Origin of the sequence: Adlercreutzia mucosicola DSM 19490 (assembly GCF_000422625.1) — a bacterium.
GTDB classification, from domain to species: Bacteria; Actinomycetota; Coriobacteriia; order Coriobacteriales; family Eggerthellaceae; genus Adlercreutzia; species Adlercreutzia mucosicola.
This window is the reverse complement of record NZ_AUGK01000005.1, coordinates 173,015-230,685: the sequence shown is the minus strand read 5'-3', so window position 1 is coordinate 230,685 and position 57,671 is coordinate 173,015. Positions and strand designations below refer to the sequence as shown.

45 protein-coding genes (2 of these 45 running past the window's edge) are annotated in these 57,671 nt (G+C 63.9%); 31 read left to right on the top strand and 14 right to left on the bottom strand.

Annotated features, from left to right (window positions below):
- Nucleotides 1–323: the 3' portion of an elongation factor P gene (efp, locus tag G503_RS0103655; RefSeq protein ID WP_016308328.1), read on the top strand. Its footprint begins 241 nt before the window's first position; only the last 323 of its 564 coding nucleotides appear in the window; its start codon lies off the left edge, out of view; it ends in the stop codon at nucleotides 321–323.
- A gap of 173 nt (nucleotides 324–496) precedes the next feature.
- On the opposite strand, the gene G503_RS0103650 is transcribed toward efp, so the two are convergent.
- Nucleotides 497–1,369: a DegV family protein gene (locus G503_RS0103650; RefSeq protein WP_028026511.1), complete on the bottom strand. Its 873-nt coding sequence runs from the start codon at nucleotides 1,367–1,369 to the stop codon at nucleotides 497–499.
- A gap of 434 nt (nucleotides 1,370–1,803) precedes the next feature.
- Here G503_RS0103650 and accB point away from each other — a divergent pair, with 434 nt between their 5' ends.
- The 6 genes from accB to dxs are packed head-to-tail and all read left to right on the top strand — an operon-like array spanning nucleotide 1,804 to nucleotide 8,317.
- Nucleotides 1,804–3,690: an acetyl-CoA carboxylase biotin carboxyl carrier protein gene (accB, locus tag G503_RS0103645; protein ID WP_028026510.1), complete on the top strand. Its 1,887-nt coding sequence runs from the start codon at nucleotides 1,804–1,806 to the stop codon at nucleotides 3,688–3,690.
- Between the two features lie 2 nt (nucleotides 3,691–3,692).
- Nucleotides 3,693–5,045 carry an acetyl-CoA carboxylase biotin carboxylase subunit gene (gene accC, locus G503_RS0103640; protein ID WP_028026509.1) on the top strand — a complete coding sequence of 451 codons (1,353 nt, stop codon included), beginning with the start codon at nucleotides 3,693–3,695 and terminating at the stop codon, nucleotides 5,043–5,045.
- Nucleotides 5,042–5,392 (top strand): Asp23/Gls24 family envelope stress response protein, encoded by a 351-nt coding sequence (locus G503_RS0103635; RefSeq protein ID WP_028026508.1) that lies wholly within the window; start codon nucleotides 5,042–5,044, stop codon nucleotides 5,390–5,392. The genes accC and G503_RS0103635 overlap by 4 nt, the downstream gene beginning before the upstream one ends.
- A gap of 13 nt (nucleotides 5,393–5,405) precedes the next feature.
- The gene (gene nusB / locus G503_RS13525; protein ID WP_084636251.1) at nucleotides 5,406–6,020 is read left to right on the top strand and encodes a transcription antitermination factor NusB; all 615 of its coding nucleotides are present in this window, start codon (nucleotides 5,406–5,408) and stop codon (nucleotides 6,018–6,020) included.
- A 4-nt stretch (nucleotides 6,021–6,024) separates the two neighbouring features.
- Nucleotides 6,025–6,429: an exodeoxyribonuclease VII small subunit gene (gene xseB / locus G503_RS16555; protein ID WP_084636250.1), complete on the top strand. Its 405-nt coding sequence runs from the start codon at nucleotides 6,025–6,027 to the stop codon at nucleotides 6,427–6,429.
- 10 nt (nucleotides 6,430–6,439) lie between these two features.
- On the top strand, nucleotides 6,440–8,317 hold the full coding sequence (gene dxs / locus G503_RS0103620) for a 1-deoxy-D-xylulose-5-phosphate synthase (protein WP_028026507.1): 1,878 nt from the start codon (nucleotides 6,440–6,442) through the stop codon (nucleotides 8,315–8,317).
- A 159-nt stretch (nucleotides 8,318–8,476) separates the two neighbouring features.
- On the opposite strand, the gene G503_RS0103615 is transcribed toward dxs, so the two are convergent.
- A complete protein-coding gene (locus G503_RS0103615; RefSeq protein ID WP_028026506.1) occupies nucleotides 8,477–8,995 on the bottom strand; it encodes a GNAT family N-acetyltransferase in 519 nt (172 codons plus the stop codon).
- A 441-nt stretch (nucleotides 8,996–9,436) separates the two neighbouring features.
- Here G503_RS0103615 and G503_RS0103610 point away from each other — a divergent pair, with 441 nt between their 5' ends.
- From G503_RS0103610 to G503_RS0103600, 3 genes are read left to right on the top strand one after another with little or no spacing between them, the layout of a single operon-like run.
- Complete coding sequence (locus G503_RS0103610; protein ID WP_028026505.1) at nucleotides 9,437–10,762, top strand: ammonium transporter; 1,326 nt, start codon at nucleotides 9,437–9,439, stop codon at nucleotides 10,760–10,762.
- Nucleotides 10,763–10,804: 42 nt separating this feature from the next.
- Nucleotides 10,805–11,143, top strand: a complete 339-nt coding sequence (locus G503_RS0103605; protein ID WP_028026504.1) for a P-II family nitrogen regulator — start codon at nucleotides 10,805–10,807, stop codon at nucleotides 11,141–11,143.
- 50 nt (nucleotides 11,144–11,193) lie between these two features.
- Nucleotides 11,194–11,442, top strand: a complete 249-nt coding sequence (locus G503_RS0103600; RefSeq protein WP_028026503.1) for a TIGR03905 family TSCPD domain-containing protein — start codon at nucleotides 11,194–11,196, stop codon at nucleotides 11,440–11,442.
- A gap of 149 nt (nucleotides 11,443–11,591) precedes the next feature.
- On the opposite strand, the gene G503_RS0103595 is transcribed toward G503_RS0103600, so the two are convergent.
- Nucleotides 11,592–12,638: an inorganic phosphate transporter gene (locus tag G503_RS0103595; protein ID WP_028026502.1), complete on the bottom strand. Its 1,047-nt coding sequence runs from the start codon at nucleotides 12,636–12,638 to the stop codon at nucleotides 11,592–11,594.
- A gap of 399 nt (nucleotides 12,639–13,037) precedes the next feature.
- A complete protein-coding gene (locus G503_RS0103590) occupies nucleotides 13,038–14,291 on the bottom strand; it encodes an IS30 family transposase (RefSeq protein ID WP_051190878.1) in 1,254 nt (417 codons plus the stop codon).
- A gap of 394 nt (nucleotides 14,292–14,685) precedes the next feature.
- On the opposite strand from G503_RS0103590, the gene rpsA reads away from it, so the two are divergent.
- The 3 genes from rpsA (at nucleotide 14,686) to G503_RS0103575 (ending at nucleotide 17,250) form a co-directional block, all read left to right on the top strand.
- Nucleotides 14,686–15,909, top strand: coding sequence for a 30S ribosomal protein S1 (gene rpsA / locus G503_RS0103585; RefSeq protein WP_028026500.1), 1,224 nt, complete (start codon nucleotides 14,686–14,688; stop codon nucleotides 15,907–15,909).
- A gap of 108 nt (nucleotides 15,910–16,017) precedes the next feature.
- Entirely contained in the window at nucleotides 16,018–16,617 is a 600-nt protein-coding gene (gene coaE / locus G503_RS0103580; protein WP_028026499.1) for a dephospho-CoA kinase, read from the top strand.
- Between the two features lie 108 nt (nucleotides 16,618–16,725).
- Complete coding sequence (locus G503_RS0103575) at nucleotides 16,726–17,250, top strand: helix-turn-helix domain-containing protein (RefSeq protein WP_028026498.1); 525 nt, start codon at nucleotides 16,726–16,728, stop codon at nucleotides 17,248–17,250.
- A gap of 7 nt (nucleotides 17,251–17,257) precedes the next feature.
- Here the strand turns inward: G503_RS0103575 and G503_RS0103570 are convergent, their stop codons facing one another.
- Complete coding sequence (locus G503_RS0103570) at nucleotides 17,258–18,394, bottom strand: YeiH family protein (RefSeq protein ID WP_028026497.1); 1,137 nt, start codon at nucleotides 18,392–18,394, stop codon at nucleotides 17,258–17,260.
- 330 nt (nucleotides 18,395–18,724) lie between these two features.
- Here G503_RS0103570 and uvrB point away from each other — a divergent pair, with 330 nt between their 5' ends.
- Both uvrB and G503_RS13515 read left to right on the top strand, forming a co-directional pair.
- A complete protein-coding gene (gene uvrB / locus G503_RS0103565) occupies nucleotides 18,725–20,842 on the top strand; it encodes an excinuclease ABC subunit UvrB (protein ID WP_051190898.1) in 2,118 nt (705 codons plus the stop codon).
- A 374-nt stretch (nucleotides 20,843–21,216) separates the two neighbouring features.
- Nucleotides 21,217–22,716 carry a polysaccharide deacetylase family protein gene (locus tag G503_RS13515; protein WP_051190877.1) on the top strand — a complete coding sequence of 500 codons (1,500 nt, stop codon included), beginning with the start codon at nucleotides 21,217–21,219 and terminating at the stop codon, nucleotides 22,714–22,716.
- A 208-nt stretch (nucleotides 22,717–22,924) separates the two neighbouring features.
- On the opposite strand, the gene recN is transcribed toward G503_RS13515, so the two are convergent.
- Genes recN through G503_RS13510 form a run of 3 tightly spaced genes read right to left on the bottom strand, consistent with a single transcriptional unit; the run spans nucleotide 22,925 to nucleotide 25,301 of the window.
- Nucleotides 22,925–24,547: a DNA repair protein RecN gene (recN, locus tag G503_RS0103555; protein ID WP_028026495.1), complete on the bottom strand. Its 1,623-nt coding sequence runs from the start codon at nucleotides 24,545–24,547 to the stop codon at nucleotides 22,925–22,927.
- 11 nt (nucleotides 24,548–24,558) lie between these two features.
- Nucleotides 24,559–25,005 carry a hypothetical protein gene (locus tag G503_RS0103550; protein WP_028026494.1) on the bottom strand — a complete coding sequence of 149 codons (447 nt, stop codon included), beginning with the start codon at nucleotides 25,003–25,005 and terminating at the stop codon, nucleotides 24,559–24,561.
- A 2-nt stretch (nucleotides 25,006–25,007) separates the two neighbouring features.
- Nucleotides 25,008–25,301 carry a hypothetical protein gene (locus G503_RS13510; protein ID WP_035021618.1) on the bottom strand — a complete coding sequence of 98 codons (294 nt, stop codon included), beginning with the start codon at nucleotides 25,299–25,301 and terminating at the stop codon, nucleotides 25,008–25,010.
- Nucleotides 25,302–25,589: 288 nt separating this feature from the next.
- Between G503_RS13510 and G503_RS0103540 the strand changes: the two genes are divergently transcribed.
- The 3 genes from G503_RS0103540 (at nucleotide 25,590) to pheT (ending at nucleotide 30,693) form a co-directional block, all read left to right on the top strand.
- Nucleotides 25,590–26,762, top strand: coding sequence for a coiled-coil domain-containing protein (locus G503_RS0103540; protein ID WP_028026493.1), 1,173 nt, complete (start codon nucleotides 25,590–25,592; stop codon nucleotides 26,760–26,762).
- A gap of 403 nt (nucleotides 26,763–27,165) precedes the next feature.
- Nucleotides 27,166–28,227 carry a phenylalanine--tRNA ligase subunit alpha gene (gene pheS / locus G503_RS0103535; RefSeq protein ID WP_028026492.1) on the top strand — a complete coding sequence of 354 codons (1,062 nt, stop codon included), beginning with the start codon at nucleotides 27,166–27,168 and terminating at the stop codon, nucleotides 28,225–28,227.
- Between the two features lie 15 nt (nucleotides 28,228–28,242).
- A complete protein-coding gene (gene pheT, locus G503_RS0103530; RefSeq protein WP_028026491.1) occupies nucleotides 28,243–30,693 on the top strand; it encodes a phenylalanine--tRNA ligase subunit beta in 2,451 nt (816 codons plus the stop codon).
- 74 nt (nucleotides 30,694–30,767) lie between these two features.
- Here the strand turns inward: pheT and acpS are convergent, their stop codons facing one another.
- Nucleotides 30,768–31,322, bottom strand: a complete 555-nt coding sequence (gene acpS / locus G503_RS0103525) for a holo-ACP synthase (RefSeq protein ID WP_235715481.1) — start codon at nucleotides 31,320–31,322, stop codon at nucleotides 30,768–30,770.
- A gap of 150 nt (nucleotides 31,323–31,472) precedes the next feature.
- Here acpS and glmS point away from each other — a divergent pair, with 150 nt between their 5' ends.
- Entirely contained in the window at nucleotides 31,473–33,320 is a 1,848-nt protein-coding gene (gene glmS, locus G503_RS0103520) for a glutamine--fructose-6-phosphate transaminase (isomerizing) (protein ID WP_028026489.1), read from the top strand.
- A gap of 24 nt (nucleotides 33,321–33,344) precedes the next feature.
- Nucleotides 33,345–35,186, top strand: coding sequence for an ATP-binding protein (locus G503_RS13505; protein ID WP_051190875.1), 1,842 nt, complete (start codon nucleotides 33,345–33,347; stop codon nucleotides 35,184–35,186).
- Here G503_RS13505 and G503_RS13500 read toward each other — a convergent pair.
- Nucleotides 35,174–36,094: an NAD(P)H-hydrate dehydratase gene (locus tag G503_RS13500; protein WP_051190874.1), complete on the bottom strand. Its 921-nt coding sequence runs from the start codon at nucleotides 36,092–36,094 to the stop codon at nucleotides 35,174–35,176. The genes G503_RS13505 and G503_RS13500 overlap by 13 nt on opposite strands.
- 237 nt (nucleotides 36,095–36,331) lie before the next feature.
- Between G503_RS13500 and G503_RS13495 the strand changes: the two genes are divergently transcribed.
- The 8 genes from G503_RS13495 to G503_RS0103465 all read left to right on the top strand — a co-directional run bounded on the left by G503_RS13495 (nucleotide 36,332) and on the right by G503_RS0103465 (nucleotide 47,212).
- Nucleotides 36,332–36,871, top strand: coding sequence for an HdeD family acid-resistance protein (locus G503_RS13495; RefSeq protein ID WP_051190873.1), 540 nt, complete (start codon nucleotides 36,332–36,334; stop codon nucleotides 36,869–36,871).
- 105 nt (nucleotides 36,872–36,976) lie between these two features.
- On the top strand, nucleotides 36,977–39,091 hold the full coding sequence (ligA, locus tag G503_RS13490; protein WP_035021617.1) for an NAD-dependent DNA ligase LigA: 2,115 nt from the start codon (nucleotides 36,977–36,979) through the stop codon (nucleotides 39,089–39,091).
- A 272-nt stretch (nucleotides 39,092–39,363) separates the two neighbouring features.
- Complete coding sequence (locus tag G503_RS13485) at nucleotides 39,364–39,906, top strand: C40 family peptidase (RefSeq protein WP_051190872.1); 543 nt, start codon at nucleotides 39,364–39,366, stop codon at nucleotides 39,904–39,906.
- Between the two features lie 402 nt (nucleotides 39,907–40,308).
- Nucleotides 40,309–42,783, top strand: coding sequence for a glucosaminidase domain-containing protein (locus tag G503_RS15485; RefSeq protein WP_051190871.1), 2,475 nt, complete (start codon nucleotides 40,309–40,311; stop codon nucleotides 42,781–42,783).
- A 132-nt stretch (nucleotides 42,784–42,915) separates the two neighbouring features.
- Nucleotides 42,916–43,965, top strand: coding sequence for an MraY family glycosyltransferase (locus G503_RS13475; RefSeq protein WP_051190870.1), 1,050 nt, complete (start codon nucleotides 42,916–42,918; stop codon nucleotides 43,963–43,965).
- A gap of 96 nt (nucleotides 43,966–44,061) precedes the next feature.
- Nucleotides 44,062–45,123, top strand: a complete 1,062-nt coding sequence (locus G503_RS0103475; RefSeq protein ID WP_028026488.1) for a glycosyltransferase family 2 protein — start codon at nucleotides 44,062–44,064, stop codon at nucleotides 45,121–45,123.
- Between the two features lie 115 nt (nucleotides 45,124–45,238).
- Nucleotides 45,239–46,552 (top strand): AAA family ATPase, encoded by a 1,314-nt coding sequence (locus G503_RS0103470; RefSeq protein ID WP_028026487.1) that lies wholly within the window; start codon nucleotides 45,239–45,241, stop codon nucleotides 46,550–46,552.
- 3 nt (nucleotides 46,553–46,555) lie between these two features.
- Entirely contained in the window at nucleotides 46,556–47,212 is a 657-nt protein-coding gene (locus G503_RS0103465; RefSeq protein WP_028026486.1) for a hypothetical protein, read from the top strand.
- A 159-nt stretch (nucleotides 47,213–47,371) separates the two neighbouring features.
- On the opposite strand, the gene G503_RS13470 is transcribed toward G503_RS0103465, so the two are convergent.
- From G503_RS13470 to G503_RS15480, 4 genes are all read right to left on the bottom strand, one after another.
- Nucleotides 47,372–48,580, bottom strand: a complete 1,209-nt coding sequence (locus G503_RS13470; protein WP_084636246.1) for a glycosyltransferase — start codon at nucleotides 48,578–48,580, stop codon at nucleotides 47,372–47,374.
- Complete coding sequence (locus tag G503_RS15925) at nucleotides 48,573–50,414, bottom strand: ATP-binding cassette domain-containing protein (RefSeq protein ID WP_084636245.1); 1,842 nt, start codon at nucleotides 50,412–50,414, stop codon at nucleotides 48,573–48,575. The genes G503_RS13470 and G503_RS15925 overlap by 8 nt, the downstream gene beginning before the upstream one ends.
- 9 nt (nucleotides 50,415–50,423) lie before the next feature.
- Nucleotides 50,424–51,203: an ABC transporter permease gene (locus G503_RS0103450; protein WP_028026485.1), complete on the bottom strand. Its 780-nt coding sequence runs from the start codon at nucleotides 51,201–51,203 to the stop codon at nucleotides 50,424–50,426.
- Between the two features lie 74 nt (nucleotides 51,204–51,277).
- Nucleotides 51,278–53,854, bottom strand: a complete 2,577-nt coding sequence (locus tag G503_RS15480; protein WP_051190868.1) for a glycosyltransferase — start codon at nucleotides 53,852–53,854, stop codon at nucleotides 51,278–51,280.
- Nucleotides 53,855–54,054: 200 nt separating this feature from the next.
- Here G503_RS15480 and G503_RS0103440 point away from each other — a divergent pair, with 200 nt between their 5' ends.
- The 3 genes from G503_RS0103440 to G503_RS0103430 form a co-directional block, all read left to right on the top strand.
- Entirely contained in the window at nucleotides 54,055–55,251 is a 1,197-nt protein-coding gene (locus G503_RS0103440; RefSeq protein ID WP_028026484.1) for an O-antigen ligase family protein, read from the top strand.
- A gap of 223 nt (nucleotides 55,252–55,474) precedes the next feature.
- Nucleotides 55,475–56,470 (top strand): hypothetical protein, encoded by a 996-nt coding sequence (locus tag G503_RS0103435; protein WP_028026483.1) that lies wholly within the window; start codon nucleotides 55,475–55,477, stop codon nucleotides 56,468–56,470.
- 48 nt (nucleotides 56,471–56,518) lie between these two features.
- On the top strand, nucleotides 56,519–57,671 hold the 5' portion of the coding sequence (locus tag G503_RS0103430) for a polysaccharide biosynthesis protein (RefSeq protein ID WP_035021615.1). 716 nt of this gene lie beyond the right edge of the window; 1,153 of the gene's 1,869 nt are visible here — the first part of the coding sequence; its start codon is at nucleotides 56,519–56,521; its stop codon lies off the right edge, out of view.

The following is a 57,671-nucleotide window of genomic DNA, read 5'->3' as shown; positions in this document are numbered from 1 at the left end:
ACTACTGGTTCATGGACAACGACACCTTCGAGCAGATGCCCATCGCCGCCGATATGGTGGGCGCCGCCTCCGATTGGCTGAAGGAGAACGACGAGGCTACGCTGCTGTACGCCGGCGACGAGCTCATCAGCCTGGAGCCCCAGATGTTCGTGGAACTGGAAGTGACCCACACCGAGCCGGGCTTCAAGGGCGACACCGCCACCAACACGCTGAAGCCGGCTACCCTGGAGACGGGCAAAGAGGTGCAGGTGCCCACCTTCATCGAGATCGGTGACGTGCTGCAGATCGACACTCGCGACGGCCGCGTCATCAAGCGCGTCTAATCAAGCGGGACAGCCTTACAGGTCGAGAAGCCTCCTTCGGGAGGCTTCTTCTGTTTCGGCGATGGTAGAGCGTAGGGGGAGCGCGGGGTGTTCTGACCGAGCGAGGACTGCCCGAGCGAATCAGAACACCCCGCGCTCCCGACCGCGGTGAGTCGCTAGGAGAGCGCGCCCCGCTAGCCCCGGGCGAAGAAGGCGAAGGCGGCGCCGTCGGGGCCCACGTGGGTGCCGATGACGGCGCCGACGAGGGTGAGGGGCAGCTCCATGGCATCGGGGCTCTCGATGATGCCCTCATCGGCGGCGATGGCGAGCGAGTCGGCGATGTACTTGCGGCCGATCTTGTCGGACAGGCCCGAGTAGGCCACCCACACCGGGCGCGTGAAATCGATGCCGCCGGCCTTCTCGATTTCCTCGAATACCATGGAGCGCGATGCCTTCGAGCCGCGGGCCTTCCCCAGAACGACCACCTTGCCGTCCACGACGCCCACCACGGGCTTGATGGACAAAAGGCCGCCGATGGCCGCCGCCGCGCCGGAGATGCGCCCGCCGCGGCGCAGGTACTCCAGGCCGTCGAGGGCCGCCACGAGGCGGATGTCCTTCTTCTCCTGGTCGAGGCAGTAGGCGATGTCAGCGGCGGAAAGCCCCTCGTCGCGCAGGGCCCAGGCGCGCTCGGCCAAGATACGCTCGCCGACGGTGGCATTCTCGGAATCCACCACGAAGACGGACTCCTTGAAGGGGGCCGCGGCGATGCAGGCGCTCTGGTAGGTGCCCGAGATGTGGCTGGAAAGGGTGATGCACACTACGGTGTCGCCGGCAGCCACGGCCTCCTGGAACAGATCCTGGAACACCATGGGGGGGATCTGGCTCGTGCGCGGCAGCTCGTCGCTCTCGATGAGGCGTTCGAAGAACTCGGTGCGACTGATATCGACACCCTCGGAGAACTCCTCGGTGCCGAAGGTGATGGTCATGGGGATGATGGTGATGCCATGGGCGGCGGCGTAGTCCTCTTCCATATCTGCCGACGAGTCCACGATGATGCGAATGGCCATGGTGCCTCCCGAATCGAAGCTGTTTTCCTTGTTATTCTAATGGCGCGCTGTGCGTCCGCGCCCGAATCCGCGAAATGGCGAGTAATTGTTCATAATTAAGCTACGGCTTTTCCCGTTGACAGGTCAGCAGAAAAGTGGCCGCTGGGAACTCTTGCGGAGAAGGCCGCTGCGCGAGCGACAAAAATCACGTTTGGGCGAGTCCTGCGGCGCAAAACAGGGCCTCAAACCTCGCTCAACCGTCATTTCTGTCGCGCTGAGTGCCGCGCAACCTCGCTCAAACGTGTTTTTTGTCGTCTGGAAGGGAAGCGTCGCGCCCTCTGCCGCTTCGTTGATGTTTCTTGTCGGCAAATCGGGCGGTGCCGCGCTGAGCCGTGGTAGGCTTCCCCTATAATTCAGCACTTGATCTTTGACTAACTATAAGGAGGTGTGAGTTCATGCCACGGCTTCAGATCATGGATACCACGATCCGCGACGGTCAGCAGAGCCTGTGGGCCACCCGCATGCAGATCGGCGACATGCTGCCGATCCTGCCGAAGATGGACCGCGTCGGCTATTGGGCCATCGAGGCGTGGGGCGGAGCGACGTTCGACTCCTGCCTGCGCTTTTTGGACGAGAATCCCTGGGAGCGCCTGCGCGCCATCAAGGCCAACACGCCCAACACCCCCCTCGCCATGCTGTCGCGCGGCCAGAATCTGGTGGGCTACAAGCATTACTCGCGCGAGATCGTGAACCGCTTCATCGGAGCGGCGCATCGTAACGGCATCGAGGTCTTCCGCGTGTTCGACGCGCTGAACGACATTCGCAACGTGGTGGACAACGCCGAGGCCATCAAGGAGCACGGCGGCCTGTTCGAGGGCGCCATCTCCTACACCATCTCGCCGGTGCACACGCTGGACTCGTACCTGGAATACGGCCAGCAGCTGAAGGATTTGGGCGCCGACACCATCGCCATCAAGGACATGGCCGGCATGCTCACCCCGTACCGCGCCGAGCGCATGGTGAAGGCTTTCAACGAGGAAATCGGCCTGCCCGTGCACATCCACTGCCATTACGTCGGCGGCATGGCCCCGGCCAACATCCTGAAGGCCGCCGAGGCCGGCGTGGCCGTGGCCGATACCGCCCACGCGCCGCTTGCCTTCGGCAACTCGCACCCGGCCGTGGAGATGATCGTGGCCGCCCTGAAGGAGAGCCGCTACGACACCGATCTCGACCTCGACCTGCTGTTCGAGATCTCCGAGTACTGGGAGGAGATGCGCAAGCGCGGCCACTACAAGCGCGGCGTGTCCTCGCTCATCCACATGCAGGTGTACTCTCACCAGGTGCCCGGCGGCATGATGAGCAACCTCATCAGCCAGCTGGAGGTGCAGAAGGCCGTCGACCGCCTGCCCGAGGTGATGGCAGAGATTCCGAAGGTCCGCGCCGAGGTGGGCTATCCGCCGCTTGTGACTCCCATGTCGCAGATCGTGGGCACTCAGGCCGTGTTCAACGTGCTCACCGGCAAGCGCTGGAGCGTCATCTCCAAGGAGATGAAGGACTACGTCTGCGGCTACTATGGCAAGGCCCCCGGGCACATGAACAAGGAGATCGTGGCGAAGGTGGCCGGCGATTCTGAGATCTTGGATCCGTCGGTGGCCCCCGGCACGCTCGTGACCACCACCTACGACGAGGTGGCCAACGAGATCGGGGATCTGGCCCACAGCGAGGAGGACGTGCTCATGTACGCCCTGTTCCCCAACGAGGCCCGCACCTACCTTTCCAAGCACCGGGTATCCGAGAAGGTCGATTTCATGCTGGAGCAGGAGTCCAGCGGTACCAAGGAGGACGATTACGTGGATATCAATCAGATTCGCGAACTGGTTCGCGTGGCCGAGGAGAGCGGCGTCGGCGAGATCGTGGTAGAGGAAGAGGGCGTCCGCATCGCGGTGCGCATGCCCGGTCAGGGCGCGCCGGTAGCCGTGCCGGCTGCGGCGGCTCCCGTGGCCCAGGCCGTGCCCGCGGTTCCTGCGGCGGCGCCGGCCCCGGCGGCCGAGCCGGCCAACAGCCGTCCCACCACCTGGAAGCCCGTCATCGCCCCCATGGTGGGCACCTACTACGAGGCTCCGGCCCCCGGCGAGCCGCCCTTCGTGAAGGTAGGCGATGAGGTGGCCGCCAACGAGACGCTGTGCATCGTGGAGGCCATGAAGCTGATGAACGAGATCACGGCCGAGGAGATGGGCACCGTCCGCGAGGTCTGCCTGTCGGACGCCACGCCCGTGGAGTACGGCACCGTGCTCTTCTACGTGGAGCCCCACGAGCCCGTGCCGACCCTGCCGGAGAACTAATCATGTTTCACAAGATTCTCGTCGCGAACCGCGGCGAAGTGGCCCTGCGCATCATGCGCGCCGCCCGCGAGCTGGGTGTGAAGACCGTGGCGGTGTACTCCACCGAGGACGCGGACACCTACCCGGTGCAGTACGCCGACGAGGCCGTGTGCATCGGTCCCGCCCAGTCGGCCAAGAGCTACCTGGTCATGCCCTCCATCATCGCGGCGGCCAAGAACACCGGCGCCGAGGCCATCCACCCCGGCTACGGCTTTCTGGCCGAGAACGCCGAATTCGCCCGCGCCTGCGCCGACAACGACCTGGTGTTTATCGGGCCGGCCGCCGAGTGCATCGAATCGATGGGCGACAAGTCGAGCGCTCGGGAGACCATGAAGGGCTGCGGCGTGCCCACGGTGCCCGGGAGCGATGGCTGCCTGGACACGGTGGAGGAGGCCGCCGCCTTCGCCGAGCAGGTGGGATACCCCGTGCTCATCAAGGCCACGGCCGGCGGCGGCGGCAAGGGCATGCGCGAGGTGCACGATCCGGCCGATCTGGAGGCCCAGTACAAAGCGGCCCGCACCGAGGCCGGCGCCGCCTTCGGCAACGACGGCGTGTACCTGGAGAAGCTGGTGCTGCGCCCCCGTCACGTGGAGGTGCAGGTGCTCGCCGACGATCACGGCAACGCCGTGGCCCTGTGCGAGCGCGACTGCTCCATCCAGCGCCGCCATCAGAAGCTCTTGGAAGAGGCCCCCTCGCCGGCGCTCACCGACGAGCTGCGCCGGGCCATGGGGGTGGCGGCCCTGAAGGCCGTGCGCGCCGTGGATTACCGCAACGCCGGCACCATTGAGTTTCTGCTCGACGAGCGAGGCGAGTTCTACTTCATGGAGATGAACACTCGCGTGCAGGTGGAGCACCCCGTGACCGAGGAGATCACTGGCACCGACATCATCAAGGAGCAGCTGCGCATCGCCGCCGGCGAGCCCATGAGCTGCGCGCCGCGCGCGCCGTTCAGCCCTGCGGGCCACGCCATTGAGCTGCGCATCAACGCCGAGGACCCGGCCCACGGCTTCCGCCCCTGCCCGGGCATAGTGACGCGCTTCGAGCCCCCGACAGGCCCGGGCGTGCGCGTGGAGACCTATTTACGGCCTGGTGCTAAAATCTCTCCGCACTATGATTCTCTGGTGGCAAAGGTTATCGTACATGGGCAGGACCGCGAAGAAGCCGTGGCCCGCGCCCGCCGCGCCCTGGACGAGTTCGTCATCGAGGGCATCGCGACGACCATCCCGTTCCACCAGCGCGTGCTGGAAAACGAGGTGTTCCTCGCCGGCGAGGCCACCACGGACTTCATCGAAACCCAGATGGGAGACGTATTATGACCAATGAAATGAACGTCGAGGGCCTGTCCATCGCTCCGGGCGTCATGGAGACCATCATCTCCGTGGCGGCCAGCGAGGTGGACGGCGTGGCATCGCTTGGCAACTTCGCCGCCAGCGGCATCCGCTCGATGCTGGTGAGCAAGCCCTCTACCTCGGGCATCGAGACGAAGATGGGCGACGACGGCAAGCTGTACGTGGCCGTGCACGTGGAAGTGTACTACGGCTACGTGCTGCCCGAGCTGGCGGCCGCCCTGCGCGGCGCCATCGCCGAGTCGCTGGCCACCCAGGCCGGCGTGGACGTGTCGGCCGTCGACGTGTACATCGACGGCATCCAGTTCAAGTCTTAGGCGGCGCGCTTCTATGGCTTCGAGAAAACACGAGCGGACCCGCGACCGCGCTTGCGCGGTCCAGGTCCTCTATACGAGCGAGCTGAAGGGCGAATCGCCCTCCAAGCTGCTGGACGAGGGGTTGTGCCTGGTGGCAACCGAGTTGGCCCCGGCCACCGACGAGGAGGTGGCCAGCGAGTTCGGCCGCATCTGCGAAGGGGCTCTGACCGACTACGCCCTCACGCTCATCCGCGGCGTGGAGGCTCACCAGACCGAGATCGACGAGCGGTTGGCGGGGGCGTCCGAGAACTGGGCGCTCTCGCGCATGCCCATCGTGGACCGCTCCATCCTGCGCTTGGCCATCTACGAGATGTACCACTGCGACGATGTGCCGGTATCGGTGTCCATCAACGAGGCGGTGGAGCTGGCGAAGGACTTCGGTGGCGAGGAGGATTCCCCGCGCTTCGTGAACGGCGTGCTGGGCCGTATCGCTCGCTTGATGGACGATGAGCCCGCGGCTGGCGAGACTGCCGAGGGCGCTGTTGGCGTTGCGGGCGCCGAGGGTGCTGAGGGCTCGGCCTTGGTCGAGCCGGCGGGTGCCGTGGTGGGCGCCTCAGGCGCTGCTGCCTGCGTGCAGGTGGGGGTGTAGGCCCATGGCCGATGAGATGGGGCGCAACTTCGAGGACGTGCAGGCTCGTCTGTCGCAGATCGTCGACGAGGTGTCCTCCGAGGACATCTCCCTCGACGATGCGCTCAAGCTCTATGAGGAAGCGGTGAAGTTGGGCCTTTCCGCCTGCGATTTGTCCGAGCAGGACATCGACGCCTATCTCGGCGCCGGCGAGCCTGCCGCCGATGGGACGGCTGCAAAGGACACTGCCTTTGAGGATGCCGAGACTGCCGCTCAGGACGCTGCTGCCGGGGACGGCCCCGAGGGTGATTCTGCCGGGGATGCGCCTCTTGCGGAGGCGGGCTTTCCCGTGGCCGCCTCGACCGAGGAGGAGGTCTCCGCATCCCCTGCGGCCCCCGCCGGTTCGGCCGACGAGAACGCTCTGGCCTAAGGAGGCCCTTATGGATACCCCGCGCATTCTCGACGTTATCGCATCCCCTGCCGATCTGAAGGTGCTCACCAACGATGAGCTGGCCATTCTCGCCCACGAGATTCGCCAGGAGATCGTGGCCACCACCTCGGTGACCGGGGGGCATGTGGCCTCGTCGCTCGGCGCGGTGGATATCATCGTGGCCTTGGAGAGCTTGCTGACCATGCCCAAAGACCGCGTGGTCTTCGACGTGGGACATCAGTCCTATGCCCACAAGCTGCTCACCGGCCGGCGCGACACCTTCAAGAGCCTGCGCACCTACGGGGGCATATCGGGGTTCACCAAGCCCACGGAAAGCCCCTTCGACGTGCATTTCTCTGGCCACGCCTCCGACTCGCTGTCCATCGCCACGGGCCTGGCCAAGGCTCGGCAGCTGAAGGGCACCGACGAGAAGGTGGTGGCGCTCATCGGCGACGCGTCGCTGGCGGGCGGCATGGCCTTCGAGGCACTGAACTACATGGGCAACGAGCAGCTGCCTTTGGTGATCATCCTGAACGACAACGAGATGTCCATCTCGCGCAACGTGGGCGCTCTCATGAAGCACCTGGGCAACATACGGGCCAACAACCACTATCGCGAGGCCCGCGAGGGCCTGCAGGAGGCCATGGAGACCGGCGGCCCGGTGGCCCGCGGACTGCTCAGCTTCGGACGCAACATGAAGGAATCCTTCAAGCAGATGGTGATTCCGCACTCCATGATCTTCGAGGCCCTGGGCATCGTGTGCACCCATCCCGTCGACGGCCACAACATCGCCGAGCTACGCGACATCTTGTCGCTCGTGTTGGAGATGGACGGCCCGGCGCTCGTGCACGTGGTTACGCGAAAGGGCGAGGGCTACGAACCGGCTCGCCGCGATCCGGAGCGCTTTCACGGTACCGGTCCCTACGACATCGCCACGGGTGCGGCGCGCAAGGGGCGCGCGGCTCATCCCACCTACACTGAGGTGTTCGGCGCGGCTCTGGCCGACGAGGCGGCCCACGACGAGAACGTCGTGGCCATCACCGCTGCTATGACCGGCGGTACCGGTCTGAAGACTTTCGCCCGGGAGTTCCCCGCGCGCTTCGTGGACGTGGGCATCGCCGAGGAGCAGGCCGTGGGCATGGCCGCGGGTCTGGCCTTCGGCGGCAAGAAGCCCGTGGTGGCCCTGTATTCCACCTTCATGCAGCGGGCCGTGGACCAGATGATCATCGACGTGTCCCTCGCCGAGGCCAACGTGGTGTTCGCCCTGGATCGCGCGGGGCTGGTGGGCGACGACGGCCCCACCCACCACGGCACCTTCGACATGGTGTACACGCGCATGGTGCCCCATATGCGGGTGCTGGCGCCCTCCGATGAGGCCGAGCTGGTCCATGCGCTGCATACGGCTTTGGCGCTGCCCGGTCCGGTGGCCCTGCGCTATCCGCGCGGGGAGGGGGCTGGGGCGCCGTTGCCCGAACGACCCGAGATGCTCGTCGAGGGCAGGGCCCGTGTGGTGCGCGAGGGCGACGACGCGGCGCTTTTGGCCTTTGGCCGCATGGTGGGCCAGGCCCAGGCGGCGGCCGAGCTCTTGGCTGCCGAGGGTATGAGCGTGCGTGTGGTGGACATGCGCTGGGTGAAGCCCCTGGACGAGGAGGCCATTGCCGCTGCGGCGGCCACGGGCGCGGTGGTGACCGTGGAGGAGGGCGTCGTTGCCGGCGGCGCGGGCCAGGGCGTGCTGGAGGTGCTGGCGCGCCAGCGCAGCCAGGCGCGGGCGATCACCTTGGGCATTCCCGATGCCTTCGTCACTCAGGGTCCCGTAAGCCAGCTGTTCGCCGACCTCGGCCTGGACGGTGAGGGCATCGCCGCTACGGTGCGGTCGGCCCTGGCCTAGATACCGCTGAACGAGAAGCGCCCCGCGGTTCATTATGCGATCGCGGGGCGCCTGTGCGTCGGGGCGAGTTCGGCCCCGTGCGGAGAGGGGGGCGCCGTCGCGAGGCGGCTGACGCGGCGCGGCGGCGGTATGGGGTCTGCAGCCTGTCGCCCCTTTCGCTTAGGCCAGCGGCTTCTCCATGATGAAGTCGTCCATGACGAAGCCCTCGCCGATATCGGTCTCAACGGCATCGACGGTGATGAAGCCCTGCTTCTCGTAGGCGCGGATGGCCATCTTGTTCTGCTTGTTCACGGTGAGGTACATCGCCGCTAGGCCGCGGTCGCGGCACAGCTGCTCGTAGAAGCGGGTGACGGCGGCGGCGATGCCCCGGCCGCGATGCTCCTTCAGCAGGTAGATCTTCGAGATGAAGAACCGATTCGTCTCGGATTCGGTGTGTCCGCCGGTATATCCGATGATGCGCGGCGTGTCGCCCTCGTCGTCCATGATGAACCAGTACTCGTAGCCGTTGTCAGCGATGTCGGCGCGGAAGGCGTTCAGGCTCTGGAACTTCTCGACCATGTAGTCGGTCTGTGCCTGGCCGATCAGCGCTGGCCAGTACTCGTTCCAAATATGGTGGGCCATGTGCGCGAGGGTCTCCACTTCCTCGTCGCGCTCGACCTGGCGGAATGACACGCTCATAGGGGCTCCTTTCCGATTGGTGCCAACTGGGCGAGCACTTTCCGCGGTTTTGGACAAAAATGCGTCGAGTGAGCTCTTTCGGGGCTTCTATTCGGCTGTTTGATGCCAAGGGGGACCATTTTCGGGCTTTTTCAGGGGGTATCCGAGCCCAAAAAGGCCGGTTCTCTCCTTGTCCGAGCTCATTCGGCGCACTTTTGTCCAGTATTTCGCAATGTGCTCGTCGACCAGTCCCATTGTAGGCGTTCTTCTGGTCCTCGGTGCCAGTGTTGCGAATTGTTTCTGCTTCATAGCGGGGAAAGGTCGCTCACGTTAACACTTCTTTGAGAGGGGGTTAACAATCATCGACGACCTTCGGGGGTGCGCTTTTACCGTGGAAGAATCGAAGGTGTTCCCGATGCGCGCGGGCGGCCGATCCGCGCCGATGCAAGGAGGTCGATTCCTATGATTGATACCGGCTCGACCGGCTTCATGCTCGTGTGCGCCATGCTGGTGCTGCTCATGACGCCCGGTCTCGCGTTCTTCTACGGCGGGCTCTCGCGGCGCAAGAACGTGGTGAATACCATGGTGATGGTGTTCGCGGCCCTCGGCATTGCCGGGGTTGCCTGGGTGGTGTGCGGTTGGAGCTTCGCCTACGGCGGAGACGGAACGCTGCCTTTCTTCGGCGGTTTCGACCAGATCGGGTGCTTGAGCGTCGCGCGCGATATGGTCGCAGAGGCCGAAGGCGCGCCGACGGCGGCAGCGGTGCTGCTGAGCCAGGGAGCGCTTGCGGGCGATCCCGCACTGGGGGCGGCCTATCCGGCTGTCACCGACATCGTGTTTCAAATGGCCTTTGCGATGATCACCTGCGCCATCATCACCGGCGCGGTGGCCGGGCGCATGAAGTTCGGGGCCGTGTGCGCTTTCGTGGCCGCATGGGTCGTGGTGGTGTACGCGCCGCTCGCGCACATGGTGTGGGGCGGTGCCGGCTCGCTCATCGGCGAGATGATCGGCGCGCTCGACTTCGCCGGGGGTGACGTGGTACACATCTCCTCGGGGCTCACCGGACTTATTCTGTGCGTCATGCTCGGGCGGCGCAAGGGCTTCGCCGTGCTGTCCTACCGGCCTCACAACGTGCCCTTCGTGGCTCTGGGCGCGGCACTTCTGTGGTTCGGCTGGTTCGGATTCAACGCCGGCAGCGCGTTCGCGGCCGATGGCGTGGCGGGGCTTGCCCTGCTGAACACGGTGGCGGCCAGCGCGGCCGGTGTGCTGTCGTGGATGATCACCGAGCGCGTCACGGTGGGGAAGTGCACGCTGGTGGGCGCGGCCACGGGACTTGTGGCGGGGCTGGTGGCCATAACACCGGCCGCCGGTTTCGTGGAGCCGTGGGCCGCGCTCGTCATGGGGTTTGTCGTGAGTCCGATCGTGTATGTGGCCGTCTCCCAGGCCAAGCGCCGCATCGGCTACGATGACGCCCTCGATGCGTTCGGCTGCCACTGCGTGGGCGGCATTGTCGGCGGTGTTCTGACGGGGCTCTTCTGCGTGCCGGAGCTGTCCTGGACCGATGCCGGCGGTCTGCTGTACACGGGAGACTGGTCGCTGTTGGGCGCCCAGGTGCTCGGCATCGTGGTGACGGTGGTGTTCGTGGTGGCAGCCGACGTGGTGCTCGGGTTCATCGTGCGGGCCTGCTTCGGCGGCAGCCTGCGCGTTTCGGCCGCCGACGAGGCAGCCGGCCTGGACGTGGCCGTCCACGGCGAGTCGGCCTACCCGGCCTATCTGGGCTTGGACTAGCGGCGCAGAGCATGACAAGCAACAAGTAAGGAGCTGAGACCTATGAAGCGAGTGACGGCCATCGTGCGGCCCGAGAAGATGGAGGCCCTGAAGGACGCGCTGTTCGCGGTAGACGTGAGCGGCATGACCATATCCCAGGTGCACGGCTGCGGCGCCCAGCACGGCTGGAGCGAGTACGTGCGCGGCACCGAGGTGCTGCTGAACATGGTGCCGAAGGTGAAGTTCGAGATCGTCGTGGACGATGGGGAAGTGGACGGCCTCGTGGACGCTATCGTGGCGGCCGCGCGCACCGGGGAGGTGGGCGACGGCAAGATCTTCGTGGCGCCCATCGAGGAGGTCGTGCGCATCCGCACCGGCGAGCGGGGCGCAGCCGCTGTGTAGGGGGCGTGCGTGCTACAATCTCTCGCGAGAAAACGAGAGAAAGGAACCCCATGCACAGCTATATTCCCCGCGGCGTGTGCTCCCGCCAGATCGATGTGGAAGTGAACGGCGACACGGTGGAGAGCGTCCAGTTCACCGGCGGCTGCGACGGTAACCTGAAGGCCATCTCGAAGCTGGTGGCCGGCATGAAGGTGGATGACGTGGCCGCGCTTTTGGAGGGCAACACCTGCGGGCGGCGCTCCACCTCCTGCGCCGACCAGATGGTGCGCGCTCTGCGCGAGGCCCAGGCCGCCCAGTAGGCGTTTCCGGGGCCCGGGCGGCCTCCGGGCCCTGCGCGACACCGCGACAGCGCGCGCCCACCCGCTTCGGGCGGGGAGGGCGCGCGCTTTTTTTGTCGGGAGCGGGTCGGTACCGCGATATTCGTCGGGGGATGTGGGGGCGAGTGCGCCTAGAACATCATGAACAGTTTGGCGAGGGCCCAGCCGATAAGGCCGCAGCAGGGGAAGGTGAGCACCCAGGCCCATACCATGCGCCGGGCCACGCCCCAGTTCACACGGCGAAAGCTGCGGGAAGCGCCCACGCCCATGATGGAAGCGGTGGAGCAGTGCGAGGTGGACACGGGCATGCCGGTCATAGAGGCTACGAACAAGGTGACCACTGTGGAAAACGAGGCGGCCACACCCTGGTACTTCTCGAGCGAGACCATGTCCATGGCCACCGACTTGATAATGCGCTTGCCGCCGAGCAGGGTGCCGAGCGACATGGCCAGCGAGCAGATGACCATGAGCCACAGGGGGAAGTCGGTGGCGCCGCTCGTCTCCATGCCGAAGGCGAGCGCTATGCCCAACAGGCCGATGGACATGAACTTCTGGCCGTCCTGGGCGCCATGGAGAAACGACAGCGCGCAGGCGCAGATATCCTGCAGCACCATGCAGACCCGGTCGCCCTTCTGGCGGTTGACGCTGGCGAAGAGGGCCTCCATGATCTTGGCGGTGGCCATGCCGATGATGAAGCCTCCCACGAGCGAGAACGCCATGCCGTAGATGACGAGCATCCACTCGGAGAGCACGACGCCCCCGAACCCGTTGAGCGCGATGGCACCGCCGGTGACGCCGGCGATGAGCGAATGGGACTTGCTGGCGGGAATGCCCCAGAACCAGCAGAACACGCCCCAGCCAATGGAGCCTATCATGGCGGCGATGAGCGCGAGGAGCGCCTGGTGGGTGTTGCCCGAGAAGTCCACCATGTTGAACATGGTGTGGGCCACGGCGGTGGAGATGTAGGTCATGCCCACGAGCCCCACGAAGTTGAACACGGCCGCCAGGATGAGCGCGGCGGTAGGGGAGAGGCAGCGGGTGGACACCGCCGAGGCGATGGCGTTGGGGGCATCGGTGGCGCCCGAGATGACGGTCACGCCGATGACCAGGGCAAGAATGCCGAGCAAGACGGGGTGATCCCCTGCCTGGGAGAGAAACATCGCGAGCGTCAATTCCATTCGCTAGCCTTATCTCAGTGAAGCCGATCCGATGAAGCGTACCTTCCTATTCTAGCGCATTGGCGGTTGGTGGTGGTCAGGTGATACACCAAAAAGCGGCTCGGCGCGCCAGCGGCGGAAGGTGGGAGCGTCCTCCGGTCGCGTTCTGCCCCCTGTGCGTCCCTCCGTGCCGGGGCGCTTCTGTGGACGGGTTGATTCGCGAAGTTAGCCGAACGGCCCACTTTGCTCGGGAGCTTCGGATGCATTCTCGGACTCAGCCCAACGCCTTCACGGCGAAAAAGGATGCGTTTCGAGCGTTCGGCTGAGTCTGGAGAGCGTACACGGGCAAGGGTCCGCGAATCGGCTCCAGACCCAGCTGAACGCCTGTGGCCGGCGCGTATTCGGTTGCCTGCCTCGTCCTTAAGCCAAAGGCCCGAGCCCCCTTTCTGCCCGTTGGGCGTTCACGGCGTCGAGCGTCAGCGCGAGCGCATCGAAGGGAATCTCTTCCATCCCCAGGGCGGCGCAGAGAGCATCGCGGGCTTCTTCGTCGGCGGCTCGCAGCATCCCCAAAGGGGACATGCCCATGAGGGACGGACGGGGCTGGGAGTTGACGTGCGACATCACGAAGGCGCAATCCCGCTCGGTGAGATCGTCGAAGGAGATCCCGCGACGCTTGGGCAGCATCTTGCGAAGCTCCACGTGGTTGCGCTCGCATGCGCCCTTCTGCTGGGATGCGCGCACGTCGCAGTAGTAGACTTTGCAGCGGGCGTCGCCTCCGAACGCCGACGCCTCGATCGCCGCCGTGTCGGCGAACTCGACCCCGTTGTCGGTCAGGATGATGCCGAACAGGCGCTTGAACGGATGCTTTCCCATCGCGCGTTCGAGCGAGTCGAGCGCGGATGCCACCGCGCCCGACGCCTTCTTGGGCAGCAGCAGGACGGGCTGTACCTTGCACGGTCGCAGGAACAGGGTGAGCAGGCACTGCTCGTCGCGCGCCTTGCCGAGCACGGTGTCCATCTCGCACGCCCGGGCGCGCTGCTCCTCGGGCAGAGCGCAGAACGCCGCGTAGGAGCGCTCTTCTCCGTGCGAGGTCGGCCTGCGCTCGCTCTGCCCTTTGCGCGGTCTGTAGCCGACCCGCCGTCGGAAGTCCATGGGCGACATGGAGAAGTAGCCGCGCTCGGCCCAGCGGTAGAGGGTGGAGGGCGCGAGCCCCAGATGCGGCTTGGCCAGGCAGATCTGCTCGGGGGACTTGCCGTCCAGGATGGCCGAGCGGATCTCGAAGGCGATCCTCTCGAAGTCCTCCTCGCGGCGGTTGATGCCGCGCCTGGACTCCGATCGCGTCTTCTCGGAGGCGGCCTGCGCCAGGGCCGCCTTGTACTCCATGCGCTGCCTGCGCCCGCACTTCCTGGTATAGGCCGTGCAGCCGTTGCAGGTCCAGGGCCAACGCAACAGGTGAGAGCAGGAGACGTCTTCCGGATCCGCCGGCACGATCTCGCCGCGGCGCTCTCCGTCCTTCCAGGTGCGGTGGCGCCTCACCTCTTCGGTCACGGCCGCGGGCGAGCGCCCGATCGACCTCGCTATCTCGCGGCAGCCCTTCCGCTTGCCCAACCCGTTCTGGATCGCTTCCCGGTCGGCCTTGTCGATGCGGCAGTAAGCCCTGTTATCGCCATCCACGATGGCCCCTTCCCGCAGGTTGGATCCGCACCGCATCCCCATGCCGCAGCGTCGGTCCTGCAAGGGCCATTCTCATACTCAGCTGAACTGTTCAGCTGAGTGCGGAGGAATCCTCGCTCTGGAAGGGGCCGTTCGGCTAACCTCGCAAATTGACTGCTTCTGTGGACGTTTGGCGGCGGTACGGAAAATGTCCGCACTCGGGGAAAATCCACAATGTTTCGCTCGCGCCCAGTGCTATACTGGGCAAGCTTGCCCAAACGGGCGAGTGATAAGTATCTGTTGGCCCCCGAGACATGTTTGTTGCACCGCGATCCCTTGCTTGCGCAAGCGAACATGGTAAGTATCAACCATCATGACGAAGGGTCCCCGATTTAGTTTTTGAAAGGGGTCCGTTTTGACCGAAATCAAGAACACCTCCGTGATCGATTTCTCTGACATCTCCGACGAGCAGATGAACGAGATGATCGACGGTACGCTGACCGAGTTCGACGAGGGCGATCTCGTCGACGGCACCGTCGTCAAGCTGGAGCATGACGAGGTGCTCGTAGACATCGGCTTCAAGAGCGAGGGCGTCATCCCCTCCCGCGAGCTGTCCATCCGCAAGGACGCCGATCCGTCCGACATCGTGAGCCTGGGCGACAAGATCGAGGCTCTGGTTCTCCAGAAGGAGGACAAGGACGGTCGTCTCATCCTCTCCAAGAAGCGCGCCGAGTACGAGCGTGCCTGGATTTCCGTCGAGGAGAAGTTCAAGGCCGGCGAAGTGGTCACCGGCGAGGTCATCGAAGTCGTCAAGGGCGGCCTCATCCTGGACATCGGCCTGCGCGGCTTCCTGCCCGCCTCTCTCGTGGATCTGCGCCGCGTGAAGGATCTGGACATGTACCTGGGCACCGAGATCGAGGCCCGCGTCATCGAGATGGATCGCAACCGCAACAACGTCGTGCTGTCCCGCCGCGTTCTCTTGGAGGAGGGCCGCAAGAACGAGCGCGCCGAGATCCTCTCGAAGCTCTCCAAGGGCATGCGCCTCAAGGGCAACGTGTCCTCCATCGTGGACTTCGGCGCCTTCGTGGATTTGGGCGGCATCGACGGCCTGGTGCACATCTCCGAGCTGTCCTGGAACCACGTCAACCATCCCTCCGAGGTCGTCAAGGTGGGCGACGAGGTGGAGGTCGAGGTGCTCGACGTCGATCTGCAGCGTGAGCGCATCTCCCTCGGCCTCAAGCAGACCACGCCCGACCCGTGGATCAAGCTCGTGGAGAACTACCCGGTGGGTACCATCGTCGACGGCAAGGTCACCAAGATCGTGCCCTTCGGCGCCTTCGTCGAGCTGGGCGACTCCATCGAGGGCCTGGTGCACATCTCCGAGATGGCCGGCCGCCACATCGACACCCCGGCCCAGGTCGTGCACGCGGGCGACGATGTGAAGGTGAAGGTCATGGAGATCAATCCGGACCGCCGCCGCATCTCCCTGTCCATGAAAGCCGCTGCCGAGGAGCTCGGCTTCGAGATCGACGTGGACGAGTCGGTGCAGGCCGAGGAGAAGCCGGCCCGCCGCAAGAAGGCCGACGAGGCTCCTGCCGAGGCCGAGGCCGTCGAGGTGGAGACCGCCGACGCCGAGTAGCTTCCAGCGCACAAGTGCGAATTTGACGGGCTGTCCTTCGGGGCAGCCCGTTTGTTTTTCGTGTATCATGATGGCAGCGAAAACGAACGCCCGAAGGGGAGGTATTGCATGAAGAAACTGTTTCTGATCGGCGGCATGGGCGCCGGCAAGTCCACGGCGCGCAAGGCGCTGACCGACGAGGGGCTGGCCTGGATCGATCTCGATCAGGTGGGGCACGAGGTGCTCACGTGGGATACGGTGAAGGACGACCTGCGCGGCGCCTTCGGCGACGGCATCTTCGACGAGGGCGGGGAAGTGGTGCGCGCGGAGCTGGCCGCGGTGGCCTTCGCGAGCCCGGCGGCCACGCGCAAGCTGAACTGCATCACCATGCCGCGCATCGAGGAGCGCTACACCGACCTCATCGACGAGTTCGAGCACGAGGGGAAGCCGGCCGTGGTGGTGGAGTACTCGGTGTTCCGCAACCGCCAGCAGTCGCTGGCCTACGGGGCCGATGTGGTCATCGCCGTGCTCGCGCCGCTGGAGGTGCGCATCGAGCGCGCCGTGGCCTCGGGCTTTACCGAGGAGGATGTGCGGGCCCGTATCGCCCGCCAGATTACCGACGCCGACCGCATCGAGGCGGCCGACGTGGTATTCAACAACGACGGCACCCCCGAAGAGCTCCGCAACGAGGTGCTCGCCTGGTGGAACGAGTATAAGAAGGAAATCTAGACGCTTGTATCTGATAGCAGTGCGGCAAGGGCCATCCCCGGCCCTTGCTTTTCTTTTTGATAAAAAGTATTATTTCTAAAAAATAATACTTTTTGGAAGGTGGCTGTCGTGAGTCGGTCGTTTAAGGGGTTTCTGCAGGCTTACGCGCAGGAGCTCACGGGCTGCGGAACGTCCAGTATCAAGAAACTCTTCGAAGCCGTTGTCGGGGATTCTCCCCGGGGTGCCGAGGCTCTGCTTCTTCTAGCCCTTGCGAGCGGCCGTGCGGACTACCTGATGCGTCAGGCGGATGGCACGTCGTTCGAGGCTGCCTATCGAACCGCGCTGGCCGATCTGGATCGAGCCGGCGGCATACTCGAGAAATGGCTCGAGCAGCTGCCAGACCAGAACCGCTACCGCAAGGTGTGGAATGCGTGGCGGTCAGAGGCAACGAGGCTGGAGCGGGATCGCCGCATGCTTCCCGGAGTGCGCGATGCCATCGACCGCGTTATGGCGGAGCGCGGGATGACGCGGGCGCAGGCATGCCGCCTGACGGGTTTGAACAAGGGTAACTTCTACGCTTTTATGAAAGGCGACGTCGCCAAGTTGAGCCGGGAAACGGCCGTGAACGCCTATCGAACTCTTGCGAACGGGTAGAAGGCTCCTACCACAGTCCGAGCGTGTGCTGCATGGCGAGGCTGGCGGCGGCGATGCAGACCCAGCAGATAAAGCCCATGAGGATGGGCTTGCCACCGCTTCTCACCAGCTTCACGAGGTCGGTGTTCAGGCCGATGGCGGCCATGGCCATGACGATGAAGAACTTGCTCAAGGTCTTCAGGGGAGCGAACGCGGCCACGTCGGCGCCGGCGGCCACGGCGACGGTGGTGATGACCGACGCCGCCAGGAAGAGCAGGATGAAAGTGGGTAAGGCGCGCTTCAGCGAGAAACTGCCGAGGGGTTTGTTGCCGGTAGGAGCCGGCGCGGCGGGGGCAGCGCCGATGGCGGGGTCGTCTGTCGCCGCATCGGCCGAGCCGAGCATGCTTGCGGGCGCGCCGGCTGCCGCCGTACCCGCGGCGTTCTCCCTGCGTGCCATTACGATGGCCAGCACGAGCGTGATGGGGATGATGGCGAGCGTGCGCGTGAGCTTCACGATGGTGGCGTCGTCGAGCGCGTTGGCACCCGGGTGCATGCCGTCCCAGGCGGCCGCGGCGGCGGTGACCGAGGAGGTGTCGTTCACAGCGGTGCCGGCAAACAGGCCGAAGCCCTCGTTGGACATGCCGAGCGCGCTTCCCAAGGTGGGGAAGATGAGCGCCGCGATGACGTTGAACAGGAATATGACTGAGATGGCCTGGGCCACCTGCTCGTCTTTCGCCTTGATGACCGGGGCCGTGGCCGCGATGGCGCTGCCGCCGCAGATGGAGGATCCCACGGCGATGAGCGTGGCGATGGCCGAGTCCATGCGCAGCACCTTGTACAGGATGTAACCGACGATGAGCGCCGTGGCGATGGTGGAGGCTATGATGGGCAAGCTCTCGGCGCCCACGGCGGCGATCTGGGCCAGGTTCAGCCCGAAACCGAGCAGGATGACGGCGTACTGGAGCACCTTCTTGGCCGTGAAGGCGATGCCGTCCTGCACCGCGCTGCGGCTCGGCTGCTTCCACAGAAGCGCGATGGCCATGCCCGCGAGGATGGCGAACACCGGACCGCCGACGACCGGCAGCGCCTCGCCGAGAAACCAGCAGGGCACAGCGATGGCCGCGCAGACGCCGATGCCGGGCATCGCATTCCTCAGATTTGCCATAAATGCCTCCTTGTCTTCCCATCCGGTGCCTCAACGGCGATTGCTGAGTATAGCACCGTCCGAGCCGGGGTTCCCGCGCCGACCGGGAGCGAGCGGTGGACGCGGCGCGAAGCCCATGGGAGAATAGATTGACGAGGTCGAGCATCTTGGCAAGTTGGGGCGCTGGCTCTTGTAGGGGAAGAAAGACGGTCATGAATGGAGAGACGCAAGTAATATTTACGAACATCTGTTCATTTCTTTGGGAAGGTGCTAAACTGTTCCCCTTACATTGATTCTCATTGAGAGGAGGGGCCCGTGTCCACTCATCTTTCCAATATCGAGGGCATCGAGATGGCCGGCAAGCTTCCCGAGGTGCGCCTGGCGGGCACGCCGTTTACGGTGGTTTCGCCCTTCGAGCCGTCGGGCGATCAGCCCGAGGCCATTTCAGCGCTCGCAAAGGGCATCGAGGAGGGGCTGCGCTACCAGACGCTTCTGGGCGTGACCGGCTCCGGCAAGACCTTCACCATGGCCAAGACCATCGAGGCGGTGCAGAAGCCCACGCTCGTCATGGCGCCGAACAAGACCCTCGCGGCCCAGCTGGCCGCCGAGCTGAAGGAATTCTTCCCTGACAACGCCGTGGTGTACTTCGTCAGCTACTACGACTACTACCAGCCCGAGGCCTATGTGCCCGCCTCGGACACCTTCATCGAGAAAGACGCCTCCATCAACGAGGAGGTGGAGAAGCTGCGCCATGCGGCCACCTCGGCCCTGCTGTCGCGCCGCGACGTCATCGTGGTGGCGTCGGTGTCGTGCATCTACGGTATCGGCAGCCCCATGGACTACGCCGGCATGGCCGTGTTCGTCGACAAAGAGAAGGAGATGGATCGTGACCAGGTCATCCACGAGCTCATCGACATCCAGTACGATCGCAACGACTACGAGCAGAAGCGCGGCACCTTCCGTGTGCGGGGCGATGCGCTCGACGTGTTCCCGCCCTACGCCGACCACCCCATCCGCATCGAGTTCTGGGGCGATGAGATCGAGTCCATCGACGAGATCGACCAGGTCACCGGCGAGGTGCTGAGCAGCTACGAGGCGCTGCCCATCTGGCCGGCGTCCCATTACGTGACGGCGCGGCCGAAGATGGACAAGGCCCTGGTCACTATCCAAGACGAGCTGCGCGAGCGCCTCATGCAGTTCAAGGAGGAGGGCAAGCTCTTGGAGGCCCAGCGCCTGGAGATGCGCGTGAACTACGACTTGGAGATGCTGGAGACCATGGGATTCTGCTCGGGCATCGAGAACTACTCGCGCCATCTGGACGGACGGGCGCCGGGCGAGCCCCCCTACACGCTCATCGACTACTTCCCGAAGGACTTCCTCTGCATCATCGACGAGTCCCACGTCACGGTGCCGCAGATCCGCGGCATGCACGAGGGCGACCGCTCCCGCAAGATCACCCTGGCCGAGCACGGCTTCCGCCTGCCCAGTTGCCTGGACAACCGCCCCTTGCGCTTCGATGAGTTCGAGGAGCGCATCCCCCAGTTCGTCTACGTGTCGGCCACGCCGGGCGACTACGAGGAGAAGGTGAGCCTGGCCCAGGTGGAGCAGGTCATCCGCCCCACGGGCCTGCTGGATCCCGAGATCGTCGTGCGCACGAGCTCGAGCCAGATCGACGACATCATCGACGAGGCCAAGGACCGGGCCGCCCGGGGCGAGCGCGTGCTCATCACCACGCTCACGAAGAAGATGGCCGAAGACCTCACCGACCACCTGCTCGACCAGGGGGTGAAGGCGCGCTACATGCATTCGGACATCGCTACCCTGGAGCGCACCGAGATCCTGCGCGATCTGCGCCGGGGCGAGTTCGACGTGCTCGTGGGCATCAACCTGCTGCGCGAGGGCCTCGATCTTCCCGAGGTGTCGCTTGTGGCCATCCTGGATGCCGATAAAGAGGGCTTCCTACGCAACCACCGCTCGCTCATTCAGACCATCGGGCGCGCGGCCCGCAACGTGTCGGGCCAGGTCATCATGTACGCCGACCGCATCACCGACTCCATGCGCCGCGCCATCGACGAGACGCGCCGGCGCCGCGAGATCCAGATGGCCTACAACAGCGAGCACGGCATTGAGCCCCAGACTATCCGCAAGGCCATCAACGACATCATGGGTTTCATCACCGAGGACGTGGAGGGAAGTACGGCCGAGCAGGTGAACAAGGAGTTGGCCGAGCTGTCCCGCGAAGAGGTGCTGCGCATCATCTCCTCCATGGAGGACGATATGGCGGCGGCCTCCCGCGATATGGACTTCGAGGAGGCGGCCCGCTTGCGCGACCAGGTGGTGAAGCTGAAAAGCTCGGTGGAGGACAAGTCCGAGGACGACGTGCTGAAGGACCTGAAGAAGTCGGCCCGCAAGGGAAGCGCCTACGGCAACCGCAAGCACGCCGCCTACGGCAGCAGCCGCGGCGCCTAGGGACGGAGGCTTCGGAGGGGGCATTCTACCGTCGCTGGCCCGCGATGGCGGGGGCTTGCCGACCAAAGGCCGTGCGTTCAAGTTTCGTGAAGATAATGCGTATTGCGAACTTTACGGAAATGTAAGGGCGTGGAGCAGACCACGGGCCGCTCTTGCGCTTATAATCGCCTTATTCACGATTTGGCAGTACGCGGCACTTTGTTGCCGCCAGTGGAGGAACTACCATGCCCCGACATTCAGCGCCCCTTTCGAGGGGATCGAACAACCCCCGCAACAATCCCCGTCATCAGCAGAGGCCCGCGCCGCGCCATGGGGGCCAACCTGGCTCGTCGGCGCCGCTTCCGCCCTCGGCGGGAGGCGCTGTCTCGAGGGGAGTGAACGAGGGCCTTGGTGCTGCCGCGGCTGCCGAGGCAGCCGTGCGGGCCGCTCGCGAGCAGCGCGCTGCGCAGGCGCAGCGTGCTGCTCAGCAGGAGGCCGCCGCGGCGAGGCGGCGTGCGGCGGCGAGCGGGCCGCTGGACGTTGATCCCTCGCAGCCTTCGGGCGCTCCGACTCAGCCCCAGTACGGCTCGCGCTATCAGCAGCAGGGCGGCTATGACGGTTATGCGTCTGCGGCTGGTCCGCGGGTGATGGCCCCCGGCGCTGCGGGTGCCGTGGTGTCGCCCTACGCCGATCAGGATCGCTACAAGAAAAAGAGCAACAAGAAGAAGGCGGGCATCGTCTCGCTCGTTCTGCTGGCCCTCTTGGTCGTGGGCGGCGGCGTGGGCGCCTATCTCTATCTGAATCCTCCCACATTCAATGTCACCGTGAACGGCATGACGCGCACGGTGTCCCAGGGTACTTCGCCGGCCGACATTGTGGCCGATGGCGTGGTGAGCCCGAAGGCCGGCAATCTGCTGGCGGTGGACGGCGCGGTGCTGGAAGAGGGCGGCGGCACGGCTTTCAGCGGCACGATCAACGGCAATGAGATCACCGATCCCAAGACCGCCCTGCACAAGGGCGACACCGTGCAGATCGTCGACGGCACGGATGTGACCGAGGAGTACGACGTGGAGGTGATCGAGACTGAGCCCGGTCGCGCCGAGCTGGGCGAGGGCGCCATCCACGTGTACGTTCCCGGCGAGAAGGGCAAGACTGAGAAGCGCACGGGCAAGGTGTCGGGCACGGTGGTGGAAGAAGTGGTCACGCCCGTGCAGAACAACGTGTACCTCCAGTACAACGCCAATCCGGGCGACGAGAAGGTTGTGGCGCTCACCTTCGACGACGGCCCTTGGGACACGACGAGTGAGCTTTTGGACGTGCTGGCGGAAAATGGGGCGAAAGCGACATTCTTCACCATCGGACGTCAGATTGCCGATCAGCCGAAAACGATGAAGAAAATGGTTGAGGCGGGCCATCAGATTGCCACTCACAGCTGGGATCATGCCTCGGCCGGCGATGGCCGCGGGGTGGACATGACGCGTCAGACGCCTGAGGAGCAGATCGAGGAAGTGCAGAAGGGCCAGCAGGCCATCGCCGATGCCACGGGCGCCGAGGCCTCTAAGGCGTTCCGCTCGCCGGGCGGCAACTACCACGGCGACATCATCTGGAACCTGCAGCCCTATGTGACCTCTGAGATCGGCTGGAACGTGGACACTGAGGATTGGCGTCGCCCCGGCGTAGACGCCATCGCCCAGCGCATCGAGAGCGCGAAATCCGGAGACATCATCCTGATGCACGACGGCGGCGGCCCGCGCAGCCAGACCATCGAGGCCCTGCGCATCGCGCTGCCCTACCTGCGCGAGCAGGGTTTCAAGTTCGTCACCATCGACGAGCTTTTGGCCTACGACGATGCCAAGGCCATCGCCCAGTCGCTGGAGGAGGCCCAGGGGCAGTAGGTTTTGTTGAACAAGGTGCGCTTGGGGGACCCGGTTTTGGCCGGGTCCCTTTTTTTTGGTTGGAAGGGGCGGGGGAGAGGGTGCTCCGTGCGGGTTTGCGGACTGAGGGAGGGTTGAGGCCCTCCCCTACGGGGTCGCGGGACGCGGGATCCGTGTATGGGTCGAGAGGGCTAGAGCCCTCTCCTGCGGGGTGCCTCTGAGGTGCGGGCTAGGCGTGGGCTTCGAGCATTTCGCGGGCGTGGGCGAGGGAGGCGGCGGTGGCGCTGCCGGAGAGGATGCGGGCGATCTCGGCCACGCGGTCGTCACCGGCAACGGGGGCGAGGGTGGTCTCGGGGGCATCGCCTGTGGTTTTGCTGACCACATAGTGGGTATCGGCCATGACGGCCACCTGGGCCAGATGGGTGATGACGATGACCTGATGGCTCTCGGACAGCCGCGCGAGCACGGCGGCCAGGGCATTGGCCGTGCTGCCGCCGACGCCGGCATCCACCTCGTCGAAGATAAGGGTCTCGGTGCCGTCCTTGGCGCCGAGCACCACCTTGATGGCCAGCATGACGCGGCTGATTTCGCCGCCTGAGGCGATACGGGCCAAGGGCCGCGGCTGCATCGCCTTGCCGGGCTTGAACGCGAAGGATACATCGGCCGATCCTCCGCGGCCCCAGCGCTCGCGGGGGAGGGGCTCTACCGTGCAGATAAGCTCGGCGCCGCCCATCTCCAGCTGGGCCAGTACCTCGCCCACGGCCTGGGAGAAGGCGGGGGCCGCCGCGGCGCGCCGATCGTCGTAGGCTCGGGCCGCCTCTGCGAGTGCCGCCTCTGCCGCCTCCAGGGCCGCCGTAGCGGCTGCTAGGCGCTCATCGGCATCGTCGACGGCCGATACGAGGTGGCTCGCCTCGTCCCATCGGGCGAACACCTCGTCCATAGTGGGGCCGAAGGAGCGCACAAGACCGGTGAGCGTGCCGAGGCGCTCCTGGGCCTGGGCGAGCGATGCGCTGTCGAAATCGATGTCGTCGCAGTAACCGGCCATATCGCGGGCAATGTCTTCCACGACGAAGCAGGTCTCGCGCAGAGATTGAGCGTAGGGGGCAAGCCCCTCATCGGCCCGCGCCGCCTCGTCGATGAGGGCGATGGCGGCATTGAGGGCGTCGAGCGCTGCGCCATCGCCCGAGAGGGCCTCGACCGCTCCGTGAGAGTTGCGGGCCAGCACCTCGGCGTGCTCGGCGCGGGAGAGCCAGTCGCGCACCTCGTCGTATTCCCCGGGCCGGGGGTTGGCCGCCTCGATTTGCTGGAGGGCGAAGCGGGCCTCGTCGAGCTGGGCCGATGAGGCCTGGGCCCGGGCCTGCACCTCGTCGAGGGCGGCCTGGGCATCGGCGACGGCCTCGAAGGCCGCGCGATAGTCTGCGGCTGCGGCGGCGGTGGCGTCGTCCCAGCCATCGAGGATGCGACCGTGCTCAGCGGCTTTCAGCAGGGCCTGGTACTCGTGCTGGCCGACGAGCTCGATGAGGGGTCCCACGGTGCGGGCCAATTCGGATATGCTGGCCATGGAGCCGTTCAGCGTGGCTCGCGAGCGGCCGTCGGCGCTGACCTTGCGGCTGACGACGATGTCGCCTTCGGGATCGGCGTCCGAGAAGAGGCGGCCGGCCACCTCGGCGGCCGCCGCGCCCTCGCGCACCACCGAGCTGTCGGCCCGCGCGCCCATGATCAGCTTGCAGGCCGAGACAAGGGCCGTCTTGCCGGCACCGGTCTCGCCGGTGAGCACTGTGAGCCGCGGCGAGGGCGCCAGTGCCGCCTCGCGGATGAGGGCGATGTCGCGCACGTGAATCTCGTCAATCATGAGCGGCTCTCCTAGAAGTCGATCAGGTCGAATACGATATCGCGCTCGTGCTCGAGCACCTCGAACAGCTCTTCGGGCTCAACGCGGCGCACGGCTCGGGACAGCTCGAGGGCGCCTGAGCGCGTGATGATGTAGTCGGCTTGAATCTTGCGGGCGCAGGACTCGGTGAGGGCGCTCTCGTAGGGCAGGGCCACGTGGTCGAGCGCGAAGCGCACGTCGACACCGTCGATTGAGCAGACCGACAGAAAGCTCATGGTGGAGCGCAGGGCGCCGCGCACGGCCTCGTCGGGAAGGGCCTCAGACAGCGCGCGGCGCAGGCCGTCGTAAGCCGAGGCGACCACCCACAGCTCGGCGGCGCCGGTGAGCTCCAGGGCGTGCAGCTTGTTCCAGGCCTCGGCGGAGCTTTGGTGTTCGGCAACGAATTCCAAGAGCACGTCGCGATCGATGAGCAGACGCATAGCTAGCCCCTCCTTTCCTCGGCGCGGCGCAGGGCCGCCTGATCTTCCCAAAACGAGTCGGGTACCGGGCAGGTGGCGTGGCGCAGGCGGAAGCGCAGCTCGTTGGCCTGGGCATCGGTGAGCGTGATGCGCAGCGGGGCATCGCCGCGGTTCACGTCGGGTAGTTCGCCGGTTTTCAGCACGTAATCGTAGGCGGCGTTGACCAGCTCGGTGGGCGACGAGCCGATATCGCGCAGCTGGGCGTTCACCTGATCGCGGATTTCCACGGGAACGCGGGCGGTGACCATGGCGTGCATGGAGCCTCCTTCGGATAGCTTGGATAGGGTCGTTCCGCACGACCGTTTCGCTGCTGCCAGTATAAAAGACACCAACGCAAAATACAACAATAACACGAACGAATATTTGTATTATTTTGAAGGTCGTGGTAGTATGGGGCCATCGCAGAGGGTCGGGGTCATGTCTTTTTCGCTGAAGGGCTTGTCTCTGACAGGGTATTTCGGGAAGATAAGCCGATGCGCTCGATGGGCTTTGGGCGAATGCTCAAATCGCCGGCGCATTCATGACGGTGGAACGAAAGGGACACCTTGGAACATCTGCAACGACAAGGACGGCGCTGGCTGGCAGCCTTCATGGCTCTGCTGCTCTCCTGCTCGCTCATCGGCGTGCTGCCGGCTGCTGCGGTGGCCGAGCCGGCCGCGGGCAGCCAAGAGGCGGTGGACGCGGCCCAGGCGACGTTGGATGAGGCCGAGACGCGCATGGGCGAGATCAATGCCGACTACGATGCGCTGACGGCCCAGGTGGCCGACCTGCAGGCGCAGATCGACGAATCGTCGGCCGCGGCTCTGGAGGCCCAGCAAGCCATGCTGGAGGGCCGTGCGCTACTCGGCGAAGTGGCTGTGGGCGAGTACCGCGACGGCAGCTCAGCCAACCTTCTCATGATGATCATCGACTCGAAGAGCTTCGACGATTTGCTGCGCAATATGGAGTACGTGACCCAGATCATGGATTTCCAGGCCGAGGAAGTGGCGCGTCAGAAAGAGCGCAAGCAGGCCTTCGACGAGGCGTCGGCGACGCTGAACGCCAAGAAGAACGAGCAAGAAGCGGCCCTGGCCGCCCAGGATCAGAAGCGCGCCGAGGCCCAGGCTGTCGTGGACGAGGCAGCGGGCCAGCTGGATGCGGCCAAGGCCGATCATGCAGCGCGCCTTGCGGAGCTGGCGGCCCAGGCCGAGGCCATGCGCCAGGCCGAGGCGGCTGCCAACGACGGGGCCAACGCCGAGGGCGCCAACACGGTGGATCGCCAGGAGGTGGTGGGCGACGACGCCCCGGTGCAGCCGAACCCCCAGCCGGTGGAGCCCGAGCCCGACCAGGACGACGATGCCGGCAACGTGGACGACAAGCCCTCTTCGGGGTCCAGCTCCGACAACGGCGGCGGATGGCTGTCCGGCACGGCCTCGGCCTACGGTGGCAGCACCGACCCCTACACGCCCAACCCGGGCACGACGGCTACGGGCGCTGTCTGCGACGACAACTCCATGGGCGTGGCCGTGCCCATGTCGATGCCCAACTACCGCAGCTACTTCGGTCGCACGGTGGAGATCTCCTGGAACGGCAAGACGGTCTACGCCACGGTGAACGACTGCGGCAGCATGGGCGGCGGCAGCCGCGTGCTGGACCTGCAGCCCGGTGTGTGGAAGGCCTTCGGCTTCTCCAGCTGCCGCGCCTGGGGTCTGCGCACGGTGAGCTACCGCTTCCTGTAGCCTTCGGCGGTCCGGGGGATTTCTCGGCCCGTTGCGGGGGAGTTGCGCTATACTACGCTGTTACATGCGATGACGAAGATAAGGCTCGCAGGTCGCGATCACCAGAGAAGGGCCCCTTGGCTGAGAGGGCCCGATCGAAGGCGCGAGACCCGTTCCCTTCCGAGCAGCGCCCTTGAACGCGGCCGCATTCGGCGGTGGTCCAGTAGGGGGCGACGGTTCGCTCCCGTGAACGAGCTCAACGAGCGGGCATCGAGGCGACGCGACCCCTATGGCGCGACGCGATGCCAACCGAGGTGGTACCGCGAGAGCCCTCTCTCGTCCTTGGGTTCCGGAGACGCGTCTCCGGCCAAGAACGAGAGAGGGCTTTTTCTGTTGGATGGAGAACGAGAAAGGCAGAGCAGCTATGGCAATTGCAGAGGAGCTTGCCGCCCTGCGCGAGCGTACCCTGGCCGACATCGCCGCCGCCGGCGATCTTGAGGCCCTCGACGCGGTGCGCGTGGCAGTGCTGGGCAAGGCCGGGAGCCTGACCGGCTATCTGCGGTCGATGGGATCGGTGGCGCCTGAGGAGCGCGCGTTTGTGGGCAAGGCCGTGAACGCGGCCCGCGTGGAGGTGGAGGAGGCCTTGGCCAGCGCCAAGGCGACTCTGGAGGCCGCGGCCCTGGCCGCCGCCATCGACGCGGGTGCTGTGGATGTGACGCTGCCGGGCCGCGCCCAGCAGATGGGCACGCGCCATTTAATCAACGGCATCGTGGACGAGATCTCCGACATCTTCATGGGCCTGGGCTACAAGGTGGTCGAGGGCACCGAGATCGAGACCGACTACTACAACTTCACGGCCCTGAACGCGCCGGCCGACCACCCGAGCCGCTCGATGCAGGACACCTTCTACGTGCGCGATCTGTCGGGCGATGCGGCCCGCGTGCGCGGAGAGTCCGACGTGCTGCTGCGCACCCAGACATCGGGCGTGCAGGTGCACACCATGGAGGACTGGGATCTGCCCATCTACATGATCGCCCCGGGCAAAGTGTACCGCCGCGATGTGGCCGACCCCTCGCACCTGCCGCAGTTCCACCAGGTGGAGGGCCTCGTCATCGACAAGGGCATTACCTTCGGCGACTTGAAGGGCACCCTGGACTATATGTGCAAGCAGCTGTTCGGCACCGAGCGCAAGACGCGCTTCCGCGCCCACTACTTCCCGTTCACCGAGCCCTCGGCCGAGGTGGACGTGAGCTGCGCGGTGTGCCACGGCGAGGGCTGCCGTATGTGCAAGCACACCGGCTGGCTGGAGATTCTCGGCTGCGGCATGGTGGATCCCAACGTGCTGTCCATGAGCGGCATCGATGCGGAGGTGTACTCCGGTTTCGCCTTCGGCATGGGCGTGGAGCGCATCGCCTGCCTGAAGTACGACGTGCCCGACCTGCGCATGCTGCTCGAGGGCGACATGCGCTTCCTGCGTCAGTTCTAGGAGAGGAGTGAGGCTATGAAGGTATCTTTGAAGTGGCTTTCCGAGTATACGCAGGTGCCGGGCGATTTGAAGGCGTTCTGCGACAAGCTCGATCTGACGGGCACGGGGGTGGAGGGTGTCGAGCAGACCGGCGAGGCCTTCGAGGGCGTGGTCGTGGGGCACGTGCTCACCTGTAAGCCCCATCCCGATTCCGACCACATGTCCGTGGTGACCGTGGACGTGGGCGCCGGCGAGCCGGTGCAGATCGTCTGCGGGGCGCCGAACATCGCGGCGGACATCTTGGTGCCCGTGGCCTGCGTGGGCGCGGTGCTGCCCGGCGATTTCAAGATCAAGAAGTCGAAGCTGCGCGGCGTCGTGAGCTGCGGCATGTGCTGCTCCCAGCGGGAGCTGGGCTTGGGATCGGACCATTCGGGCATCTGGATTTTGCCCGAGGACACGGCGGTGGGCACGCCCATCGCTGAGGTCATCGGCTCGGGCGACACGGTGCTCGATCTGGAGATCACCCCGAACCGACCCGACTGCCTGTCGATGGTGGGCATGGCCCGCGAGGTGGGCGCCATGTACCAGCAGCCGGTCGCCTACCCGCTCGCTGCCGACGTGGCGAAGCTGGCGGCCGTGACCGCCGGCGAGGACGTGGCCGCCTCGGTGACGGTGGACGTGGCCGATCCGGAGCGCTGCTGCCGCTACACCGCCCGCGTGATCGACAACGTGAAGGTGGGCCCGTCGCCTGATTGGCTCGCCGAGCGCGTGAGCGCGGCGGGGGGGCGCCCCATCAACAACGTGGTGGACGTGACCAACTACATCCTGTACCTGTACGGTCAGCCCCTCCATGCCTTCGACTACGATCTTCTGGCCGATGAGGACGGGCAGGTGCGCATCATCGTGCGCGGCGCTACCGAGGGCGAGTCGCTGACGACGCTCGACGAGGAGCAGCGCACCCTGACCGAGGATATGACGGTCATTGCCACGCCGCGGCGCGCCGTGGCCCTGGCCGGCGTGATGGGAGGCCTAGAGACCGAGGTGACCGAAGCGACCACCACGGTGCTGTTGGAGGCCGCCGACTTCTGCAACGGCCGCACCTCGCGCACGAGCCGCAACCTGAAGCTCATCTCCGAGTCGTCGATGCGCTACGAGCGCGGCGTGGACGAGAACCTGACCGAGCTGGTGTCCCAGGCTGCGGCGGCTCTGCTCGCCGAGGTGTCGGGCGGCACGGTGCGCCCTGGCGTGGTGGACGTCTACGGCGCGCCCGCCGCCGCCCGCGCGCTCACCTTCCGCATCGGGCGCTTCAATGCCATGATGGGCGCCGATATTCCCGCCGACTTCATCGAGGACATCCTCGTGCGCCTCGGCTGTGCCGTGGAGGCCACCGACGATGCCGACGTGCTGGCGGTTTCGGCTCCCACCTTCCGTCCCGACCTGGAGCGCGAGATCGACCTGTACGAGGAGGTGCTGCGCCTGTGGGGCATGGACCGCATCCCGCCCACCCTGCCCGGCGGACGCGAGCGCGTGGGCGCGCGCACGCCCGAGCAGGAGACGCTGCGCACCCTGAACGATACCCTGCGCGCCTCGGGCCTGAACGAGACCATGACCTACTCCTTCGCCGAGCCGGGCGACATCGAGCGCCTGCGCCTGCCCGCCGAGGGCCTCGGCCTGGCCGTGGAGCTGCTGAACCCGCTGAACGCCGACCAGTCGGTCATGCGCCAGTCCATCATCCCCGGGCTCTTGCGCTCGGTGGCCTACAATCAGAGCCGCAGCGTGAAGAACATCCAGCTCTACGAGATCGGCACGGTGTTTTCTGCCGCCGATGGCCGCAAGAAGGCCAAGGAGCGCAAGAAGCTGGCCGGCGTGCTGGCCGGCGCCATGGGCGATGACGGTTGGAACGTGCGCCCGGTGCCCTTCGACTTTTTCGATGGCAAGGGCGTGCTGGAGAACATCGCCCGCGAGCTGGCGTGCCCTAAGGTGCGCTTCAAGGCCCTTACGGCTGAGGAGGCCCCTCATCTGCAGCCGGGCCGCGCCGCCGAGATCATGGCCGACGGAGCCTCGCTCGGCTGGATCGGCGAGATTCACCCGCTTGTGGTGGAGGCATTCGGCGCCACGGCTCCGGTGGTGGCCTTCGAGCTGGACGTGAGCGGGCTTGTGCGCGTCGCGCGATCGGCCCGTCCCTACGTGGACGTGCCCACCTACCCGGCGGTGGCCATGGACCAGGCCTTCGTGGTGGGCGAGGACGTGACCCACGAGAAGATGCTGCAGGTGATGACCTCGGCCGGCGGCAAGCTGCTGGAATCGGTGGCCCTGTTCGACGTGTACCGCGACGAGGAGCGCGTGGGCGCCGGCAAGAAGTCGGTGGCCTACAGCTTCGTCTACCGGGCGCCGGACCGCACGCTGACAAGCGAGGAAGTGGAGAAGGTGCACGCCAAGCTCGTCTCCAAGGTGGAGAAGGCCACGGGCGCCGAGATTCGCGCTTAGAGTTTGCTCGGGCGGCCTGCGGCACCGCAGGCCGCCCGACGAGGATACCTTTGCAGAATAATGGGCGACCAGGGTTATGCCTGGCCGCTTTCTTTTGCGGGGAGGCCATCGAGGAAGGTGCGGGCCTCCTTGAACTGGCGGGTGAGTTCTTCCATGGGGTCGCGCCTTCGTTCTTGGGCGGCGACGGACTCGTCGGTGATGGCCATGGCGCAGGCCACGGCGTCGGTGTGGGTGAACGACAGCGAGATGGGGATCTCGCGGACGTTCTGCTCGCGGGCCACCTCGCGGGCGCGCCCGGTGAGTACCACGTAGGGGCGCCCTTTTGCAGTGCGGCGCACTTCCACGTCCAAGGGATGGATGCCGCCGGAAAAGCCGGTGCCCAGGGCCTTCAGCACGGCCTCCTTGGCGGCGAAGCGGGTGGCGTAGTGCACCTCGGGGTGGGCGTGCTCGTCGCAGTAGGCGCGCTCGGCGGCGGAGTAGATCTTCTCCACGAAGGCGGGGGAGCGCTTGATGATCTTGCGCATTCGCTCGATTTCCACGATGTCAACCCCGAGGCCCACGGACTCGTCGGGGATGGCCATGGACAGAGCGCCGTCCACAATGGCCTGGGATTTCTTGGAACGCGCCACGATGCCGCCTTTCGAATCGATAGATTTGCGATATATTCTAGCAAACTGCGGCGAGCCGGTGCGCGGCTGCCCGTGCAACGGTACAATAGACCGAATCATTTCAAAAGGAAGGGCGGCGCGCGGCCGCCGTTTGCGATAAGGAGTACAGGTATGTGCGGAATCGTCGGATACACGGGAGCTTCAGCGGCCGAGCCCATCTTGGTGGAGGGGCTCTCGCGCATGGAGTACCGCGGCTACGACTCGGCCGGCGTGGCTATTCAGCAGGGTGCGGCCATCGAGGTGGTCTGTCGTAAGGGCAAGGTGTCCGAGCTGGCCCATACCCTGGAGCACTTCGACTTCACCGGCACCTGCGGCATCGGGCACACCCGCTGGGCCACCCACGGCAAACCGAGCGAGGCCAACGCGCACCCCCACACCTCGTGCGCCGGGGATATCGCCGTGGTGCACAACGGCATCATCGAGAACTTCGCCGAGCTGCGCGAGGAGCTGATCGACCGCGGCCACCAGTTCAAGTCGGAGACCGACACCGAGGTGGTGGCCCATTTGGTGGAAGAGGCGTACCAGCGCATGCGCGCCGAGAACAGCGGCGACTTGCGCGCCGCGGTGGCCGAGGCCGTAGGGCGGCTGGTGGGCGCCTACGGTCTGGCCGTGATGGCCGACGGCGAGCCGGGCACCATCGTCACCTGTCGCAAGGATTCCCCCATCGTGGTGGGTCGTGGGCAGCAGGGCAGCTATGTGGCCAGCGACATCATCGCCATGATCGACGCCACCCGCGATGTGGTGGTGCTCGCCGACGACCAGATGGCGCGCCTGACCCCCGATGGCATCGAGTACTTCGATCTGGAGGGCAACGCCATCGTTCCCGAGGCGACCCATGTGGATTGGGACATCGATGTGGCCGAGAAGGGCGGGTACCCCGACTTCATGCTCAAGGAGATTCACGAGCAGCCCCGGGTCATCCGCGACACCTTGGCCGGCCGCCTGTCCGGCGGGTCCCTCGTCATCGACGAGCTGGACATGACCGCTGAGGAGCTGAACCTCATCGACCGCGTCTACGTGATCGCCTGCGGCACCTCCTACCACGCCGGCCTCATCGCCAAGAACCTCATCGAGGGCTGGGCCCGCATCCCCTGCGAGGTGGAGGTGGCCAGCGAGTTCCGCTACCGCAACCCCATCATCACGCCGACCACGCTGGTGGTGGCCGTGTCCCAGTCCGGCGAGACGGCCGACACCCTGGCCGCCATCCGCGACGCCCGCGTGAAGGGCGCGAAGGTGTTCGGCATCACCAACGTGGTGGGAAGCCCCGTGGCCCGCGAGTCCGACGGCGTCATCTACACCAAGGCCAACAAGGAGATCGCCGTGGCCTCCACGAAGAGCTTCCTGGGCCAGGTGGTGTCCCTCACGCTGCTGGCCATGCTGCTGGGGCAGTCCGCCGGCGAGCTGACGACGGCCCAGATCAAGCTGCTGTTCAGCGAGCTGGCCGACACCGCCGAGCAGGTGGAGCGCATCCTGGCCGATTGCGGCCCGGCCGTGGAAGAGGCTGCCCGGGCCATGATGGATGCGCAAAGCGCGCTCTTCATCGGCCGCGGCATGGGGGCCGCCGCCTCCTACGAGGGCGCGCTCAAGTTGAAGGAGATCAGCTACCTGCACGCCGAGGCCTATGCCGCCGGCGAGATGAAGCACGGTCCCATCGCCCTTATCGACGAGAACTTCCCCGTCATCGCCATCGCCACGAAGAGCGCCGTCTACGACAAGGTGGTGTCGAACTTGCAGGAGTCCCGCGCCCGCGGGGCCCGCATTATCGCTGTGGCCACGGAGGGCGACGAGGACATCGTCAAGCACGCCGACCACGTGATCTACATTCCGAAGGTACGTGACACCTTCAGCCCCATCACCGCCAGCGTGCCCCTGCAGCTTCTGGCCCGCGAGGTGGCCGTGCTGCGCGGCTGCGACGTGGACCAGCCCCGCAACCTGGCCAAATCGGTCACGGTGGAATAACCGGCCCTTCGGCCTGCGGCGACCATGAGGCAGCGATTCGACTCCCGCGCCATCTTCGCGGCCGTGGCGGCCGTGGTCGCTGTGCTGGCCGTGGTGGTCATCGTCACGGGCCTGCGCTACTTCTCCACCATCCACGAACTGGTGGTGCAGGCCGACTCCATCATGCCCAACGACGAGGCCGAGGGCGCCGCCATCGTGCGGGTCACGGCCCGCATGGTGGCCATTTTGGTGGGGTCCATCCTGCTGGCCGTGGGCGCCATCGCCGCGCTTTTAGTGTACCGCAGCCGCCGCGAGCGCCGCGGCGAGCGCTACGTACAGAACATCTATCGGGTGATCGGCGCCAACATCGACACGGCCATCTTCATTGTGGACCGCGCCGACAACGTGGTGGAGGCGGTGTTCGAGAACATCCAGGACATCCTGGGGGTGCCGGCGACGAAGTTCTTCGCCGTCGACGACCTGTCTTCTAACGAGGCCTACGCGAAGGTGGCCGCCATCGTGCATTCCGGGGCGCCCGATGAGCGCCACCTGTGGGAGTTCCAGTGCTTCAACAGCGCCTTCGGGCGCAACATGTGGCTGCGCATCACCAGCCAGCCGGTGATGCTCGACGGCGACGAGAAGGTGATCTACTCGCTGGTGGACGTGACGGCGGACTACGATATCCGCCAGAAGCTCATGGACTCCGTGGCCGCCGCCGAGGAGGCGAACCGCGCCAAGAGCCATTTCCTCTCGTCGATGAGCCACGACATCCGCACGCCCATGAACGCCATCTTGGGCTTCTCCACCCTGATCGACCGCGATGCGGAGAATCCGGAGGCGGTACGGGAGTACAACCGCAAGATCGCCACGTCGGGCCAGCATCTGCTGGGGCTGATCAACGACGTGCTGGACATGTCGAAGATCGAATCGGGCAAGACCACCCTGGCCGCGGCCGAGTTCCGCCTGCCCGAGGTGGTGGCCAGCGTGGAGGCCATGATGCGGCCCCAGACCAATGCCAAGCACCAGACGTTCACCGTGGAGGTGACCGGCATCACCCACGAGGCCCTGGTGGGCGACGAGGGGCGGCTGCGCCAGATTCTCATGAACGTGCTGTCCAACGCCATGAAGTACACCCCCGACGGCGGCAGCATCCTGTTTCGCATCGACGGGTCGCTCAAGCGCCGCGGCAGCCTGCAGCATCTGCGCATCATCGTGAAGGATACGGGCATCGGCATGTCGCCGGACTACCTGGCCACGATCTTCGACTCGTTCTCGCGGGAGGAGTCGAGCCTGACCAACAAGATCCAGGGCACCGGGCTCGGCATGGCCATCACGAAGAACCTCGTCGACCTCATGGGCGGCACCATTACCGTGGAGAGCGCCCTGGGCGCCGGCTCCACCTTCATCATCGATCTGGACTTCCCGCCGGCGGATGAGTCGGCCGGGACGGGGGTGGAAGGGGCGCCCGCGCCGGTGGAGGTGGACGCCGATGCGGCCCTGGGCGGGCGGCACTTTTTGGTAGCCGAGGACAACGACCTGAATGCCGAGATCATCGCGGCCATTCTGGGTATGCACGGGGCCACCTGCGAGATCGCCGAGAACGGCCAAGCGGCGGTGGAGAAGTTCGCCGCGTCGCGGCCCGGCACCTTCGACATGATCTTCATGGACGTGCAGATGCCGGTGATGAACGGGCACGAGGCGGCCCGGGCCATCCGCGCCCTTGAGCGGGAAGACGCGCGGGACATCCCCATCATTGCCATGACGGCCAACGCCTTTGCCGAGGACGAGCGGGAGGCTTTGGCCGCCGGCATGAACGCGCACGTGGCCAAGCCCATCGACTTGAAGACGCTGGCCCGGACGGTGGCGGGGCTGACTTACTGCTCCTGAATGCCGGCCGCGGCGGGGGCCGCGAGGGCGCGCACGGCGGCGGGAAGGAAGTCGGCCAGGTCGTCGGCGGTGACGCAGAGGGCCGAGAGCGCCGCCTCGGCGGCCCGGCCGGCCTCGGCGTGGAGGGCGCAGCCGAGGGCCGCGGCGTCGACGGGGGAAAGGCCCTGGGCCAAAAGCGCGCCGATGATGCCGGCGAGCACATCGCCGGTGCCGGCCTTCGCCAAGGCCGCCGTGCCGCGATCCATCACTTCGACGTTGCCCCGCGTATCGGCGATATAGGTGCGCGGGCCCTTGAGGGCCACCGTGGCGCCGTAGGCCCGGGCCAGGGCCGCGGCCAGGGCGGGAGCGTCCCTGTCGGGGGCCAACGACGCCGCCGCGGCCAGGCGCGCGGCCTCGCCGCCGTGGGGCGTGAGCACAAGCGGGCGACCCTTCGCGGCCCGCTCGGCGGCCAGCCGCAGGCCCGTGGGGCTGGCCAGCAGCCCCAAGGCGCCCCCATCCACGAGCAGCGGGGCCTCCCAGGCACGCAGAGTCTCCATGAGCAGGCTGGCGGTAGCGCCGCCCTCGGCGGTATCGAACCCGCAGCCGATGACGCAGGCCCGGGGATGCTCGCCGCTTCCGCCCCCGCGCGACGGGCGGCCCGGGTGCCAGGCGCGCCAGTCGCGCGCCACGAGGGAGGGGCGGTGGCCCCGCACCGTGAGCAGGGCCTTCCCCGCGCAGAACACCTCGGTGTAGCCGGCCCCGGCGCGGGTGGCGCCGTCGGCGGCCAGGCAGGCGGCGCCAGGGTAGGCAGCCGAGCCCGCGACGAGGGAGAGGTGGCCGCGGCGGTACTTGTTGGTGTCGGCGGCGGGGAAGGGCAGCAGGGCCGCCAGGGAGGCGTTGGGGCGCGATGGTGCGACGGGTACGGTCATAGGATCTCCTTCGGGCGGCGGCGAAGCGCGGGGCGGATGCGGGCGGCCCCTCCGGGGGGGGGCGGCATCGCTTGCCGAGACGGCGCCCCGGCACCTTCCTCGCTTTCCGCCCAACGCCCCGCTTACGGGGCGCAATCCGGTTAGCAACGGGCGGCCGACCTGCGATGCGGGTGCGCGTCGCGCTTCTAGAATGTATGCCGTCATAGTATACAGCCAGGGTTAAGGAGCGTGGTAGCTATGGATATCAAGACGGGACGCAATTGGGGGCTGTTCGCCGCGGGCATCGCCCTTGTGCTAATCGGATTCGTGTTGCTGATGGTGCCGGGGCTGACCCTGGTCGCCGTGGCGGCCGTCGCCGGCTGCATGCTTTTGGCCGCGGGCATCGTAGACGGTTACGCCTACTTCAAGTACCGCAAGGCCGAGGGCGTGACCGGCTGGGCTTTAGCCTATGCGGTGTGCGACGTTATCTTGGGTGTGCTGTTCATCGTGCATCCGCTGGTGTCGTCGGTGGTGATCCCGTGGGTGCTCGGCGTCTTCGTGATGGCCTACGGCATCTTCGAGATCGTGGCGGCCATTCGCCTCGACCGCGACCTGCCCGGTTGGGGCTGGGTGCTGTTCACCGGCATCGCGTCGCTTCTGTGCGGCTTCGCCTTTATCGTGGCGCCGGGCACCTTCGCGCTGTTCCTCGGGTTCTTCCTCATGGTGCGCGGCGTGCAGATGGCCGTGTGGGGCGTCACCATGCCCCGTGCCACCGTGCGCATCGTCCACAACCACTAGGCGCGGCGCCGGCCCGCGCGGCCGCCTGTCGCGTGGTACTATAGGCAATGCGAATGTTCGGGGCCCGGATTCGTCCGGGCCCCTTTTTGACGGAAGGAATGCACCATGACCCAAGGTCAGGACTCGCTGTTTTCCGCGGACGATCCGGCGGCCCGCATCGCCGCTCTGCGCCGCGAGATCGAGCACCACAGCTACCAGTACTATGCCCTGGACAACCCCACCATCTCGGACGGGGCCTTCGACTCGCTCATGGCCGACCTGCGCGCCTTGGAGGCGGCCCATCCCGAGCTGGTCACGCCGGACTCGCCGACCCAGCGCGTGGGCGGATACGTGGGCGAGCAGTTCGCGCCCGTGGTGCACGAGCAGCGCATGTACTCCCTGGACAACGCCATGGACCTAGGCGAGCTGGACGCGTGGATGGAGCGGGTGCGCGAAGCCTGTGGGGGAAGCTTGCCGCCACTGTGCTGCGAGCTGAAGATCGACGGCAGCTCCATCGCGCTCACCTACGAGGACGGCCTGCTCGTGCGGGCGGCCACCCGCGGCGACGGCACCACGGGCGAGGACGTGACCGTGAACATGCGCACCGTGCGCGATGTGCCCCTGCGCCTGCGCGAGGAGGCCCGGGCCGCCATCGCGCCCGGCACCGACGCGCTTGAGCTGCGCGGCGAGGTGTACATGCCCAAGAAGAGCTTCGAGCTGCTGAACGCCGCCGCCGTCAGCGACGGGCGCCAGCCCTTCGCCAACCCCCGCAACGCCGCCGCCGGCTCGCTGCGCCAGAAGGACGCGCGCATCACCCAGAGCCGCGACCTGTCCACCTTCATGTACGCCATCGCCGACGAGCGCGCCCTGACCGTCGACGGCCAGTGGGAGCTGCTCCAGTGGCTGCGCGAGGCGGGCTTCCACGTGAACCCCGACGTGAGGCTGTGCGAGAGCGCCGAGGAGGTGCGCGACTTCTGTCGTACGGCTATCGAGCGGCGCGACGCGCTTCCCTACGAGATCGACGGCGTGGTGGTGAAGGTGAACGCGTTTTCCCGCCAGCGGGCCTTAGGCTTCACCGCCCGGGCTCCGCGCTGGGCCATCGCCTTCAAGTTCCCGCCCGAGGAGAAGACCACGCTTCTGCGCGACATCACCGTGCAAGTGGGCCGCACCGGGGCGCTCACGCCGGTGGCCGAGCTGGAGCCGGTGGTGGTGGCCGGGTCCACCGTGGCCCGGGCGACGCTGCACAACTTGGACGAGGTGCATCGCAAGGACGTGCGCGTCGGCGACACCGTGATCGTGCGGAAGGCCGGTGATGTGATTCCCGAGGTGCTGGGCCCGGTGCTGTCGCTGCGCAGTCCCGAGGCGCGCCTGTGGGAGATGCCGAGCGTGTGTCCCAGCTGCGGCAGCCCCGTGGTGCGCGACGCGGGCGAGGTGGCCTTCCGCTGCATCTCCATCGACTGCCCGGCCCAGGCCCTGGAGCGACTGCTGCACTGGGCGAGCCGCGGGGCTCTGGACATCGACGGCATGGGGGAGGAGATCGTCTCCCGTTTGGTGGAGAGCGGGCGCGTGTCGGATGTGGCCGACTACTATTCTTTGAGCGAAGAGGAGCTGGCCTCTTTGGACATGGGCCGCGTGAAGGCCGATGGCGAGCCGGTGCGCCTGGGGCATACCGTGGCCAAGAAGCTCGTGGCCGCCATCGAGGCCTCGAAGGGGCGTCCCTTCGCGCGGATGCTGTTCGGCTTGGGCATCCGGCACGTGGGCAAGACCACGGCCGAGGCCATCGCGAGCGTTTTGCGCACCATGGACGCCCTAGCGGCGGCTGGCGAAGACGAGCTGGCCGCCATCGACGGCGTGGGCCCGAAGATCGCCCACGGCCTGTGGCTGTTCATGCGCACCCCCGACAACCTCTCGGTGATCGAGCGCCTGCGCGCCGCCGGCGTGACCATGGCCGAAAAGGACTTGGAGCCCGGCGAGGTGGTGCCCCAGGTGCTGGCGGGGCTCACCTTCGTGCTGACGGGCACTTTGGCGGCCTCCGGCATGACCCGGGATGCGGCCGCCTCGCGCCTGAAGGCCATGGGAGCGAAGGTGTCCGGCTCGGTGTCGAAGAAGACGAGCTTCGTTGTGGCCGGCGAGGCGGCGGGCTCGAAGTACGACAAGGCCGTGAGCCTGGGCGTGCCGGTGCTGGACGAGGCAGCGCTTTTGCACCTGCTGGAGACGGGCGAAGTGCCGCGCGAGGTGTAGGGGTGCGGGCCGCGCACCCCGGGTGAGGCGCGATCGTTGACCATATCAGTCAGAGAAACGCCCTTGACCAGGGCGTTTCCTGTTGGTCGTGAAGATGTTGCGGAGGCGTCATGAACGGCTTGCGAATCTGAGGTGGCGAAGCTGCGAAGTGAACGTGGGCGGCTTGTCGGCATCTCGCGCGCCCCTTGTGGAGGGCCTTGGAATGGCCGCGGGCGTCTTTTAGACTCGCCGCCATGGTTATTTACAGAGACGTTTTCAAGCAGGTCCGCGCCTTGACGCTCGCCTGCGCCCTTTCCGCCGCCGTCGTGGTTTCGGCTCCTTGCGAGGCCCGTGCCGATGAGACGCCCGCGGAAAGCCCCTTCTCTCAGATCGGCACCTTTGCCGACGAGATCAAAGACTACGTGGGCTCGCTGGCCGATGCGGCCAACGAGCGCGCCGCCGAGCGCGAGCGGGCCGGCCGTCGGGAGGCGGTGATTGGCACGGCCATGGATTTGCGCGGCGTGCCCTACGTGTACGGCGGCACCACGCCGTCGGGCTTCGACTGCTCGGGATTTACCCGCTGGGTGTACGAGCAGGCCTTAGGTATCGAGTTGCCCCGCACGGCCGCCGAGCAGAGCGCGATGGGCGAGAGCGTGCCCATGGACGGGCTCATGCCCGGCGACCTGCTGTTCTGGGGCTCGGGCTCGGGGGTCTACCATGTGGCCATCTACGCGGGCGACGGGGAGTACATCCACGCCTCCACGGGACGGGGGCAGATCGTGCGCCAGACCATGGAGTACTTCGTGCCCGACTTCGCCAAGCGCCTGATCGCCTAGGGGCGCGCCGCCGGCTTCCATGGCGTCTCGGCGGCTGCCGGCCCCTTGGCTTTCACGGGCCGCCTTGAATCAGGCTTCAAGGGACGTTTTCCCAATCAATGACCCCGTTTATCAGCGAAAACGGCGCGCTGCCGAGAGATTTTCACTTTTTACAAATTCGCCATTTTCGGGGCAGCGAGGCTTCAAATTGCGGGAAAATGCCAGTTCAGTAACTGGTTTACCTTGTATGTGGCGAGTGGTTGCGCGCTCTTTCCCCGCGTGAACTGCGCTTTAAGGGCGCTTCTTGTTCTAGACTTGTCGGTCAGTGGGGGTATAATGCAGGCTTCCAGACAAAATTGTCTTGGTTCGGTGTACCTCGCAGTAGGTGCGCCTTGGGAGACCTGAGAGACCGAAGGAGACGCGATGACCTCATCAAAGAACGCAGTGTCGCTTTTGACGGCTGCTGCCTTGGTCGTTGCCCCGGTGGGCGGCGTTGCCGCGACATATCAAACTGGCTACGCTGACGACGGCGAGGGCAACAACATCCGCACCGAGGGCGGCGCTCCGCTGCCGAAGAGCTACGAGGAACTCGTCAACCGCATCAACGGCGGCGAGCGCTTCACCTTGGCCGATCTGGAGCTGATGAAGGCTAACGGCGTCTTCACCGACGAGGCCCAGTACGTTGAGATGAAGGCGCTGATCGAGCGCGGTCCGGCGGCGGCCGAGACGGCTCCCGAGCCCGAGACTGCTCCCGCGCCGGTCGAGACCGAGGCGCCGGCCGAAGATGCGGCGCCCGAGGCCGAGCCTCCCGTTGCCGAGATGCCCGACGGCACTGACGGCTCTGCGACGCCCGAGGCGCCTTCTGAGGGCGCCGGCACCGACGGGGGCCCGTCGAACGAGGGCGCGGACGTGCCGCCCACCGACGGCGCCGAAGGGGAGGGGACTGACGTTCCCGACGCCGGTACCGACGAGACGCTGCCCCCCGCCGAACCCGAGGTTCCGGGTGCGCCGGGCGAGGGCGACGGCACGGTGGATCCCGACGAGGGGGATACGGGCGAGGTGGTCGATTACGGCACTATGTTGCCGTGGACGAACCTCGATCTGACGGGGGATAAGCTGAAGGAGCTCTTGGTTGCCCAGGGCGTTCCCGCCGACCGCATCCTTATCGTGGAGGTGGAGAGCGAGACGGCGGCCCCCGGTGCGGTGATGAGCACCGACCCGGCGCCCGGCCAGCCCATCGATCTGAGCGATCCGGCCCGCAACGTGACGATCACCGTGGCCAAGGCCCCCGCCGAGGAGCCCACGCCCCCGGTGGTGGATCCCGATCCGGGCGACGCCGATCCGGCTGATCCCGCGCCGAAGCCCGACAACCCCGCGCCCGACAATCCCGTGGACGAGGGCATCCAGAAGCCCGGCCTCGACGGGGCCGGCGGGGTGACCGATTCCAGTCATACGGCGGCCGTGAACAAGGGCCAGGCCCAGACGCCGCTGAAGCAGGTGGCCGTCACGGTGCCCTCCATCTCGTTCACCCATATGGATAACTCGTCCTACGTGGCCCGTCACTACAGCGAGGATCTTACCACCGAGAAGTTCATCTCGCTCGTGGGCGAACCGGCGCGCCATATCGCCGCCGACAGCGACCTGTACGCCTCGGTGATGATCGCCCAGGCTATTCTGGAGTCCGCCTCGGGCAACTCCACCCTGGCCCAGGCGCCGAACAACAACCTGTTCGGCATCAAGGGCACCTACAAGGGCAACTCCGTGCAGCTGCCCACCCGCGAGGACGACGGCTCTGGCGCCACCTACACCATTATGGCCGACTTCCGCCAGTACGAGACCGTGGAGGACTCGCTGTCGGACTACGCCGACCTCTTGAGCAACTCCATGGGCGACTTCTACGCCGGTGCGCGCAAGTCGAACACCGACTCGTTCGTGGACGCCTGCGATTTTCTGGTGGGGCGCTATGCCACCGACATCTTCTATTCCGAGAAGCTGCAGGATCTCATCGAGACCTACGACCTGACCCGCTTCGACGTGCCGCTCACCTACGAGCTGACCGAGACTTTCGTGATGCCGGTGAAGGACGAGGTGACGGGTTTGGATCTGTACCTCGATCCGGTGGCCGACAAGACCGAGTACGACGCGCTCGTGGCCGAGTACCGGGACTATGTGGCCTCTACCCAGGAGTACCAGCAGGCCCTGGCCCGCTGGGAAGAGCAGATGGCCCGCGCGGAGGATCTGTACCACGTGCCGGTGTACCTGGAGAAGCCCGCCACGCCCGCGGCCGATACGGCGATGCAGCAGCACCAGAACGCCATCGATGCCGAGCGCTTCGCCGACTTCGATAAGCTGATTGCCGCAGGCGCCCCCCTGCCCGTGCGCGAGGCCCGCACTCTGAACGACCTCACGGCGTTGGCGAACTCCTTCTTGGGCGTGCCCTACCTGTGGGGGGGCACCACGCCGGCCGGCTTCGACTGCTCGGGTCTGGTGCAGTACTGCTACCGCGAGGTGTTCAACATCGAGCTGCCCCGCACCACCTACTACCAGTGCGAGGTGGGCGAGGAGGTGCCCTTCGAGGAGCTGCTTCCCGGCGACCTGCTGTTCTTCGACGACGGCGGTGATGTGCACCACGTGGCGATGTACCTGGGCGACGGCTACTACGTGGAGGCGCCGCACACCGGCGATGTGGTGAAGATCACCGCCATGAACGATAAGCTGCCCGACTTCGCCAAGCGCATCGTGCAGAGCCGCGACATCGACCTGTCCGAGTACAGCGACGAGCAGCTGTCCATGTTCGTGGAGCGCGAGAAGTACCTCCAGGAACGCGAGCAGCGCCTGGGCGTGAGCGACGAAGCCCTCGAAGAACTCACCGAATGGCTCCAGGGCCTCGAGTTCTAGGGCCGCGGGCGTGCATTCTCGTTTATACTAGCTTGTGTGATTGTATCTTTGCGACATTTTGCGGTGCTGGGCCTGATTGCCTTCGTTGTAACGTATCTCTGCGTTCCCCTGGCAAGAAGGCTCGCACTGCGTTTGGATGCGGTTGACTATCCTGATCAGCGCCGCGTGAACAAGCGACCCGTGCCCCGCATGGGCGGTCTTGCCATGGCCATGGGCATCTTCGTGACCATCCTGGTGGAAGTGATCGGAGAGTACTGCCTCGGGTGGGCCGGGTTCTACATTCACGGCAACGACCGCGGCATTCACCATGGCGGTGTCTTGGCGGGACTGTTCATTATCGTGGCGGTGGGGGCGGTGGACGACGTGCGCTCGCTGACGCCTCGGACGAAGCTCGCGGGCCAGATCGTGGGCTCGTCGGTGATCGCCGCTTCGGGCCTGCTGCTGTCCAGTATCGCCAACCCGCTGGGGGACGGCTTCATCGAGTTCGGCTGGTTCGCCTATCCGCTTACGGTGCTGTACTTGGTGTGCTTCATGAACGTGATGAACTTGATCGACGGCTTGGACGGCTTGGCGGCGGGCATCGCGGCGATCGCGGCGTTCTTCTTGTTCTTGATCGCCTTCGGGCGCGACCTGGGGGAGACGGCCATGCTGTCGGTGATCCTTTTGGGCGCGACGCTGGCCTTTCTGCGGTTCAACTTCACCCCGGCGAGCATCTTCATGGGCGATTCGGGCTCGCTCATGCTCGGCGCCATGCTGGGCGTTATCTCGCTCATGGGCGTTATGCGCTCGCCGACGGTGATCGTGCTGGCGGTGCCGCTGGTGATCGCTGCCATTCCCATTGCCGATACGGCCGCCGCCATCGTGCGTCGCGTGTACCACCATCAGCCGATCCAACAGGCGGATCGCAAGCACTTGCACCATATTCTGCTTAGCAAGGGCTACGGGGTGAAGCGGTCGGTGATCATCGTCTATCTGTGGACCGCGGTGCTGGGCCTGGGCGCCTGGGTGATGTCCAACAGCCACGGTGTCCTGGTGTTCGCGGTGGCGGCTCTGCTCATGGCCGTGTCCTTCCTTATTCTGTGGAAGCTGGGCCTGTTCGACAAGGTGCTGCGCCACCATTACCACGGCCGCCATCTGCGCCAGGAGGACAAGCCGCGCTGGTACGGCAAGCACGGCCGCTAGGAATGGTGAGGAGGCGGCGCGGCGGAAGGCTGGCCGCGGGCCGTCCCAAAGTGTTCTATACTGATGGCAGTATCGTTTTCGAGAGCAAGAGAGCCCATGGGGAAGCAACCGGCCATCAGCATCATCATTCCCGCCTATAAGGTGGAGGCGTGGGTCGAGCGCAGCGTGCAGTCGCTGTTCGACCAGACCTTCGCCGATTTCGAGGTGATCCTCGTGGACGACGGCGGGCCTGACCGCACGGGCGAGCTGTGCGACAAGCTGGCGGCGGCCGACGAGCGGGTGCGGGTGATTCACCAGGAGAACGAAGGGGCGGCCGGAGCGCGCAACAACGCCATGAAGATCGCTCGGGGCGATTACCTGTACTTCATGGACGCCGACGACTGGTGCGAGCCTGCCATGCTGGCCGACATGTACGCCATGGCCGAGGAGCACGGGCTGCAGCTGCTGGTCACGGGCTTTTTCATCGACACCTATTACGGCGAGGACAAGTTCTTCCGCGAGGTGCGCACGGCGCCCCAGCGGGTGTACGCCACGCAGCGGGAGTTTCGCGAGAACGCCCACGACCTGTTCGACCGTCAGCTTCTGTACGCGCCGTGGAACAAGCTGTACCAGCGGGCCTATCTGCAAGAGCGGGGCATCGAGTTCCCGGGGACGTTCTGGGACGATCTGCCGTTCAACGTGGATGTGGTGCGCGAGGTGGAGCGCGTGGGCTGTCTGGATGGCCGCTACTACCACTTTTTGCGAGCCCGCGCCGAGAGCGAGAACACCCGTTATCGCGCGGGTCTCTACGAGAAGCGCTGCGAGGAAGACCAGTGGCTGCGCGATCTGTTCGCCGGCTGGGACGTGGATTCACCGGAGGTGCGCGAGTTTCTGGGCCGCCGCCACGGGGAGCGCTTGCTGGGCTGCGTGGAGAACGTCACCTGCGCCGACTGCACCCTGTCGGGGGCCGAGAAGCGCGCGGCGGTGCGGCGCATCGTGGAGGACCCGCGGACGCGCGAGGCCCTGGGCGACGCCGAGCCGCGCACGACGATGATGAAGGTGGCCCTGGCGCCGCTGCGGGCCGGCAACGTGACGCTGACGTTGTGGGAGAGCCGGCTTATCTCGTTCGTGAAGCGCCACAGCACCAATCTGTTCGCTCGCCTGAAGGCGAATCGCTAATGACTATTTAATAAAACATTTTCTTACTTATTATTCTATATGGGATAGTGTACACTGCGCTAATGTGGATGAAAACTTTTATAGAGGTAAGTATTTAAGACATGTGAGGTACAGTATGGCACTCAAGAGTATCACTGTTGGCGGTATGCGAAATTTGGGGCTTACGCATATTGAGCTTGACGGTATAACCGCCATTGTCTCTGCTAATAATTATGGAAAGACCAATCTTATGGAAGCGCTGGGGTTTGCTGCTGCGTTTATTACGGCGAGCGCCAAAGATCGCTTGGCTATGATGTCGTATACGCGCTACATTCCGCTGGTGACAGCATTGCAAGATGAGGAATTTCATTTTGAAGTTGAATTGGATGAGCCAGACCTGGGTGAATACCGCTATATTAAATATGGATTTTCATTTCTGTGGATGAGGGATGATGGCGCTGGGAGGCGTATCACCCAGGAAGCCATCGCTCTCAAGGCGGATAAAACGGGCAAGTGGACCAACTACTTGAAACGTGCGCAGGGGAAGTATCGGAAATCCTATCAGACGCGTTCTTTCAGCACTGTTGTATTGGATGATGCTCAGTTGGCAATCGATGTGCTCACCTCCTTTGAAGACATTGCCATCAATCCTGCCATACGAAAAATCCGAGACATGGCATTTGTCATGTTTGATGCGATTGATGCACAAGGTAAGTTCTCATCTATGCCCCTGGAGTTTCCGGGAGAGGCGTCCGCCGATGGTGGTATCGCTTTAAATGACGACGATCTTCCCCGTGCTCTTTACGGGTTGCGGACGCTGGAGCAGGAAAAGTACGATGACTTTCTCTCGGCTATCTTCACTCTTTTTCCTACCTTCGAATCGTTTATTGTCGATTCCTATAAGCTGCAGGATGAGATTCATGAACGACTTTTGAAAAGTTTTGAATTGCAGGAGGGAGAGGATGACGTTCCGTTCAGGATCAAAGACGAGTTGTATCGAATCACGGTTAAAGACGTTCACCTCAACCAGCCGATCAATATCCAGCGTATGTCGGCGGGCACCAAGCGAATTGTATGGCTAGTTGCAAATACGATTCTAGCTAATTTGGCCCGTGCGGAAATGGTCGGCATCGAAGAGCTGGAGACGAGCATTCATCCTCAGCTCATTAAATCGCTTCTTGAGATTCTTGACGAGAATAAGGGTGATACCCAGCTGATCATATCCAGTCATTCACCTGTGCTTATCCAATATCTGAAGCCAACACAGATTTACGTGGGCGTGCCGAATGAAAATGGAGTGGCAACCTTTAAGCGAATTCGCTCTAACTTGATTGAAAAACTAGCGGCCAGAGCCTACGATACGGGGCTTGGGTTCGGGGAGTACCTTTTCGAGCTTATGTCGTCAGGCGAGCGAGGATCGCGAGACCTGCTTTCCTATCTTGAGGCATAGGCTATGCCGGAGTTTGACTATGGTGTCGCTTTCATCGTGGAAGGCGCGACTGAGAGAGTGTTTTACGAACACTATATTCGGGCGATGGCGCGCGATAAATGTCTCACGCCCTTAGAGTTCTCTCGGTGGAATGGGGGGCGGGATGATCTATTTATAAAGGGAAGTAGGGGATCGGTGCTGGTTCGATTCAATAATGTGGGAACCGTAACGCAGATGCCCAATTCGGCTTCTTGGTTTAAAAGAGCATGTCATGGGAAGTGGCCCGCACTGCCCTGGACGGTATTCCTGTGCTATGACACCGACTCTTACAGCACTCCTGTTTCGAAGTTCCAGAACGGGAGCTGGGCGCTACTTCGGAAAGATTTGGAAGATGTGGCTGAGGATGTGGTCGATATCGCTGCGGCAGCTGACATTGAGGATGTGATGTTGGCTGACTTTGCAGGAGTGCTTGCGTACTTGAATCTAGACACGAGCACATCGTTGCCCTCGGGGGGCAAGGGGAAGTCGAAGATGAAGAAGCTGTTCAAAATGAAGTCCGTATGCCAGCCCTATCATGAAGGCGAGAAGGCTCTCCCTCTTATCCAATCGTTGGATATGGATGTTATTCTCGCCACTGCTCCCGTGCCCTTGAGCCGCATAAATGAAGTATGCGGATTCTAACCAGATTTTACTGAGGTAAAAGGAGCCTCTATAAATTTTACCTTTTAGTTTATGCAAGCAATTTTGACCTGGTGTTTCTTCATAAAGTAATATTTATAGGTAAGTTTGCATGGGCAAATTGCTGCGTAACAGCGATTGATCGGAATTAAATGGAATCATCTAAAGTAGAGGAGCTTTTCTGCGAAGACGCCTAATGGCGCGGGCTCCCTTGAGGCCCACGGTGCGCACGTTGTGCAGCTGCTGGCGCAGAGCCCGGCCCTTGAAGGCGAGCTTGTCGGCGAGAGTGGGATGGTAGTCGGGCCGCCCTGTCGTGCGGGCGAAGAGCGTCTTCTGGGCAGGGGAGAGCGCGGGGTCGTCCAGCACGAGAGCGGCCTTCATGCGGCCGAACATGCGGGCGGTCTCGCTTTGGACGAGCGGCGATGTGTCGCCGAGGACGGCGGCTGCCTTGTCGCGGTTGTTGAAGCCCCGATGGTAGTGCGCCTGCACAACGTGGTCATCGAGGTCGGGATGGTGCTCCAACACGTCGGTCCCGTCGTGCCACCGGTCGAATACCAGGGTGGGCTGGCGGCGGATGGTTTCCTCGAAGTGGGTGGGCGTTTCCTCGCGATAGCAGTAGAACGGCGTGTCCAGGTAGACGATGGAGCGAGCAGCAGCCATGGTTTCTACCAGGAACGGGTTGTCGGCCCAGCCGGCACCGGGGATGGGTAGGAAGCGGATGCCGTGCTCGCGCAGGAAGTCGGCGCGATAAAGCGCCGACCAGATGGAGGGATGATACTCCATCAGTGCCGTGCACGATGCGATAGCGGGCGATCCCTGGGCGAGCCAGCCGTCTGGCAGGGCCGTGGCGTTCGCGGGCGCGGCTGCGCCCTTGTAGTAGCAGTGCACCAGAGTTTGCTTTGGCGTGTTGGGGAACAGCACGCGCCAGTAGGGGGTCTTCACCAGATCGGGGATTGCCGGGACGGATGCGCTGGCGTTCGGGCCGTCGATGGCCCGAGCTGCTTTCTCGGCAGCATTCACCATGGCCGCGATGGCCCCGGGCAGCAGCCAGTCGTCGGGCTCCAGGATAGCGATCCAGTCCCCATGGGCTTCGTCGATGCCGCGATTGCACGTGGCACCGTAACCCTCGTTCGCCTTGTCGATGATGCGCATGCGCCCGTCCTCGGCGGCGCAGCGCTCCATAATGGCCAGCGAATCATCGGTCGAGCCATCGTTTAGACAGATGATCTCCAGGTTCTCGTAAGTCTGTCCCGTCAGGCTGTCGAGGGCCTGATCAAGATAGGGCCCGGCATTGAATACCGGCACCACGATGCTAACGAGAGGGCGAGAAGCGGCGGGAGGTTCCATAGCGCACCAAGAGACGCTACCCATTGCGACGGCCTACGGCCCGCCCAATGATCATCTTGTCAATGTTATTGAAGCAGACGTCGCTGCCGAGATAGGTGATGCGATCTATAGGCGTAGGATACTGCTCAATAATATCAACCGCTCTTCCCATGCTTTCCATGTCATTATGGTCGACCATGAGCATCAAACCGTTATCGCTTGCAGCGAGGGGGGCAACGGATAGTGCATCCACAACGCCCTCGCGAGCGCATAGGTATAGCCCTGCAGATTTGTTTCCAGCATCTGCAAACTCTGCTAGCCACCTTAGTGCGGCGTCGTTGTCTTCATCGCAGCGTTTGTCTTCGAGATGAGTTACTTGGAGGCCGTCTCCGGCAGCCTTTTCTGCGAAAGCGGTAAGAAGACTGCCTTGTCCGAGAATAACAACCCTCTCGATCCCCGATTCTGAAATATGTTCGAGCGTGCGCCCTATCAATTCCTCTTTGGTTATCGCAAAATAAGGGCATCCCCGCGCGATAAGGGGCGCAAATGTGGCCGAAGCGCTGCCGAGGGCTTCGCCTGTCACTACGGCGAAGGTACGTTCGCATTCTTGCGGAGTAAGTCCGCCCGTCACTTTCCCAGCAAGAATGGAAATCTTCGCGGTTAGGTCGTCAATGCTCTCATAGTCGATTGTCTCAACGGAACTAGAGCGAGGAATGGCAGCCCTCAGACTGCTAAGCACTTGATTGTCCGCATTGGGGGGAGCAAGGTACCATACTTGTTGGGGCCCTATGGCCGCCAACATAGTGAGAGTGGCATGGGGTAGATGGTCGCGATCGGTGAGCAGTACTATCCCCCCGATGTTTCCCGCTAGGCTTAAGGCGGCCATTTGTGCGCTCAGGCTTTCGCCCCAGGCGATAATGACTTTGGAAAAATGCTCCGTAGCCTGCATTTTTCCCACTACGGCTGCATTGGTGTCGTAGTGATCAGCGCCGGCCACGGTCTCGCTGATATCTAAGAGAGGCGGCGTGTCGTTCGCTACGTACTCGAAGATCTTCCGCTCGGCCTCCGGCGACCCCTCGTGGCCTCCCAGGGCTTGATAGGCCTGGCTGACCTCGCGGGCGGTCCCCACCATGCGCACGTGGCCCTTTTCGATCCAGATGGCCTTGTTGCACAAACGCTCGATCTGGTCGCTGCTGTGGGACACGATGAGCACCGTGGTGCCGTGCTCGTGGATGAGCTTCTGGATGCGCTTCTCGCACTTCTGCTGGAACATGAAGTCGCCGACGGACAGCACCTCGTCCACGATGAGTATCTCGGGCACAATGATGGTGGCGATGGCGAAGGCAATGCGCGACACCATGCCCGAGGAGTAGTTTTTCAGGGGCATGTCGAGGAAGGGGCGGATTTCGGCGAAGTCGACAATGGCGTCGAAGTGCTCGTCGATGAACGGCTTGGGATAGCCGAGCAGCGCGCCGTTCAGGTAGATATTCTCGCGGGCCGTCAACTCGTAGTCAAAGCCGGCACCCAGCTCGATCAAGGGCGCGATGTTGCCGTTGATGGCGACGATGCCCTCGGTGGGATCCAGCACGCCCGATACGATTTTGAGCAGGGTGGATTTGCCCGACCCGTTGGTGCCCAGGATGCCGAACACGTCGCCCTTCTGCACGGTGAGGGAGATGTCGTCGAGGGCGCGGAAGCGCTTGAACATCAGCTCGCGCTTTGCGGCGGCAATGAAGTACTCCTTGAGGGAATTCAACTGCTGGCTCGCACTGTTGAAGTCCATGGTCACGTGGCTCACGTCGATCATGGTGGGGACGGCGGGATCGTAGATCTCGGCGGATTTGTCGCTCAGAAGCGTCGTTATGACTTGCTGGCTCATGGGCTGTTCCTAAACGTACAGGATGAACTTGTTCTGGGTCTTGCGGAAAATGATGAATCCGACGGCAAAGGTGACGACGGCGAAGGCGAGGCAGATGAGGTTCTCGCCGAGACCCGGGGTGTTGCCCCACAGCGCGATGTCGCGGAAGTAGGTCACGAAATGGTAGAGCGGGTTGAAGGCCTCGAAGGTCATCATCCATTCGGGCAGGATGTCGGTGGGATAGAACAGGGGGGTGGCGTACATCCACGCCATGCGCACGACGCTCCAGATGTGCAGCACATCCCGAAAGAACACCGCCAGCGCCGACAGCGCCAGGCCCAGGCCGAGACTGAAGATGGTCACATAGGCCAAAAGCAGCGGCAGCAGAACCAGGTTGAAGGTGGGCGGGATTTGCAGGAAGATCATCACGATGACGATGGCGATGAGCGACGTGATGAAGTTCACCAGTTGGAAGAGCACCTTTTCGATGGGGAAGATGATCTTGTTGACCCGGATCTTCTTGATCAGCGACTCTGAGTCGATGATGGAGTACATGGCCGAATCGGCGGCATCCATGGCCAAGGCGAACAGCGTGTTGCCTAGGATGAGGTAGAACGGGTAGTACTCGATCTGAAAGCGGAAGAAGGTGCTGAACACCGCCGTGAGCACGCACATCATAAGCAGAGGATTCAGCACCGACCAGGCGACGCCGAGAACGCTGCGGCGGTACTTCAGCTTGAAATCGCGCGATACGAGAGATTTAATGGTGAACCAATCGCGCTTCAGGCCTGTTTGAGTATGCTCGCTCACGTATCCTCCCTTAGATGTTTTTCGCGTGGCGATGGGCGACATCTAAGTATACCGTTCTTTGGCGGTTTTGATGCTTAGACGCGCCGTCCCTGCACCTTTTCCCTAAGAACGCGGCCGACGCCGGCGGGGCCTGTGGTGGTCAGCACGCGCCAGGCGGTGCGCATCTTGCGGGGCAAGAATGTGACAGAGCGCCCAATACGGAAGGAGATGGAGTTCGCCATGCGTTCCCGCTCATCGCTGAAGTGCGCTCTTTCGGAGTCGAGCTGATGACATGCGGCCTCAAATTGCCGATGCGCTTCGGCGAGTTCGCTCCAATGGTGTTCGTTGAGCTTGTCGATGCCGTATCGATAGCTGCTGAGCAGGACGTCCCACATCGCAGCTGTTTCGCGGTCGACGGAAGGAGGGCGGCGCCGTTGCTTAAGCGAGTCGAAGATGGGGTTCCACTGCTGGACGGCATCGATGGACGCGAAGGATTGGGCGTGACTGCGGGCCGCCGCCCCAGCTTGAGCGAGCGCGCAACGGTCGTTGAGCAGTCTGATAGCCGCGCTTGCCGCCTCGTCGATCGACCCGTTTGGCACCTGCGAAACGCCTTCGGTGTCTTCTACCCACGACAAATTGGGCAAATGATATATAACCGCTGGCACGCCATGGGCGAGGGATTCGAAAAGTCCTAGGTGAAATCCTTCGTATTCCGAGGTGACCAGTAGAAGATCGCTCTTCTCAAGGTAATCCGAGACGTTGTCCACATAGCCGCAGAACTCTATAGCATCTCGGATTCCCAGATCATCTGCGAGGTTTTGCAGGCGCGAGTCGTAGGTGCCATCCTCGCCGCTGCCCAGCATGATAAGGCGTACGTTTGGGACGTTCTGCCTGATCTTCTCCAAAATGTAAAGGGCGTCCTCGGGGCGCTTTTCTTCGGAAAATCTCCCGATCCAGGCAAGAGTAGTGCCTTTTAGTTCACTTGGGCTAATGGTGAAAAGGCGTGGATCAAGCGGGTTGACAACCTTATGGACATTGCCGTTGAAATTATTCCAAAAGGCTTTATCGGTATCGGAGAGGCAGACAACGGCGTCGGCTGCCGCATACGTGTAGGGCTGAAGGCCGAAATACGAGTCGCCATGTATTTCTCGAATGGAGAACACGTTGTTGCAAAAGGCGGCAAATGCGCAGCCGCACATTTTCGTTGTGGCCAGGTCCCAGGGAAGCCAACCGGAATTCCAGGCATGATAGACAAGAACGTCCACCTGGTTCTGCTGCAAGATGTTCGCCAAGGCGCGAGCGCGCGGCGCGCAGCTTGCGCGCTCCTCGTCGTGGATTACGGGAATCGTGAGGGCGTCAATGCCCTCACAGTCCGTTGGGCTGTTCGGCAGGCCGCCCTCGTCCACGATGACGATAACGTTGTAGCCGGCTTTTTCCCATTGTTTGGCAAGGGCTCTGGTAACGCATTCTGCGCCGCCCTTGTACAAGCGGTGGTAGTAGATAGCAACGGTCTTGACGTGCGGTTTGATAGTGCTCGCGAGAGACGACTGCAGCAATGCACTCATTCCCGCGCGTACATCACTCCAATAACGATATGCGAAGGCCGCGGCGGGAAGCCATGCTCGGCTCTCTGCTACAGAGTGCATTGCGTCACAGGAGGTGCTGCCGACAATCTCGCAGAGTTGATCTCGGGAGCGGGGGGCGAGGTGATCGAGGGAAAGGTCGGCCCATGATTTCAATTGGTTGATAAATGAAAGAACCAGCTCATCGCGATCGGTCGAAGAGGCCTGCATTACTTGGTGGTAAAAGAAATCGATAGCCCACGATGTCAGAGGCTCGCGCATGTCGTCCAAAATGCCGCGCTCGTTCCAATTGGAAGCGACGAGCCGAATTATCTCAAGATGACGGCGCGCTTTTTGAGAGTAGTCGCTGTTAGCACAATCCATAAGGGAATCGCTTCGGCTGTATTGGTAGAAGTAAAGTGGTTCGTTGAAAAAAACTATGCCGCGGGCGAGAGGGAGCACCATGAATTGAAAGAGCGCGTCTTCCCCTAAATGGAGCCCTTCCCAAAACCAGAGGTTGTGAGCGCGCAAAAAGTCCGTTCGGAGAAAATAACGCCAAAGGAATGGTGTCGCGCCAGGTTCAGAAAATAAAGCTTCAGGGGTGAAGACAGGGTAGAAGGTGTTCCTCGTTACGCGTGCTTCGACCAGCCAGGGGGGCGTGCTTTCGTCGGCGGGAGGTTCAAGGTCGTAGCTGAAGACAACAACATCGGGTTCGTTGCTCAGTTCGACTTGTTCTTTGAGCCGCTCAAGTGCAGTGGCGGCGATGGAGTCGTCGGCATCTACGAACCACACATAGCTTCCGCGTGCTTGGCTCAACCCCCGATTGCGTGCCTTGGATGGCCCTGCGTTCTCCTGACTCATCACGCGGATGCGGGCGTCGCCGGCGGTATAGCGTGCGAGAATGTCCGAAGAGCCGTCGGTGCTGCCGTCGTCAACGCAAATCACCTCGAAATCGGGGACGGTTTGTCCGAGGATACTGTCAAGACAGCGGCCGATATGTGCTTCAACGTTGTAGACCGGAACGATGATGCTGGCGAATATATTGCTGCGGTCTGTGGGGCAGTAGTCGAAAGACGTTGACGTCGAGACATTGTCGAGGGCACTCTTCATAATGGGTGAGGGGCCTTTCGCTTAAGCACAGGCGCCAGGGCGTTCTGTGCTTTGATCGCTGTGCAAGTTCATTCACGATATTCTACGCTAGAATAGTTTAGCAGTACTCACGTAATTGAGAATTACTTTTGAAATAAACGCCGATTGTTTGGCGCGGGTAGTGCGATTTTGCGTTGAAGCTCAGATGGAAAGAGGTGTGTGTGTCCGCACTCAGCCTGTTGCGCAGTTTCCTGCTCAATAAGTACGTTGTTATCGTTGCGCTTGTGTTTGTGATGGGAGGGTATTTCGAGCCGCATTCTTTTGCTTACACGAAATTCAGTTTTCTGGTACCCTTGTACGAGTTGGACCGTTACCTCTGCTTTATCGGAGTGGCGACGGTCTACATTCTCTTCGGGAAGAAAGACCTGTTTTGCCTGGGAACGATTGCGGTAGCTGCCACCTGTTGTTTGTCTTCCTACATCTACAGTGGCGATTCTTTCGTCTACATTCTCGAATGGCTTCCTAAGGTTATGGTTGTGCTCGCGGTTGCCGCGGCGGCGAAAAATTACTTTCGAGAGTTGGTGGCTGCGGTCTTTATCGTGACAGCATCTCTGTGCGCATTGAATCTGCTATCGATGATTGTGTATCCCAACGGTGTGTACGAGTCGGAGTTTTCGCCGCAATACGTCAATTTCTTCTATGCTCATCGCAATGAGACGTGGGAGATTGCGATACCGGCGATATTGTCCAGCATGCTTCTTGACTGCTTTGGGAGTCGGAAAGTGACGCTGCGCACGATGGCTGTGGTCGCGGCGTGCTGCGCCATGGAGTATTTGCAGTTCTCGGCGACGACGTCCATTGCTTTGACGCTGATGATTACATGCGCTGTTCTGGTTAATTTTAGGGTGCCTCGGAAGCTGCTCAACGGCCTCACCTATTTCGGTGCCTATCTTGTCGCGTTTTTTTCCATTGTTATTTTTCGTGTACAGGATCATCTGGGCACGATACTGTCTTTTATCGGTAAAAATGTAACGTTTACGGGGCGAACTAAAATTTGGGATGCGTCTCTCACTATGATGTCCGACCCGTCCCATTGGCCGTTGGGCTACGGATGGCAATTTATGGAGGGCTATCGCGAGTTCGGCATATGGCAAAGTTCTGCCCACGACACGATGCTGCAAATTCTGCTGAGCGGCGGGCTTGTTGCTGTGGCATTTTTCGTGGCGGTTTTGGCTGCGGCAGCGTGGCGAGCGTTTACTTATCGCGACGATAAGATGTTTGCCCTTTTGGCACTTGCTTTTGGCTGTGTGCTGGTTATTGGACTTACGGAAGAAGTAAACAGGGTCGCATTCTTCCTGATACTCGGTCTTATGATGTACGCTCCTGGTAGGCTTCCGGCAAGGATCCCCAGGCGTTAGGTCTGTCTGGATTGTCGAGCAGCCTGCTTGGGGTACTGGCGTTGTTGCGTCTCTAAAGAGGTGGCGCTTTCCGATAGATGCAAGTTGGTCTATACTTAGAGCATTTGAAACCTGACGAAAAGAGGTCGTTTTGACGTTGCGTGATTTGTGGCTGTTGATTCGCCACTACGCGAAATGGGTCGTTATCGTGCCCCTTCTTTGCGCATTGCTTGCTGGTGGTTTTATGTTTGCGAAGGAAAGCGCCCGCGGCGAGAGCTATACGGCGAAGGCGACGCTGACGGTGACCGACCCTTCGGGGGTGCTCAGCTCGGCCAGTTTGTCGAACCTGGCCAATGCGGTGGCCCAGAACATCGTCTCGTTGAACGCGGATGCTGGCGCCACGGCGAAGGCCGATGCCACTACTCAGTCCATTGACTTCACTGCTACGGGAGCTAACGCCGACGATGCGGTGGCTACCGTGAACGCTATCGCTTACGAATCAGCGGATGCCATTCAGGTGGCGCTCGCTCAGCAGGGCGACGCCTATTGGGATTCGGTGAACGAGGCGGGCTCGCTGGGCGCGGCATCGGATGCTTTTGCACCGGGCACTACGTCGGCCGATCGCGTCGCGGCATTGAAGTCCTGCGTGTTTACCGTGGCGGAGGCCTCAGCGGCGGCGGGAAGCGGATCCAGCAATGTGGTTAAGTACGCGGTAGTGGGGTTACTGGGTGGCCTGTTTGCCGTTGGCTGCGTTCTTGTGCTCGTCGATGCCATGCGCCGTCCGCTGAAAACTAAAGATAACGTGCGCGAATGCACCGACGCTCCGGTATTGGCTCAGGGGGCCACCCCCCAGGATGGCGAGCGTTTGTGGGCCAACGTGCAGTTCGCTTCGGAGGAGCCGGTTGGCTCGGTCGGTGTTGTGCCGGTTTCGGCGGTCGACACCCAGCAGCTCTGCGGGGTTTTGAAGACGGCGATGGAAGCCCAGTGGCCCCAGGCCCACGTCGTGGCCGTCGAGGGCGGTGACCTTGCGGCGGCGACGCGTGCCGGCGACTCTGCGGGTGCTGTCCTCAAATGCGCTCCGCTTGCCGACGGAATGGCCGCAGCCTACGGGGCCCGAGCGGCCCAGGCGACGATCGTGGTGGCGCGCACCTGGAAAGATTCCCAGGCGGCGCTGTGCGATACGTTGAAGGAGCTGCAGCTGGCTGGGGGCAATGTCGTCGGTATCGTGCTCGTTGACTAACGACGTGAAGTTTCCGCGCGGTTGAATCGAGAGGCTGGCCTGTTCCCTATGAATAGCACGCGAAATATCAAGCGCTTTATCGTGAGATCGCTGCCCCTGGTGATTATCGACATCGCCGCTACGGTGGTTTCGTTTCTTATCGCGGCTTGGGGAACGCGAGCGGGGGAGATCGACCTCGCTTCGCCGTTCTTTATCGGGCAGATGGTGCTTCTCGCCGCGGTGAACGTGATCGTGTTCGGCATATTCCGCATGTACAACAGCCTGTGGGAGTACGCCAGCGTAGACGATGCGGCCCGCATCGTGGTGGCGACAGTGGTCGCCTCGGTGGTGGGCGATGTGTTTGGCGCCCTCTTGTTCGACGAGCGCATGCCCTTTCGCGTGTACATCTGCGCCTGGGCCATCCTACTCATCATCTGCGGCATGGCCCGTTTCTCGATCCGGGTGAACTCCAAGGGGCGCAGCTGGTCGTTTTTGGGCGTGAAGGCTCCTGGTGAGGCGCGCACGCTTATCGTGGGCGCGGGAGAGAGCGGCTCGCTGGTGGTGAGTCGCATGCTGGCGGGCAGCGACGAGATCGTCGGCTGCCCCATCGGCTACGTGGATGACGACGGGCGCAAGATCGGCCGTCGCATCCATGGCGTGAAAGTGCTCGGCAGTTGCGCGGACATTCCCCGTTTGTGCAAGCAGTTCTCCGTTGACCAGATCGTGGTGGCCATCCCCTCGGGTACCCAGAGACAGAAGCGCCACGTGTACGACTTGTGCATGGAAACGGGCCGCAAGGTGCTTACCTTGCCCGAAAAAGTAAAGGACATTCCCGAAGAGCAGCTGGGTCGCGTGCCCATTCGCGACGTGGAAGTGTCCGACCTTTTGGCCCGTGAGGAAGTGGCCCTGGACGAGGGGCTCGTGGGCACTTACTTGAAGGGGGCCGTGGTGCTCGTCACGGGTGGCGGCGGCTCCATCGGCAGCGAGCTGGTGCGCCAGCTGCTGCCTGCCAAGCCGGCCAAGATCGTGCTGTTCGATATCTACGAGAACACGGTGTACGAGCTGTACCATGAAATCTCCGGGGCCGCACGGGACGCGGGCATCGAGATTGTGACCGAGATCGGCTCCATCACCCATCTTCCCGCCCTGGAAGAGGTGTTCGAGCGTCATCGCCCCCAGGTGGTGTTCCATGCGGCGGCCCACAAGCACGTGCCGCTGATGG

Bases quoted from the DNA above. Each gene is read 5' to 3' on its own strand.
- G503_RS0103635 (WP_028026508.1), top strand. From the start codon at position 5,042: ATGACCAATGAAATGAACGTCGAGGGCCTGTCCATCGCTCCGGGCGTC.
- G503_RS13505 (WP_051190875.1), top strand. From the start codon at position 33,345: ATGAGGCAGCGATTCGACTCCCGCGCCATCTTCGCGGCCGTGGCGGCC.
- nusB (WP_084636251.1), top strand. From the start codon at position 5,406: ATGGCTTCGAGAAAACACGAGCGGACCCGCGACCGCGCTTGCGCGGTC.
- G503_RS0103610 (WP_028026505.1), top strand. From the start codon at position 9,437: ATGATTGATACCGGCTCGACCGGCTTCATGCTCGTGTGCGCCATGCTG.
- recN (WP_028026495.1), bottom strand. From the start codon at position 24,547: ATGATTGACGAGATTCACGTGCGCGACATCGCCCTCATCCGCGAGGCG.
- coaE (WP_028026499.1), top strand. From the start codon at position 16,018: ATGAAGAAACTGTTTCTGATCGGCGGCATGGGCGCCGGCAAGTCCACG.
- G503_RS0103595 (WP_028026502.1), bottom strand. From the start codon at position 12,638: ATGGAATTGACGCTCGCGATGTTTCTCTCCCAGGCAGGGGATCACCCC.
- G503_RS0103570 (WP_028026497.1), bottom strand. From the start codon at position 18,394: ATGGCAAATCTGAGGAATGCGATGCCCGGCATCGGCGTCTGCGCGGCC.
- G503_RS15485 (WP_051190871.1), top strand. From the start codon at position 40,309: ATGACCTCATCAAAGAACGCAGTGTCGCTTTTGACGGCTGCTGCCTTG.
- G503_RS0103435 (WP_028026483.1), top strand. From the start codon at position 55,475: ATGTTTGCGAAGGAAAGCGCCCGCGGCGAGAGCTATACGGCGAAGGCG.
- G503_RS13470 (WP_084636246.1), bottom strand. From the start codon at position 48,580: ATGGGTAGCGTCTCTTGGTGCGCTATGGAACCTCCCGCCGCTTCTCGC.
- xseB (WP_084636250.1), top strand. From the start codon at position 6,025: ATGGCCGATGAGATGGGGCGCAACTTCGAGGACGTGCAGGCTCGTCTG.
- G503_RS0103475 (WP_028026488.1), top strand. From the start codon at position 44,062: ATGGGGAAGCAACCGGCCATCAGCATCATCATTCCCGCCTATAAGGTG.
- G503_RS0103615 (WP_028026506.1), bottom strand. From the start codon at position 8,995: ATGAGCGTGTCATTCCGCCAGGTCGAGCGCGACGAGGAAGTGGAGACC.
- accB (WP_028026510.1), top strand. From the start codon at position 1,804: ATGCCACGGCTTCAGATCATGGATACCACGATCCGCGACGGTCAGCAG.
- G503_RS13500 (WP_051190874.1), bottom strand. From the start codon at position 36,094: ATGACCGTACCCGTCGCACCATCGCGCCCCAACGCCTCCCTGGCGGCC.
- G503_RS0103600 (WP_028026503.1), top strand. From the start codon at position 11,194: ATGCACAGCTATATTCCCCGCGGCGTGTGCTCCCGCCAGATCGATGTG.
- G503_RS0103650 (WP_028026511.1), bottom strand. From the start codon at position 1,369: ATGGCCATTCGCATCATCGTGGACTCGTCGGCAGATATGGAAGAGGAC.
- pheT (WP_028026491.1), top strand. From the start codon at position 28,243: ATGAAGGTATCTTTGAAGTGGCTTTCCGAGTATACGCAGGTGCCGGGC.
- G503_RS15925 (WP_084636245.1), bottom strand. From the start codon at position 50,414: ATGAGCCAGCAAGTCATAACGACGCTTCTGAGCGACAAATCCGCCGAG.
- dxs (WP_028026507.1), top strand. From the start codon at position 6,440: ATGGATACCCCGCGCATTCTCGACGTTATCGCATCCCCTGCCGATCTG.
- ligA (WP_035021617.1), top strand. From the start codon at position 36,977: ATGACCCAAGGTCAGGACTCGCTGTTTTCCGCGGACGATCCGGCGGCC.
- G503_RS13510 (WP_035021618.1), bottom strand. From the start codon at position 25,301: ATGCACGCCATGGTCACCGCCCGCGTTCCCGTGGAAATCCGCGATCAG.
- G503_RS15480 (WP_051190868.1), bottom strand. From the start codon at position 53,854: ATGAAGAGTGCCCTCGACAATGTCTCGACGTCAACGTCTTTCGACTAC.
- glmS (WP_028026489.1), top strand. From the start codon at position 31,473: ATGTGCGGAATCGTCGGATACACGGGAGCTTCAGCGGCCGAGCCCATC.
- G503_RS0103470 (WP_028026487.1), top strand. From the start codon at position 45,239: ATGGCACTCAAGAGTATCACTGTTGGCGGTATGCGAAATTTGGGGCTT.
- accC (WP_028026509.1), top strand. From the start codon at position 3,693: ATGTTTCACAAGATTCTCGTCGCGAACCGCGGCGAAGTGGCCCTGCGC.
- G503_RS0103605 (WP_028026504.1), top strand. From the start codon at position 10,805: ATGAAGCGAGTGACGGCCATCGTGCGGCCCGAGAAGATGGAGGCCCTG.
- uvrB (WP_051190898.1), top strand. From the start codon at position 18,725: ATGGCCGGCAAGCTTCCCGAGGTGCGCCTGGCGGGCACGCCGTTTACG.
- G503_RS0103465 (WP_028026486.1), top strand. From the start codon at position 46,556: ATGCCGGAGTTTGACTATGGTGTCGCTTTCATCGTGGAAGGCGCGACT.
- G503_RS0103550 (WP_028026494.1), bottom strand. From the start codon at position 25,005: ATGCGTCTGCTCATCGATCGCGACGTGCTCTTGGAATTCGTTGCCGAA.
- G503_RS13495 (WP_051190873.1), top strand. From the start codon at position 36,332: ATGGATATCAAGACGGGACGCAATTGGGGGCTGTTCGCCGCGGGCATC.
- pheS (WP_028026492.1), top strand. From the start codon at position 27,166: ATGGCAATTGCAGAGGAGCTTGCCGCCCTGCGCGAGCGTACCCTGGCC.